This is a genomic window from Dietzia timorensis, assembly GCF_001659785.1.
In the GTDB taxonomy this organism is placed as follows: Bacteria; Actinomycetota; Actinomycetes; order Mycobacteriales; family Mycobacteriaceae; genus Dietzia; species Dietzia timorensis.
In genome coordinates this window covers 2,415,884-2,471,059 of record NZ_CP015961.1, presented here as the reverse complement: position 1 = coordinate 2,471,059, position 55,176 = coordinate 2,415,884, and the positions used below count along the sequence as shown (strand labels likewise).

Here is a 55,176-nt window from a genome sequence, read left to right as displayed (position 1 = left end):
GTCGCTGCTCCATTCTCGGCCCGTCCGAGGCGGGGGAGAACCACGCAGGCACGGTGGCCCGGGACACGCAGGCACGGAGGCCCAGCACGCGCAGGACGACGCGGCGCTAGGCCTCGGCGCGCGGGGCTGCGAACTCCAGGAGCGGATCATGGTGATTGTGGGTGTAAGGATCTTCGGCGGCGTCGGCCTCGCGGGCGCGCAGCATGTCCGCGTATTGGACCAGCGGGGGCCGAGGGTCGCCGAAGGCCTCTCGCGCCTCGGCGGCCGTCCAGACCTTCGGCGACAAAGCCGGCTCGCCGCGCAGATGCGGGGAGAGAACCGGGCCGCCGTGGGGCGAGATCGCGTGGAGGAAGCGTGCCTGTCCTTCGGGGTCACGGTTGAGGCGGGCCATGGCGACGCGGAGGACCGCCGTCACTCCCGAATCGACGAGGCGGGATTGGTGCACGCCCATCATGGGGCGCATCCAGCGCGGATACGTCGCGATGACGCCCGCGCGGATCGCCGGGGCGGACACAGCCCGCAGCCACCCTGGAAGCGCGGTGAAGATCGTCCGCATCCCGTCGAGGATGAAGTCGACGTTGTACTGCGCCGCCTCCGACGCGGCCAGGTGCGGGCGCCACGCTTCGAAGTATTCGCGCACCTCGGCGCGCGTGGCCGGGACGTCCGCAGGGTCGATCGGCTGGAACTGCGCCGCGATCGCGCACTCGCGCCAGTACCGCTCCTCCTCGTCCGCGGGCAGCGGGCCGGGGCCGAATTTCTCGTAGACGTAGAGGATGGAATGCCACGCCGTCATATGTATCCACAGCTGGGAGGATGGGCGGTTGGAGTCGTAGGTCCCGCCGGTCACGGGGTTGTGTCCGCGGGCGCGGGAGTGGATCTTCATGAGCACGTCCGAGGACTTGATCACCGTCCGCGCGTCGCCGTAGAGCACCGTCGCGAAGTACTGCACGGTGCGGTCATAACGTAGGCCGGGGCGCTGCAGAACCTGTCCACTCGCGTCGACGGAGGCGGCGAGATCGGGGTCGAGGTGCTCAATCGTCACCGCGCGGATGAATCCGAGCAGCGCCGAAGTGGGGTATGACCACACCTTTCGCGCGACCGAATCGGGCGGGAAAAAACCCTCGTCCTCGCGGACGTAGCGCTTCGTGGTACGAGCAGGCATTTGGACACTCCTTAGGCATTTGTCAAACCCTGTGGGCCGACCGTAGCACTAGAAAGTGATCCGCGCCACACCCAAGTGTGACGTCGGACGCGCTCGATTCGCTCAGCCCGCGTGCGCCCGCTACTGCATGCCCATATTCGGGAAGCGGCCCTCTGGGACGACCTGCGAGCCGTCCCACCGGAACGTCACGTCGGTCGTAAAATTCGACGCCTCCGCGTTCGAGCCGCCCGCGGCGTCGAGCGCCTCGTAGTCCTTGTAGCGCACGGTCACCGAATCGTCGGTCGTGCCGATCACCTGGTGCTGCTGAACCGTGTCCGAGCCGACGCCGAGGTAGTCACCCTTGTGGAATAGCATGAGCTGGTTCTGGAATTGGGCGTTGCCCTGCTCAGACTGCTCGACCGTGGCGTAGGAGAGCGTCGCGCACGGATCAAAGTTGCTATCGCCCTTATAGGTCCAGGACATGCCCTCGAGCGAAGGTGCGGGCACCTGGCCGATGTTGTCCGTGATCGCGGCGGCATTCGGGTCGGCTCCGCAATTCTCCTGCTCTTCGCCCGAGCCGTTTCCGTTCGCGGCGGTGCTTTCGCTCGTCGTCGCGCCGGAGCCGTGAGAGCTCGCCGGTGCAGGTGACGGCGCCGGGCTCTGCTGGTTCGCGTCGGCGGTCGCCGTCTCGGTAAGGGTGGTCATCGGGGGCGCGGCGTCGTCGGCGGCCTCGGATCCGCAGGCGGAGAGCGAGAGCGCGGCCACCGCGGCGAGGGCCGCGAGCGTGGCGTGGACGGGTGAGCGAGCGTGCATCGTGAACCTCCGGCGCATAAACGTGGGGGCGATCTGCTTACGCCCTCCCTATATGTTGCGGTCGGCAACCCGTTACAGCGCAGCGGCTCCGCAGCGGGCCGGATTCGAATTAGCGCCAATTAACTGAAGTGGTGTCGCAAAGGCCGCGCTACGGGTAATTTGATGGGTAACCCACGCCACACCGGGCGGAGTGGACCGCGGGATGAATCGCCCCGTGTCCGCCGACTAAGAAGGGGAGCGACGATGAGCGAGTCAGGCACAGGCGCAGGCACCGACAAAGGCACAGGCACAGGCGCCGACGCCCCCGACGACGCGCCGATCTGGGCGCCGAGCCCGCAGCAAGTCGAGGAGTCCGAGCGCACCGAGTTCGCGCGCGGTGCCGCCGCGGAGTACGGCTACACCGGCGCCCCGGACGACTACGCGGCACTGCACGCCTGGTCGGTGGCGGAACTCGGCAACTTCTGGTCCGCGGTCGGGCGGCACTTCGAGGTCCCGGGCTTCGGCGCGCCGGGCGACCCACTGCTGGCCGAGGGGGACGCCCTCGCCGTCGACGCCATGCCCGGCGCCAGGTGGTTCCCCGACTTCCGAGGCAATTTCGTCGAGGCCGTCCTCGCCCACGAGGTGAGAAATCCAGGTGCGTCCGCCGTCATAGCCGTGTCCGAACCTTTCGATGACGGCGCAGTGTCTCGATCCGAATTGTCGTTCTCGCAGCTGCGCGAGGAGTCCGCCGCGCTGGCCGCGCGGCTCGCCGAGGCCGGGGTGCGGCCGGGAGACCGGGTGGCGGCATACGTCCCCGATATCGCCGAGGGGATCGTCGCGTTCTACGCGACCGCGTGGATCGGCGCCGTGTGGACGGCGTGCGGGCAGGACTACGCGCCCGCCGCCGCGGCCGCGCGCATGGGGCAGCTCGAGCCGAAGGTGCTCATCGCGGCGGATGGCTATCGCAACGCCGGGAAGTGGCACGATAAGCGTGCGGACACCGCCGACCTTGCCGAGCGGTTGCCGGGCGACGTGCGGGTCATCGAGGTACGCCGCGGTGCCGAACCGGGTGCTCCGGGCGCGCTCGTGGGTGCGGAATCGTGGGACGAGGCGATCGCGCGTGGCCGCAAGCTCATGGAAGAAAACGGCGAACCGGCGGTCGAGAAGGTCCCGTTCGACCACCCGCTGTGGGTGTTGTTCTCCTCGGGCACGACGGGCACCCCGAAGGGCATTGTCCATGGGCACGGCGGGGTGCTGCTCGAACACCTCAAGGTGCTGGGTCTCCACGCGGGCCTTCGCGCGGGGGACCGGCTGCTGTGGTTCACCACGCCGAGTTGGATGATGTGGAATTATCGCACGTCCGCGCCGCTCGTCGGGGCGACGGCCGTGTGTTTCGAGGGGCACCCCACACGCCCGCCGGAGGCGCTGTGGGAGGCCGTAGCCCGGGAGGAGGTAACGATCTTCGGTACCTCGCCGGGGCAGATCCTCGCGAGCCGCAAGGCCGGCATTCGCCCCGCCGCGCAGTTCGACCTGTCCGCGCTGCGCGCGATCGGCTCGAGCGGCTCGACGATGCCGGCGGACTCGTTCCGCTGGATTCACGACGAGGTCGGCGGCGTGCCCACGCTATCCATTTCCGGCGGGACGGACGTCGTCTCCGCGTTCGCCGGCGGGCAGGACGCGTACCCCGTGTACGCCGGCGAGCTCTCCGCCGCCTACCTCGGCTGCGACCTGCGCTCGTGGTCGCCGGAGGGGGAGGACCTCACTGGCGAGGTCGGCGAGATGGTCATCGCTCGGCCGATGCCCTCTATGCCCGTAGAGTTCTGGAACGACGCCGACGGCGCCCGCTACCGCTCGGCGTACTTCGAGCACTTCCCCGGGGTGTGGCGTCACGGCGACTGGATCAAGATCAACGGCCGCGGCGGCGTGACGATTCACGGCCGATCCGATGCCACCCTCAACCGCAACGGCATCCGTATGGGCTCGGCGGACATCTACGGAGTGGTCGAGGAGATCGAAGGCGTCGCAGAGGCTTTCGTCCTCGGCGTCGAGGGGCCTGAGGCGAAGTATTGGATGCCGCTCTACATAGTTCCCGCCGAAGGCACGGAGGTTGACGCCACGCTACGCGATCGCATCACCGCCGCCATCCGCGCGGACCTGTCCCCGCGGCACGTGCCGGACGAGATCTCCCAGGCGCCGGGCATTCCGCACACGAAGACGGGCAAGAAGCTCGAGGTTCCCGTTACCGCGATTCTCGCCGGCCGCGAGGACGTCAACGTCGACCGCCAGTCGATCGACAACCCGGACCTGCTCGACTGGTACGTGAAACGCGGCGCCGAACACCGCTGGTAAGCGGGTGCTCGGCGCCGCGGGTCTGGGCGCGAGGGCGCGGATCCTAGGAGCGCGCGGGCTCCGGCTCGCCTGCCTGGTTAGGCTCTCCGGCGTCAGCAAGCGATGCGTTCTTCGTCTTGGCGCGCGTCACGCACAGGGCGAGGCCGGCGCCGAGCAGTGCCGCGGCGGCGCCGACGAGGAAGCACAGCTTGAAAGCGTCGTGGGTGGGAATCTCGGGCGTTCCGGGCGCGAGCGCGACGGTCTGGCTCGTGAGGATCGCGGCCATCACGGCGCCGGCGATCGTCGTGCCCACCGAGCGCATCAGGCCGTTGACGCCGACGGCGGACCCCGACTCGCTCGAGGGCACGTTGTCCATGACGAGTGTCGGCATGGCCGCATAGCCGATGCCGACGCCGGCCGAGCACACCAGCGTGGCGAGCATGAGCTGCCACGGGGCGCTCATGAGGAACAGTCCGACGAGGTAGCCACACGAGAGCACCACGGCGCCGATCGCCAGGGTGACGCGCGCGCCGATCGAGTTCATCAGCCGGCTCGACACGGGGGCGAACACCATCATCATGAGCCCGCCCGGGGCCATCCACAGACCGGCGGCGAGGATCGACTGGCCGAGGCCGTAGCCGGTGATCTCGGGCATCTCGAGCAGCTGCGGTACGACGATCATCTGCGCCATCATGCCGAAGCCGATGGCGACCGCGGCGAGGTTGGTGAACAGTACCGGCCGGTTTGCCGTCGAACGAAGGTCCACGATCGGATCGGACTGGCGCAGCTCGAACGCGCCCCAGAGGATGAGGACGATGATGCCGCCGACGATGCTGCCAATCGTCGTCGCGCTCGTCCAGCCCCACTCGGAGCCCTTGGAGATGCCGACGAGGAACGCGATGAGACCGGCGGCGAGCCCGATGATTCCGGGCACGTCGATGTGCGCCGGATGCGCATCGCGGACGTGGGGGACGACGAAAGCGGTAAGCGCGAAGACGATGATCGCGAGGCCGGTCGACATCCAGAACAGCCCGTGCCAGGAGAACTGCTCGGTGATCCACGCGGCGAGTGGCAGCCCGATCGCGCCGCCGACGCCCATCGTTGCCGAAACGGTGGCTACGGCGCCCGCCTGCTTCTGGGGCGGCGAGACCTCGCGCACCATCGAGATGGCTACGGGGATGTAGCCCATCGCCATGCCTTGGAGGGCCCGGCCGATAAGAAAGAGGGGGAGCCCGCCCGCGAGCGCGGCGACGAGCGAACCCACAGCGAGGATTGCCGCCGAGGCGCACAACACGACCTTCTTGCCGTAGAGGTCCGCGAGCCGGCCGGTTACCGGCATCGTCACCGCCGCGGCGAGCAACGTGGCCGTGACCGCCCACGAGGCGTTCCCGGCAGAGGTTCCGAGGAGCTGCGGCAGCTCTGCCTGGATCGGGATGACGAGCGACTGCATGAGCGCGCCCGAGAAGCTACCGAGGCACAGGATCGCGACGACGATCTCCGTGGGGAAACGGCCGACGCGAGGAGGCGCCGAGGTGGTGGAATCCATGAAAATCCTTCAAAGTGTCAGTAAGTAAATGCTCGCTTATGTAAGTTACATACAATGTGTGTAATCTACATACGTCAAACGGTGTAGGACAAGTTCCAGGTGGTGTGAGATGCCCGACAGCTCGAGAAAAGCCGGGCTCAGCGCGGATCGCGAGGTCGCTTCGCTGCTCAATCGTCTCGAGCAATCGCGGCGCGGTGCGACTGCGAACGCGAAACTCGGAGCGGCGGACGCGCGGATCCTGTGGCTGCTCGGCGGCGGGGAGGAGTACACGCTCCGCGATATTTCCGACAAGCTGAATCTCGAGCAGTCGACCGTCAATCGCCAGGTCAACGCCGCGGTAAAGGCCGGGTATGTCGAGAAGAAGCGCTCGCGGGCCCGCGCGGCATGGGTGTTTTCGCCGAGCGCCGACGGGCGCAAGAAATTCGACACGGACCTCGAGATGCACCTCGGTTTCTACGCCCGCGCCCTGGCCGAGCTCGACGAGTCCGAGAAGCAGGTCTTCATCGAGCTCCTCACGCGAGTCGTCGGCGGTTACGAGACCGCCATCCGCACGGAGTCCTGGTCGCGGATCTAACCGGAGCCCGGCCCGCGAGCGCCCTGGAAACTGGCGCGAAAGATGGCAGGGAAGCGCCACGCGATGGAAGGGTGGAGGGCACGGGCACTTCGCCCGGGTGGCCACGGGACGCAACAGCGCCTCCGGTCACCACCGATGAGGAGAAGACATGTCGCTTCACACCCGCCAACTCCTGCACCACGATCACGGCTACGTCCAGGAGTGGTTCGCCAGGCCGGGCGCCGTGCGCAGGCTGACTCCGGGCCGCGCGCCGCTCACGCCCATCAGCGAGGCCGCGTCTCTTCGCGACGGAATAACCGAGTTTCGTCTGCCTGCCGGCCTTCGCTGGCGCGCTCGGCACACGCCGGAGGGGTATGTCGCCGGCTCCCGGTTCGTCGACGAAGTCGCGAATCAGCCTTTCGCCGCGATCACCGGGTGGCGCCACGCGCACTACGTCGAGGCGGCAACCGGGCCTAACGGGGAACGGTGGTGCATCGTCGGCGACGACGTCGACGCGCGCATCCCCGCCCTGGGGCTCGAGAGCCTGTTCGCATTCCGCCACACCGTGCTGGCCGCGGATCTCGCCGCTGCCGACCGCCTCGCCGGCTACCTCGACCTCGGCCACGGCACCGACTCGGGACGGCTGCTGCCGCATCGCACCATCGCCGTCACGGGTTCTTCCGGCACCGTCGGGTCAGCCCTCTGCGCGCTACTCACCACCTCCGGTCACCGGGTCATCCGGCTCGTCCGCTCGCCGCGCGAGGCGGCCGCCCCCGACACGCGTCACTGGGATCCCGCACGCCCGTCGCCCCGCCTTCTGGATGACGTCGACGCGCTCATCCACCTCGCCGGCGAGCCCATCGCGGGTAGATTCACCGACAAGCACCTCGAAGCCGTGCGCTCCTCGCGGGTCGAACCCACCCGCGCCTTGGCCCATGCCGTTGCCGCGGCGGGAACACCCGTCGTCGTATCCGCATCGGCGGTCGGCTACTACGGTCCCGACCGCGGCCGAGAAATCCTCACCGAGACCTCGGTGCGCGGGGACGGTCCGCTCGCGGCGATAGTCGGGGAGTGGGAGCGCGCGTGGGATCCGGCGCGGGAGGCCGGGGCGCGCGTGAGCGTCATCCGCACCGGGCTCGTGCAGGCGGGCGGAGGGGGACTGCTGCCGATGCTCGCGCGGATCGTCTCCACCGGGCTCGGCGGGCGCCTGGGCAAGGGCAACCAGTGGTTCCCGTGGATCGCGCTCGACGACCTACTCGACATCTATCACCGCGCCGTACTCGACCCTGATCTTGCGGGGCCGATCAACGCGGTCGCCCCGGGCGGCGTCGACAATGCCGAATTCACCAAGACCCTTGCCAAGGTTCTGCGCAGGCCAGCGGCGATTCCGGTTCCCAAATTCGGTCCGGCGCTACTTCTCGGATCGAGCGGCGCCGACGAACTCGCCTTCGCCAATCAGCGAGTCGAACCCGCCGCACTCGTCGACGCCGGGCACATCTTCCGCTACAACGATCTCGAACCGGCGCTGCGCCACGAGCTCGCCCGCGAGGAGCTGCGGCCCTATCGCGGCGACGCGTCGGTTTAGCCGATCGCTCTGCCCCAAACTATCCCGCGAGGACAGCCGCGACCCCGATCAGCACGGGAAGTGCCAAAACGGTAGTTGTGACGGCGGAGTCGCGCGCCAACAGGACGCCGCGGCCGTAGCGATTCGCCACCACGAGCACGTTCTGCGCCGTCGGCAGGCACGCGGCCACGACCACCGTGAACAAGGCGTGCCCCTCCATCCCGAGGGCGAGGCCGACGCCCCAGGCGAGAAGCGGCTGCACGATCATCTTCAGAACGGTCACGAGCGCGACGTCCGTGCGAGGGGAGATCCCGCGCTCGAGCACCCGCACGCCGTACAGCGACATCCCGAACACGAGCAGCGCGCCCGGAACTGACGCCTGCCCGATGAGGTGAATGGGCTCGAGGACGCGTTCGGGTAGCTTCCATGGCAGCGCGGCCAACACGAGCCCAAGCAGGCCGGAGATGATGAGCGGGTTGCGCGCGGACTGGGCGAGCGCGGCGAATGCGCCGGAACGCCCGCCGCCACCCGTCGAAGGAGCGCCGGCGCCGCCGGCAGCCTCGGAAGACGCGGCCTCCGCCGTCATGAGCCGGTCCATGATCGCGATGATGACGGGCTGCAGCAGGCATACCTGGAACAGCATGAGCGGTGCGACAAAGGCGAGGTCGCCGAGCACATACAGCGCGATCGGGATGCCGAGGTTCGCCGAATTCACGTACGAGGCGGACATCGCGCCCATGACCAGCGTCGGCCCGCGGCGTCCAAGCAGCCCGCGAGCAAGCGCGACGTAAATCAGCGCGACGATCACGGCCGTGCCCGCGGACACGAGGAAGATCTCCGACAGCACGTCGCGGATATCGCGCTGGGCGAGGGAGTCGAGCAGCAGCGCTGGCGTCGCGACAAAGAACACCATGCGGTTGAGCACGAGCTGGCCGTCCGAACCGAGTACATTCGTGCGTGCGCAGATCCAGCCGACGGCGATCACCACGGCGATCACCCCGAAGCCGGAGAGCACACCGAGCACGCCGCACGCTCCTTCGCTTCAGGGTTCTGTGATTCTGGATTCGACCGCGCGCACTCTCAAAAGACCCGCGAGCGCGCGAAAACCCTATCCATTTAACTCCCGCGCCCATGCCTGCGCGAAACCGCCAGGTCGGTATGCGAACGCACGAAAGCCACACACGCTACCCGGCGGCGAAATGCCAGAAGACCGAGGGCGCAGACTTCCCGCATTGGGGAGTCGCGCACACCTCGGTCTTCGATGGCGCTGTTGTCCTTGGTGGCTAGCCCTGGGTTAGGAGTCAGGGCCGGGCCGCGGGACTTGGGTGCGCCGCACGAGTCGGCGCGAACGCTCGGGTGAGATCCGAGCGGGGGTGCCTACCGGCTGGTGAAGGGGAGCAGCGCCATTTCGCGCGCGTTCTTCACAGCGGTGGCGACCTGGCGCTGCTGCTGCGGCGTCAGGCCCGTCACGCGGCGCGAACGGATCTTGCCACGATCGGAGATGAAGGTACGGAGGGTGTTGATGTCCTTGTAATCAACGGTCTCGATACCAGCGGTCTTCAGCGGGTTCTTCTTGGGGCGGCGGCCCTCTTGGATCCGCGACTTCTTCGGGATGCGCTTGTTAGCCATTTAAGTATCACCAGCTCGACTTCGTCACACCGGGCAGCTCGCCACGGTGGGCCATCTCGCGCATACGTACGCGGGAGAGGCCAAACTTACGGAGGTAACCGCGGGGACGGCCATCGTGGACGTCGCGGTTGCGAAGACGCACGGGCGAAGCATCGCGCGGCATCTTGTTGAGAGCGGTCTGGGCGTCGAAACGCGCCTCGTCCGTGCTCTCCGGGTTCTTGATGATGGCCTTCAGCTCTGCGCGACGCTCGGCGAATCGCTCCACCTTGGCGCGGCGCTGCTGGTTCTTGGCAATCTTGGACTTCTTTGCCATAGGGCTAGCGCTCCTCTCGGAATTCGACGTGCTTGCGGACAACCGGATCGAACTTCTTCAGCGTGATGCGGTCCGGGTTGTTACGGCGGTTCTTGCGGGTCACGTACGTGAACCCGGTGCCGGCCGTGGACTTGAGCTTGATGATCGGGCGGACGTCGTTACGTGCCATTAGATCTTCTCCCCACGTGCTCGGATACGGGCCACCACGGACTCGATTCCGTCGCGGTCGATGGTCTTGATGCCCTTGGTCGAGACGTTGAGCGTGATGCGACGTCCCTCGGAGGGCAGGTAGTAGCTACGGCGCTGGACATTCGGGTTCCAGCGTCGGTTGGTCCTTCGGTGCGAGTGCGAGACGGACTTACCAAAGCCTGGCTTCCGTCCCGTTACCTGGCAGTACGCCGACATGGCGTGATCTCCTTCTCCCTGGCGGGATGAACCCTGCAGAACCTACAAATCGTCAAACGCGCAGGAGGCCGCGGAACCGAATGGCTGAAATGCCGATCCGGAACTCTCGGCCAACGCTCTGCGGCGATCCCGTTTCAGTGGGTCCGCCCCAACGCGATGGTTGCGTCGTGTTCGTAAGTCCGCATCCGTGTGTTCATCTCGCGCAAATGGGCGATAGCAAACGTGCAGACAACAGCGAGTGCCTAACTTACAGCGTCGGGCCCGAAATTGGTAATCGGCGAACGCCGCACTGCGCACCAGCGCATTCGACGGTCGGCCGCCGAGGGACCTATATATTAAGGCGTTTGCCCCTGCGACGAATCTCCGGTCGTTATCCCGTGTATGACGTCGGGCGTGGCGATTTTCCCAGCCTCGCCGCGCGCCAGTGCGGCGAGGGACGAGGCGGCGCCGAGCCGCGCTGCCGGCGAATTTGTCTTGTGCGCCCGTGGGGGTACGATCGACACAAGCGTGTGTGGTGGTATCGGAGTTCGCGGGTCAGACCGTGGCCTCGGTGCAGACCCGTTCGTCCCGGTTTACCTGGGGCAACGAGATAGGGTCGCGTCGCTTTCGAGTCGACCGGCCCGCCTGCGGTACTCCACTGACACGGCGCACGACCCAAGTTCTTCTTCTGCGTCCGCGAGGGCGAGACGCAAAGGGGAACCTGCTGCGCATTTTCCAAGCAGTTCTCCGGTGGCGGAGCACTGCGGGTGGGAATGTTTCGTGTGCCCAAAGGTAAAGAGCCAAAAGTAGAGGAATCAAAGCAGATGAAGAAGGACATCCACCCCGACTACCACCCGGTGGTTTTCCAGGATGCTGGTACCGGAACCAAGTTCCTCACCCGTTCCACGATCAAGTCCGACCGCAAGGTCGAGTGGGAAGACGGCAACGAGTACCCGCTGATCGTCGCCGATGTCACCAGCGAGTCGCACCCGTTCTGGACCGGCGCGCAGCGCGTCATGGACACCGCTGGCCGCGTGGAGAAGTTCCAGCGCCGCTACGGCAACCGCGTTCGCCGCAGCAAGTAATTCCGGCCGCACAGCCCCCGACTTCTTTCAAGGTAAGGACCCATCATGGCAGTTCCCAAGCGGCGCCTGTCGCGCGCCAACACCCACTCCCGCCGTTCGCAGTGGAAGGCCAACAACCAGGCACTGCAGAACACGCGCATCGACGGCCAGGAGGTCGCCATCCCGCGTCGTCTGGTCAAGGCCGCCAAGCTCGGCCTCGTAGACCTCGACCGCTAGTAGCGGCCAGGTCGCGCACCGGCTTCAGCCCCGTCACGTCGCACGTTCGCTGCACACTTCGCAGCGCTCGTGCGGCGTTTCGCATTTCTGCACTTTCCTCGTTCGTCCAGGTAAAAGGTTGTTCTGACCAACCTTTGCGCGAGTGCTCAGCGAGCGCACAGTCAAAGCTGTAAGACTGGCAACATGAAAATCCTTGTTGTAGACGACGACCAGGCGGTCCGCGAATCGCTTCGACGGTCGCTGAGTTTCAATGGTTACGACGTCGAACTCGCCGGCGATGGCGTCGAGGCGATCGACCACGTCGACTCGAACCGCCCGGACGCGCTCATCCTCGATGTGATGATGCCGCGCCGCGACGGTCTCGAGGTGTGCCGCATCCTGCGTAGCCGCGGCGACGACATCCCGGTCCTCATGCTCACCGCCCGCGACGCGGTCTCCGAGCGCGTGGCCGGTCTTGACGCGGGTGCGGACGACTACTTGCAGAAGCCCTTCGCGCTCGAAGAGCTCCTCGCCCGCCTGCGCGCTCTGCTCCGCCGCACCGGCTCCGGCTCGGAGGAGGAGAACGAGACCCTCACGTTTGAGGACCTCACGATGGACGTGGGCACCCGCGAGGTGCGCCGTGGCGAGCGCCCGATCCAGCTCACCCGCACGGAGTTCTCGCTCCTCGAGCTGCTCATGCACAACCCGCGCCGCGTCCTCACGCGTTCCCTCATTCTCGAGGAAGTGTGGGGCTACGACTTCCCGACGAGCGGTAACGCCCTCGAGGTCTACATCGGTTACCTTCGCCGCAAGACCGAGGGCGAGGGCGAAAGCCGACTCATCCACACAGTCCGCGGCGTCGGTTACGTCCTGCGGGAGAACCCATAGTGCTAGGCCTTCCAGGCCGCCGGAACCGCAAGAAGGCGGCGCCCGGCGGCCCCGGCGCGCCCGAACCCCGGCGGATCGAGCCGACTGGCGCAGCGCAGCCGTCTGGAACGCCGCAGCCGCTCGGCTCGCCCGGCCATTCCGCGGAGTCCTCCCGGCAGGAGCCGGGAACGGGCCATCACCCCGTCGATGACGGTGGAGTTCCCGTTCTTCCCGAGCCCGGAGTCTCCGAGTCCGCGACGATGCCCCAGGCGGCGAAGCTGCGCGCGAAGTCCGCGCCCATGTCGCTGCGGCGCCGCGTCGCGCTGCTTGCCGCGACCACGGTCGGCGTCGCCGTGGCGCTCATGACCGTTGCCGCGTATTTCGTCGTCACGAACGCGCTTGTGGACAACGCGAGCAAACGCCTCGAACGCCAGGCCGTCACCATGCTGCAGCTCGGCGCGGCGGACACCGCAAACACTCAGCCCCGCACGTGGATCGCTGCGCTCACGACCTTCAATCCCGACCTCGAGCCGATCGTCATCACGCGCGACGGTCTCACCTACGGCCCCTACCGGGATGATCCGTACAGGCTGCCGTTCCAGATCGGGGAGGCCGAGCACAAGGTCTACGACCGCGAGGTGTCCTCGTCGATGCGCACCGCCGAGGGTAAGCAGATCATCGCGGTGGCCAACCGCGACGGGTCGACGCTCATCCTCGCGCAGGATCTCGGCCCCACCCGCGAGGTGCTCAACAGACTCGCGATCGTGTTGTCGATCGTCGGCGCGCTCGGCATCATCCTGGCCGCCGCCGCGGGCACTGCGGTCGGGCGGACGGGGCTCGCCCCGGTCGGCAGGCTCACGCGCGCTGTCGAACGTGTCGCACGGACCGACGACCTGCGGCCGATCCCCGTCGCGGGCGACGACGAGCTCGCGCGGTTGACCTACGCGTTCAACCAGATGCTCATCGCGCTGCAAGAGAGCCGCGAGCGTCAGTCACGCCTCGTCGCCGACGCCGGCCACGAACTCAAGACGCCACTCACCTCACTGCGGACCAACGCCGAGCTTCTCATTGCCGCGAACCGTCCCGACGCCCCGGACATCCCCGAAGAAGACCGCCGAGACCTCGAGAAGGACGTCGTCGCGCAGATCGAGGAACTCTCGACACTCGTCGGGGACCTCGTCGACCTCGCCCGCCAGGATGCCGGTGCGGAGACCATCGAGCTGATTAACCTCGCCGATACCCTCGGCGCGTCCATGGAGCGTGTGCGTCGTCGCCGTCAGAATGTGGAATTCGACGTGCAGAAGGTGGACTGGTACCTCTACGGCGACGACTCGGCGTGGGAACGCGCATTGCTCAATCTGTGCGACAACGCGGCCAAGTGGTCGCCGTCGGGCGGCACGGTGACGGTGCGGATGTCCGCGTCGGACAATCTCCTCACGCTCGATGTGGCCGACCAGGGGCCGGGCATCCCCGAGGCCGACCGCGAGCTGGTGTTCGAGCGGTTCTACCGGGCCACCGAATCGCGCACGATGCCCGGCTCCGGGCTAGGCCTCGCGATCGTGCGGCAGGTGGTCGTCAAACACGGCGGTACCATCGAGGCCCGCGAGGCCCCGGGCGGTGGCGCATTGCTTCATATGGAATTGCCGGGAACACCGACGTCTCCCGAGGAGTCCAACCTTTCGGACGCAGCGACGGGCCAAGCCATACAGACCGATGCCAAGACGGTCCCGATCAAGCGCGGTTCCGGTCGCGGGAGGAACGGCAAGACGCCGCCCTCCACCGGTCGCTGACGGGCCGCCCACGTTTCCCACGTAGGTCCCACATGGCTCACAGACACCGCACAGCATGAAGCGAAAGAATCGACATCATGGAACGAAACGACAATTACGGCGCCGCTAACGGCGAGCAGTCAGGCGCGGATCAGAACCCGCAGCCGCAGTGGAACGGGGCAGGCCACACCGCGCCTATTCCGCAGCAGTCACAGGGACAGCCTCAGGGGCCGCAGGGTATCGGCCGCCCGCCGTTTGCGCAGCAGCCGCAGGCAGGCGGCCAGCCCTTCGGCCAGCAGACCGGACAACAGGCCGGCCAGCCAGGCCAGCTCTTCGGCGGGCCGGGCGCACACAACCAGCCCGGCGGCACCCAGCCCCAGTACTACGGCGGGTTCACCCATGACGGCGGAGTCCCTCCCTACCAGGGCGCTGCGGGCCCCGCGGAGAAGAAGCGCTCGCCCCGCGCCCTCACGGCGCTCGGGATCGTCGCCGCGATGGTCCTCGCCGGCGGAGTCGGCGGCGTGGTCGGCGCCAACTACGGGGGCTCGTCGAATTCGGGTAATACCATCCTCGGCGCCTCGGGTGGGGCAGCGAGCGTGCCCGCCTCCGAGCCCACCGACGGCACGGTCGAGTCCGTGGCCGAGAAGGTGCTTCCGTCGGTCGTGTCGATCACGGCGGTCGGTCGCTCGGGAGGCGGAGAAGGCTCTGGTGTGATCTTGTCCGAGGACGGCAAGATCCTCACCAATAACCACGTCGTCGCGGTCGCCGGTCAGGGCGGACAGATCCAGGTGTCCTTCAACGACGGCACGGTCGCCGAGGCCACGGTCGTCGGCGCGGATGCCGCCTCAGACGTCGCAGTGATCGAGGTGAAGGACCGGAACAACCTCCAGCCCATCGCACTCGGCTCTTCTGGCGATCTACAGGTCGGGCAGAATGTCGTCGCCATCGGCTCGCCACTCGGATTGTCGGGAACCGTGACGACGGGAATCGTCTCGTCGCTCAACCGTCCGGTCATGGCCGGTGGCGCCGAATCCGGGCAGTCCACTGTCATCGACGCGATCCAGACCGATGCCGCGATCAACCCCGGTAACTCCGGTGGCGCGCTCGTAGACATGGGTGGAAACCTCGTCGGGATGAACTCCGCGATCGCCTCGCTCGGCAGCGGGCAGGAGGCCGGTTCGATCGGTCTCGGCTTTGCAATTCCTGTCGAGCAAGCGCAGCGGATCGCCACACAGCTCATCGAGCAGGGGCACGCCACTCGGGCCGTACTGGGCGCGAGCGTACTCAACGAATCCCGAGTGCTCGGCGCGCAGATCGCTGGCGTCGAGCAGGGCGGGCCGGCGCAGGAGGCCGGTCTCCCCGAGGACGCCGTAGTCACCAAGCTCGACGATCGAAACATCGAATCGGGCGACGCCCTGGTGGCCGCCGTGCGTTCGCACAGCCCCGGCGACAAGGTGACTCTCACTTATTCCACTCGCGGGCAGGGCGAGGAGAAAACGGTTGAGGTCACTCTCGGAGAAGGCGAGTAGTCCGAGTGGATAGGTAAGACTCACAACAGGTAGGTTGGGCTGAGTAGTCGGGGGAGGGAAATACCCTTCCCCTTGCTGCTTGGCGAGAGGACCCCACGGTGAACGAACCTCAAGACAGGCCTTCCTACCGGCTGTTCAACACCACTGTCGACGTTATCGACACGTCGCGCCCCTCGATGGTGCGGGTACAGGTGGTCGGCGACTGTCTGCAGCATTTCGGCCGGGCAGGGCTGGACCAGCGCATCAAGGTTCTGTTTCCGCCGTTCGACGAGCAGGCGGGCGAGCATCTTCCGATGCCCGACCTCGGGCCCGAGGACTCGGGCATGATGAATCTCTACCGCGACTCCCGCGCCATGGACACACCTCCGACGTGGCGAACCTACACCGTGCGCCGGATCGATCCGGAGGGCAAGTGGCTGCAGATCGACTTCGTTCTGCACGGGACCACGAGCCCGTCGGCGCGGTGGCTCAACTCGCTGAGCGTGGGCGATCCGGTCACGGTTGTCGGGCCCGACGAGCGATCGACGCGTTCACGCGGCGGCATCGAATGGAAGCCGGGCGGCGCGTCGACGATCCTCATCGCAGGGGACGAAACCGCGTTGCCGGCGGTCGCCGCGATCGCTGAATCGGGGACTATCCCCGACGGAGCCGACGTGTGCATCGTCGTCGAGGCGCCGGAGTCTGCGGACCTCGACGATTTCGAGGCTGACCCGGCCTGGACGGTGCACCGGCTGGCACGCACGGCGGGGGAGAACCCGGGCGAGGCGATGGAGCGGCAGGTCCGCGAGTTTCTCGACGCGCGGCCCGATTTTCTCGGCGCTCCCCAGGATGAGCCCCAGCCCGTCGAGACCGCGGACGCCGACGAGGCGCTCTGGGACACCGCGGACGACGTCGACGCGGGTGGGCACTACGCCTGGCTGGCGGGCGAGGCCGGCGCCGTCACTCGCCTGAGGCGACACCTGGTGAAGGAGCTCGGCGTGGACAAGCGCGCGGTGTCCTTCATGGGCTACTGGAAGCTCGGCAAGGCTGCGGCCGGTTAGGAAGTCAGCAGCCCCCGGCAGCCACGCGACCGTTGAACGAACCGCGCGGAACAATGATCGGGCAGCCGCCTTGCGGGTCGTCGATGATCTCCGCGTCGAGGCCGTACACCGCTTCGAGGTTGGCCGGTGTCAATACCTCGGCAGGGCTGCCATCGCATTTGACGGCGCCGTCACGCATCATCACCATGCGGTCGGAGAACATCCCCGCCAGCATCAGATCGTGGAGCACCATGACCACGGTGCGACCCTCTCGCGCAACCTTCTTGACGAGGCCCAGCATGTCGATCGCATGCGCGGGATCGAGGTAGGTCGTGGGCTCGTCGAGTAGCAGCACAGGAGTTTCCTGCGCCAGCGCCATCGCGAACCAGGCGCGCTGGCGCTGTCCGCCCGACAGCGAGGCGACATCACGGTCCATGAGTTCGGTGAGCTCCGCCTCGTGAGCGGCCTTGTCTATGACGGCTCGATCGTGTGCGGACTCGCCGCGCCACCTCGCCCTGTGCGGGTAGCGTCCCCGCGCGACGAGCTCGCCCACTGACAGGCCATCAGGGGCGATCGGCGTCTGTGGCTGAAGTGCGATGATCTGGGCCGCTTCCTTTGGGCGGAGGTCGTAGACGTTCCTCCCATCGACCTCGACGCTGCCTTCACGGGGCTCAAGCAACCGCGAGATACTGCGCAGTAGCGTGGACTTGCCGCAACCGTTCGGGCCCAGCAGGGTGGTGACTTCGCCGGGGCGCGCAGTGAGCTCGACGTCAGAGAAGATATCCGGGCCGGCGGCATACCCGGAGCGCAGTTTCGATACCGAGATCGTCGCTCCCCGGTTGTCCGGTGAGGGAGGGGAGGTATCCGTGGCGGCGTCCGAGTTCGAGTTCATGTAACAACTTTCTTTCTAAGCCGAGGTCTTACGCAGTCCGACAATGGTCAAAAACACGAGTGCAGTACCGCCGAAAATGCTGGTCATAAGCCCAGCAGGCACGCTCACTCGGAGCAGCCCCGAGATCACGGAGCACGTTGACAAGATCGCTGCGCCAGAGGCCGCGGAGCACCACTGTGTGGGTGTCGGCGTGCGAGCGACAATCCTGGCGAGGTGCGGCGCGACGAGCGCGACGAACACGATGGGGCCAACGACGGCGACGGTGACGGCGACGAGTCCCGTGGCACAAATGAGCAGGATCGTACGTACCCGGTTGACGTCGATTCCAAGGGTTAAGCCGGTGTCGTCGTCGTGAGCAAGATACTTGACCTGGTGCCCGACGAACCCGGCGATGATGAGGAACGGGAGGATCCCGAGGACTAGGGGGACGACGGTGTCGCTTCTCACCATTCCCGTCGAACCGGCGATCCATAGCTGTGCCTGCGACGCACTGTTGATATCGGCACGAAGCAACATGTAGGACACGGCCGATTGGAACATCAGCGACAGCGAGAAGCCGATGAGTACGACGCGGCGCGACGACCCGAAGCCACCTAGGACCATAAGAAGAACAAGGACGGTGAGCGAGCCGACAAGTGCGAGTCCGGCACGGGCCCAGAATCCGGAGAAGCCGAGGGATAGGCTCGGGCCGATGAACGCCGTACCGGCTACGACCATGACCGAGGCGCCGCCCGATATGCCGAGAAAATCTGGGGAGGCGAGAGGGTTTCGGGTCATGGTAATGGTCCACGAGCCTGCCAGGCCGAGGGCCGCGCCGACGATGACGGTGACGATGGCAACGGGAAGTCGCAGATCCCAGACGATGTTGATCGCCTGGCGAGAGCCGCCACCGGTGAGGACCTCGATGACTTCTAGCGGTGATAGCTGCGTCGGGCCGGTGCCGAGTAGAAGGACATAGGCGACGGCCGTGATCGCTACGAATGCGGCGGTCGCGGCGAGAGCGTAGGTGCGGGTGGAACGCGGCTGCTTGACCGGGATGGCGGCGACGTCCGTCGTCATTTGGCGATTCCCTTCACTACGGCTGCGATGAGGAACGGCGCCCCGACAATGGCGAGAACGATGGAGACTTCGAGTTCGCCTGGCCGCATGACGAGGCGCCCGATGATGTCGGCAACGACAGTCAAGATCGCCCCTGCGAAAGCGACCGGTATATACATGCGCGACAGCGTCGGGCCTGTGAACGGTCGCACCAGGTGGGGCGCGGCGAAACCGACGAAGACTATAGGGCCGACTGCGGCTGTCGCCATTCCGGCGAAGGTCACCACGACCAAGCCCGCAAGCGCTCGAGTGGTATTCGGCGAACTACCCAAGCCCGACGCTGCGTCATCTCCGAGCGCGAGGATATCCATGGGACGACAGGTGAGCGAGGCGAGGATGAGGCCGATAACCAATCCCGCCACCGCGATGGTGATGTCGCCGCCGTCCTTGCCTACTGTCGAGCCGACGTTCCACTGGCGCATCCCATCGAATATGCGGTCCGACTGCAGGGCGAGGAGCGTCGCTGCAGACGTCAACGCCCATGACAGTCCTACGCCGACGAGGATGAGCGTGAGGGAATCCTTCGCCTTGCGCGTGGCCGCCACGACAACCGCCGCGGTGATCGCGGCCCCGATGATCGCGGCCACAGCAGTCCACGCGCTGCTCGATAGGCCGAGCGTGAAGAAGATGGCGACGAAGAACGATGCGCCGGCGGTGAGGCCGATGATCCCAGGGTCCGCGAGAGGATTTCTGGTCCACGACTGTGCAAAGGCCCCGGCGACCGCCAAGCTCGCGCCGGCCGCGGCAGCGAGCACCGTGCGCGGAAAGCGAAGGCCCCAGACCACAGTGCCTTCATCGGAACCGACCCCCGGCCCTTGTGTGAGGACCGTCCAGAGATCGCCTAACGGGATCGCGCGCGCGCCAAGTAGCAGCGAGGCTATGGCGGAGAGGAGGAGAAGTCCGGCCAGGAGCGCGACGAAAGCGGCCCATCGAGTGATGGGCCGCGTCGCGGTTGTCGTCCGAGAAGTCAATTAGTTACTCTGCGAACTTGTCGAGAGCCCACGGGATCGTCACGGGGTTCGGCATGCTCATGGCATTGCCGACTTCCTGCTTGAGGTAACGGACCTTGTCGTCCTTGACGACGTTGAGGTTCTTGAACGCTTCGTTGTCACGGACCTCGTTCTCCTGTCCCTCGTACTCGAGGATGTAGAGAACGTCGAGCTCGTCGAGCATGCTGTACTTCTCAGGGGACAGGTCCATGAAGAACGAGCCCTCGTCCGCGGCCTGCAGGTCGTCCGGGATCTCGTAACCGAGCTCGGTAAGGAAGGCGCCGCGCCCGTCGCCCTCGGTGTAGATGCCCAGGCGCCCTTCGTAAGGAAGCGCGATCGCTGCCTTCTGTCCCTCGATCTCGGGATGTGCGTTGCGGTAGTCCTCGAACGCCTTCTTGGTGTCCTCGATGAGCTTGTCGCCTTCTTCGGACTTGTCGACTGCCTCGGCTACCTCGCGAACCTGAACGTCCCACGGGATCGACCAATCGTCGTATTCGTCCGAGTGGGTCGCGACCGGGGCGATGGCCTCGAGGTCCTTCTTCGCCTGGTCGTCGACTGCCTGGTTGATCGCGACGATCTGCGTTGGGTTGGCACTTGAGATCTGCTCGACGGCTTCTGCCGTCATTCCCTGGCCGAGGTTTTGCACGACGACAGGAGCGGGCCCGGTGAACAGGTCCTCGGACCATGGACCCACGCCCTTGTCGTTGACATCGGTGGGCGTGAACGGAGCGACCACGGTGGGCTGGATGCCCAGGGCGAGGAGCGTGTCGGCGTCGCCGAAACCGAGCGCGGCCACCGAGGAGGTGTCGGCACCCGAACCTTCGGCGCTCGATTCCTCGCCACCTTCGCCGCGCGAACATGCCGTGAGGCCGGCTGCGGCGACGACCGCGATGCCGAATGAAGCAAGGAGTTTCTTGCGCCTACCGAAAGTGGAATTCACTGGGTTCTCCTCGGTGAGAGTGGGGAGTGGGAATGAATGAACGTATGCCATCCAAAAGTATAGGTCAGCCTTAGCTAAGGTTCCTAAGAGGACCCAGAATATCGGGAGATGTGGCTTGGCCACAAGATCCGTACGGTGACGGCCCGGAGCCGGTGGGGTCCGGGGGAGTCTTGGGGCAGGGTTCGGATCGGCTGAGAATGTTGCCCGAGCCTGCCGATTGGTCGGACCGGGGTGATAACGTGACGGCCATGAATGAGGACAAGGCACATGCCGGAAGGGCGCTCGTTGTGGTTATCGACGATGAGGTCGATGCTCATCCCGACACCATCGGTGCCTTGGTTTCTGAACTTCTCGCCGAGGACGGGTTCATCGTCGACGCGGTTGTCGGAGTTCGCAGCGATGTCGACGAGATTCGTCACGCGCTGGAGACGGCCGTCGTGGGCGGCGTCGATGCGGTGATCACCCTCGGTGGCACCGGCGCCGGGCTGCGCGATGTCACGCCCGAGGCGACCGAGGAGATCCTCGACAAGCGCCTGCTCGGTATCGAACAGGCGATTCGCTTCTCCGCGATCGGCGCTTCGGTGATGGACGCGGTGACCTCGCGCGGCGTCGCCGGGATTTCCGGCAGCACGGTGATCGTCAATATCGCCTCCTCCCGCGCGGCGGTTCGCGACGGCATGTCCACCGTTGCCCCGCTCGTCGCCTTCGTGGTCAACGAGCTGTCGGCCGACTTCGACGAATTCGACGACGACGTGCTCGCCGAGCTCGGAGACAGCGCCGACTTCGACGAGGCCGACATGGACTTCTCCCGCAACTAGAAAGTTCTGACGATGTCCGGTAAAGAGACGCCGACCGATTCGGCGCCGGATGCGGCTGGCCCCGAAGGGGGCGGTGAGGCGGCCCGGGAACGGGCGCGCAAGAAGGCTCGTCTCGATAGCGTTTTCCGCAGCATGTACCCGGGACAGGGGAGTTCCGGTGGCGGCGGCTTCAGTGCGAGTCACTACAACGAACAACGCCCTCCTCATCACGGTGGATGAGGAGGGCGTTGTCCCGTCGGCGGGCTGAGCGGGAAGACTCTTCCCGCCGTGTACGTCCGAACTACTCCTGGTTCTGCGGAGCGTTCGGGTCCTTCGGGTGAGCCAGCGGGCGACCGGCGAGCAGGTCGCGGATCTCGGTGAGCAGTTCGTTGTCGGTGGCCGGAGCCTCGACGCCGTCGTCCTTGGCCATGCGCTCCTTCATCTTGTTCATCGGAGCGACGAGGATGAAGTACACAACGGCGGCGATGAGCAGGAAGTTGATGGCTGCGGTGATGACCGCGCCGAACTGGAGCGTGGTCTCCGGGTTGTTCTCGAGGATCTGGTAGCCGAAGCCGACTTCGCTGTTGCCGCCGAGAAGCGCGACGAGCGGATTGACGATGCCCTCGGTGAAAGCGGTAACGATAGCGGTGAATGCACCGCCGATAACGACTGCAACGGCAAGGTCGATGACGTTGCCCTGCATGATGAATTCCTTGAAGCCCTTGAGCATGACTCTCCTCCATTGAAGCGAAGCAGCCCGGAACGGGGCGCTTTGCACCGAATTAACCTATCGCACGGGACATTATCAAGATCCTGCCTCGATGGGCTAGGAAAAATACCTACTTAAACAAGGTTTCTCTCAGCGTCTCACTCCGCTAGGACGAGGATCACCGGACTCTCGACGGCTGCTGCTGCGACGGCCGGAGCATCTCCGGTGGGTACCTGAATGGCTACCGTACCAGCGGATTCACCACGAGAATCACGCGGAACTTCCTTCACTTTCGCCCCAGCGGCGAGGGCGCGAGTCGTCTGCGAACCCGGCTCGGGTGTTGCCGAAAAAATATCGACCACTGCCCCCGGATGCAGCAGGGCGAGCGTGCCTTTGTCGGGTACCGGAACGGAAACCGTGCGGAGTTCGTCGGAGGTGTGGTCAGACGGTACGTCGACGCGAGACGAGCTGAGGATTTCGCCCGCGCCCATCGGGGATGCGAGTACCTGCCCCTCGACTTCTGACCACGACAGAAGCGCGGAGGATGGAACCACCGAGACCTGCGCCTCGACTTCTCTCACGTCGGACATGGCTAACTGGTGGCCCTCGACGAGGTCTGTAGTGGCAACGAGGACTGTGGTGGTGCCCATACGGTCGCGGACGAACAGCGCGGCCGCGAGTAGAACCAGCAGGAGCGCGCCGATGGAGCGCAGGCGGCGCCGAGAGCGCCACGCTTCGAGAGCCCCAAAGGGAGAAGTTGCAGGTGCGCCGGGGCGAGGTCCTGGGAATCGCGCGAGGTTGCCCCGGCCGGAAGCGGGCGCGCGGACGGGGCCGGAAATAGGCACGGGAAAGACACCTTCGGTTGGGGAGCTGGACCGAACGCGCGGGGCGCGCTCGCCTGCGACTGTATGTAGCTACCCCTGCCCCGAAGGATGGCAGAACGACATAGAAATCAACCGCTGTGGATAACCGAAGGCCTGTGGACTGCCGGTGCGCCTGGCGATGGCGGGTGTCGGGGCCGTTAGGAACCCGAAGTCGAGCTCGTCGTGGATTTCGACGATGTGGCACCGGCGGAACCGGAACCGCCGGCGGCGTTCGCGCTCTTCGAGTCCTTGGAGGACGATGCGGAATCGGATGACGACGAGGACGAAGCGCCTCCGCCGTCAGAGGTGGATCCCGACGAGGAGCCGGAATTCGAGCTCGATGCGGCGCGGCTGTCGTTGCGGTAGAAGCCCGAACCCTTGAAGGTGATGCCGACCGAATTGAACAGCTTGCGCAGGGAGCCGCCGCAGTTCGGGCATTCGGTGAGCGAGGAGTCGCTGAACTCCTGGCGGATGTCGAACGCCGTCTCGCAGTCGCGGCACTTGTACGAATACATCGGCATGGTGAGGTCAACCCCTGCTTTCCTGAGATCTCGTGTGGTGCGTGGATCCGCGGAGAACCCTACGCTCCGACGAGAAACGAACCGTGGGAGATTTTATTCCCCCCTAGCGGCCGGCGGGAAATCGGCGCACGCCTTCTTCGGTGATCACGGCGTCGACGGAGCGGTCGTGAGGCTCGGTGGGGACGCTTTCGAGGACGTCGGCCGAGTCGAGAACACAGACCAAGCGGGCATCGGGGCGCGCGGCGGGGAGCGTCTGGTCGTAGTAGCCGCCGCCCCGGCCGAGGCGCAATCCGGTCGCGCTCACCGCGACGGCGGGCACGACGACGATGTCGGCGTCCGCGATGGCCTCCGGGCCGAGCCGCGGCCCCGAGGGCTCGCCGATCCCGAATCGCCCCGGGCGCAGCTCGGACACGGAGTGGAACTCCGCCCAGTCCAGTGGGCCGGGTTCGCCGGCCACCGGGAGAAGAACGCGGGCGCCGGCGGCCGCGAGCGTCGACGGGAGGGAGGTGCCGCCGGCCTCGCCGAAGGTGGGGAGATAGGCGCAGATCGTCGCAGGCAGGCGAAGGGTTCCGACGAATTCGATGAGGTGCCGGCGAATCGCGGCGTCATGTGCGGAGCGGAGCTGCGGCGTCATCCCCGTACGACGTTCGGCGACCGCGGCGCGCACCGTCTTCTTTGCGGCAAGGAGCGCCGAATCTGCCCGGCTTGGCGAACCATTCACGACTCCGAGCCTAAGCCCGCGACGAGCAGCGGTGGGCAAGTGGCGGGAAAAATCCGCGCGCCTGAATGGGCGACGGGCGGCAAATAGTTATGCTGACGCCATGACTTCAACGGATCTTCCATCCGGAAACGCCCAGTTCGCAACGGCGGTGGTGCCGGCGGCCGGCCTCGGCACGCGGTTCCTGCCTGCGACGAAAACGGTGCCCAAGGAGCTTCTCCCGGTCGTCGACACCCCCGGTATCGAGCTCATCGCCGAGGAAGCGGCGGCAGCGGGCGCGCATCGTCTGGCGATCATCACCTCCGAACGCAAGGTCGGTGTGATGGCCCACTTTTCCGAAGATCCGACGCTTGAGGGCACCTTGGAACGGCGTGGCAAGGACGTGCTGTTGCACAAGGTCAAGCGCGCGCCCGGGTTGATCGAGGTCGAGTCCGTCCGCCAGGAGCGCCCGCTCGGTCTCGGTCATGCGATCGGGCAGGTCGAGCAGATCCTTGATCCCGAGGAGCAGGCGATCGCGGTGCTGCTGCCCGACGATCTCGTACTGCCGATGGGTGTGCTCGAGCGAATGTCGGATGTACGCGCCGAGTTCGGCGGCACCGTGTTGTGCGCGTTCGAGGTCCCCGGCGAGGAGGTCTCCTCGTACGGCGTCTTCGCGACCGAAGACACCGACAACCCTTCCGTCAAACGCGTGACGGGCATGGTGGAAAAGCCGGCCCGCGAAGACGCACCCTCGAACCTCGCGGCGGCGGGGCGTTACCTACTCGACCGCGCGATTTTCGACGCGCTGCGGGCCATCGAGCCGGGCGCGGGCGGTGAGTACCAGGTCACCGATGCCATCGCCAAGCTCATCGACGACGGACACCCGGTCCACGTTGTTGTGCATGACGGCACTCGCCACGACCTCGGCAACCCGGGCGGATACATCAAGGCGTGCGTCGATTTCGCGCTGCAGTCCGACGCCTACGGCGCCGACCTGCGCGCGTGGCTCGGATCCCGCCTGGACACCTAGGACGCTCCCGCCCGCGCACCGGCCGGATCCGGCCACCGACACCGACCAACAGGACGAAGACGAGGACGACACATGCGTTCGGTCGCAGACCAGCTTGCGGAGGTAACCGCCGCCGCCATGAGCCCGCGCCCCGTGCGCGTGGGAATCTTCGATGCCCTCGGCCTGCTGTGCGCAGAGGAAGTGGTCGCCGAGCGCGCGTTGCCATCCTTCGACCAGGCCGCGATCGACGGATATGCGGTCCGGTCGGTCGACCTCGTGCCGCCGCAGCCTGCGGCCGTGCGGCACGACCCCGCTGCCGATGACGGCGGAGACGGTGATCCCCAGGAGCCCGGCGCAGATCGCGAAGACCGGACGGACGAGGAACCGGCCGACGACCTCGATGGGGAAGGCGGGGCATCCGAGGACGGCCGGGCGAACCGGCCCCTCGCCGGCGGTGCGGAACAGCGCGCGCTCTCGGTCGTGGGGCAGACGATGGCCGGTTCCGCTGCGGCAGGCGGGATGAGCGCGCTGCAGTGCGTGCGCGTCGACACCGGTGCGCCGCTGCCGACCATCGCGGACGCGGTGTTGCCGCTCAATTGGGCCACCGAACGCCAGGGTGACCGGGGCCTGGAGATCGATGTACGGCGCCGCGTGCTCTCGGGGCAGTTCGTGCGCCGCGTCGGAGACGACGTTCAGCCCGGCGATGTCGCCGTGCGCCAAGGCGCCGTTATCGGCTCCGCGCAGGTCGGGCTGCTGGCATCAGTCGGTCGCTCGCGGGTGCTCGTGCACCCGAAGCCGCGCGTGGCGATCATCTCCATCGGCGACGAGCTCGTAGACATCGACCGCGAGACCGCCCCGGGCCAGGTGTATGACGTGACCAGCTACGCGCTGGCCGCGGCCGCGCAGGACGCCGGTGCCGATGTGCACCGCGTCGGCATCGTCTCCACGGAGCCCTCTCGTTTCCGCGAGGTGCTCGCAGAACAACTCATGCGCTCGGAAATCGTGGTGATCTCCGGGGCCGTCGGCGGCGAGGCCACCTCGCGCGCCCGCCAGGTGATCCGCGAGTTCGGCAACCTCGACCTCTACCGCGCGGCGATGCATCCCGGTTCGGTGCAGGGCTTCGGGCGCCTCGGCCGCGACGAGGTCCCCACGTTCCTACTGCCCACCAACGCCGCGAGTGCGCTCGTGGTGTTCGAAGTCATGGTCCGGCCACTGGTGCGCATCTCGCTCGGCAAACGCCAGTCGGCGCGGCGCACGGTGCTCGCACGGACCATCGCGCCCATTACGTCCGTAGAGGGTCGGCACGGATACCTGCGCGGTCAGCTCATGCGTGACGACGAGACCGGCCAGTATCTCGTCCGCGCCTTCGGCGGCGCCGACGGCGCCTCCACGCACCTACTTGCGGCGCTCGCCGAGGCCAACTGCCTCGTATCGATTCCCGAGGAGACCGTGCATGTGCGCGCCGGTGAAGAGGTCGAGGTCATGTTCCTGGCTCAGCGTGGATAGGGGAGGCGGCGCCAGGTGGATGCCGAACGCAGGCTCTCCGGGGCGAGGGAACCCGTGAGCGGCGGAGTCCTGGGAAATCCTTCGTCCGACGTCATGGGTAAGGCCATGCCGCTGCCGAGCGCGACCTTGATCGTCGGGGGAGCGCGGGTCCATCTGCGCGAACCGTCGAGGAAAGACGCAGCGCAGTGGGCGCGGCTGCGCCGCGCGGGGCGCGCGCACCTCGAGCCGTGGGAGCCGCAGATCACCGAGCAATGGGACACCGCCTACCAGCCAAAGCGTTGGAAACGGATCGTTCGCGCGCAACGCGAATCCCGCAAGGCCGGCACGGCGCTGCCCATGGTGATAGACGTCGACGGGCGCTTCGCGGGGGAGGCGACGATCGGCGGGATCGTGCGCGGGGCCAACCAGTCGGCGTGGCTCGGTTACTGGCTCGGGCACGAGTACACCGGATCCGGGATCGGCTCGGCGGCGGTAGCGCTCGCCGTGGATATCGCCTTCGATGCGGTGCGCGTACAGCGTCTCGAGGCCACCGTTAAGCCCGATAACCTCGCCTCGCTCGCGGTGCTGCGGCGCGCCGGATTCCTCGAGGAGGGGCGGCTCCGCAATTACCTTCGTATCGGAGGGGCGCGCAGGGACCATCTCCTCTTCGCCGCGCTCGACTCGGAGAGGGTTATGCCCGTCGTCAAGGATCTAGTGATCAGCGGCCGCGCCGCTTACGCGAAGTAAAGATTGTTTTCTTCGCCCCGAGTTCATCGCCGGTAAATCCCTGCGCTATGGGCACGCAAACCGCCCGTGACGAACCCAGGAAAAAATAAGGGTGACTTTCCTCTCTCGGGCGCGGCGTGCCTGCATAGATACCGGGCGAACAGCTTCTAGCGTTGGGTCAACGTCGCATCCGAATCGGATGCACAAAGCAAGAACCCACTAGGGAAGGCTTTACATGTCGAGCTCGCTCCTCATCGTCGTGCTGGTCGCGGTGTGGCTGTTCGTGCTTGCGCCGATGGCGATTCGCGCACGCAAGCCCATCCGCCGCGCCGGCGACGGTCTCGCCCAGACCCGCACGCTGCACGCCGGCGGCGGTCGCAAGCTCCAGCCCCGCCGCGGCCGTGTGGCCGTGGTCGCGGAGGACGAGAACCTCGACACCGAGCTGTTCGGCATGCCGTCGGGCGAGGGCTCCACGGACGCCGAGCTCGTCGAAGCGGACTCGTGGCTCGCGCGCATTGAGGAGGACCACGCGCGCCACGTCGCCGACAACCGCGCGCTGCGTCTGCGCCGCGCCATCGACACGCGCGAAGCGGCCCCGGAGCGGGTCGTGTCGGCAGGTGCTGCTCCCGCCGCCGAGCCGACCTCGCGTGAGCAGATCGCCTCGCTCGCTCGGGCCGAGGAGAAGGAGTCCTCTGCCGTTCCCGAGTCCGATGCCGAGGTGACCGCCGGCAGGGTCACCGTCGGGCCGAACGAGGTCTCTGCCGCCGAACGCTCCCGCGTGGAGGTCACGGCGACGTTCAGTTCCGAAAGCGAGGCGGCATCCGCCGCGGACGAGCTGCCGGAATCCGAGCCCGCGACAGCGCAGGTCTCCGGCGCGTCGCACGCAGAACCGAAGGCCGACTCCGAGACGTTCGTCGTCGACGGAGAGGTCTTCGACAAGGACACCGAACCCGCCTCGGCGAAGAGCGAGCGTCCGCAGTCGCTGCGCGAGCGCCACGAAGCGGCATCTGCCGCGCGCGCCGCTGCGCGCGAAGCGGACCGGCCGGCAGAGCCCGAACTCGATGATGCCGACTACGACTTCGTCGAAAGGCGTCGCGGCCGTGGCGTGTACGATCCGCGCGCGGACCGGGAGGCCGCCGCAGGACGTGCCGTCCGCCGTCAACGTACGACCCTCGGCCTGCTCGCTTTCGTGATCCTGTTCGCGGTGCTCTCGCTTATCGTGACCCCGCACCTGTGGGCCGTGACCGCGATCGGCGCCGTGCTTCTGGGTACCTACCTATGGTTCCTGCGCAAGCAGGTGCGCATGGAGCAGCGCCTGCGGGCACGCCGGATCGAGCGTCTGCGCCGTGCGCGCCTCGGCGTCGAATCGCGGCATGACGTCGAGCTGTCGGTTGTTCCGCAGCGGCTACGGCGCCCGGGCTCGGTCGTCCTCGAGGTCGACGACGAGGATCCGATTTTCGATCACCTCGAGTCTTCGCGCGCGGCGGTCGCGCAGGAGCGCGAGCTCGGCGGCCGCGAACGGGCCCGCGCGCAGCGCAGCGAACGCGAGCCGAGGGCCGCGAGCCGACGCGCCGTATAACGCATCCGGGGAGGGCGATTTCCGGTCCTCTCGGGCAGGGGTGTTACTATGATGGACGCTGCTTGAGAGGGCGGGAAACCGTTCTCCGGCGAGGGGCTATAGCGCAGTTGGTAGCGCGTCTCGTTCGCATCGAGAAGGTCAGGGGTTCGATTCCCCTTAGCTCCACAATCCGAGAATAGGCACAAGGGCCACATCCAGTAGATGGATGTGGCCCTTCCTCGTACCGAAGATCAGTCGCGCACTATTCGGGCACGGCTCGAATAACGTGCGCCCACCTTGTCGCCCCTGCCGTCTCTGATCGCCGACGTGATGACAGCCCCACCATAGAACACCGCCGTGGGGACTGTGATCGCCGTCAAGCAGATATTCAAGGCGGAGATCCGTCCACCATCGGCAAGCAATGTGAATGCCACCGGTTGCATGATCGCCACCGAAATCCCTAGCCAGAATCCGATCCACTTCGCTCGTGCTCCCGCTGTCGCCCCGCCGCGAATCAACGGAGCCAATAGAGACACGAGAATCAAGATTCCGATGATGCCCAGCACGAACCGTTGCGAGATGGCTGTCATGCTCGATGGTCCGAGACTTCCAGGCCCGAAGAGGGCCCAACAGATCGACACTCCCGAAAAGGGGAGAAGTCCGAGCGCGCCGATAATGACGACTACGCGATCGGGGCGTGGCGGCTGGGCATCGATGAATGATCGCCATCTGTCCAGGACGTATCCCCAGAGAAGTAGCGCCAATGCGATGGCCAGAACGCCGAACCCTCCGTATACGAGGAAGAACACCCAGGGCGAGATATTCGACATGCCCGCCGTCTCGACGTTGCCATCTACGAGAAACTGGACGAGGGAGCCGAACGGGAGCCCGAGAAGGATCGGCGCGAGGAGACCGGTAGCTCCGGCTCCGATGCACGTGAGTAGCCAAGGCGGGATTCGCGTTCCCGCACGACACGCCAGTGCCACCGCCAGCGCAACGGCGACGCCCTCTAGCACGATGGTGGCTACGTTGCCCACGAGCATTCTTTGTGACTGTACTTCGGCAATTGTGGCGGCGTTCTTGAGGCCGATCGTCGAACCGAAGATCCATGAGAGTTTCAACGCCCCGTAAGGGATGACGGAAACGAACACCAAGGTGAGGGCGAGGATATCGACGGACGAATGGATGCGTCGAGTCGAGCTCGATGGTTGAGAGGACGTGGCTGGCTTCGAGCGAGGTTGCTTGCAATCTGTGGACATGAGGAGATCATGCCCCGCCCCGCCCGGCCTTGGCGTCGTCCTGAAGTAGACGAACGGTCATCCTCCGGAAGGATATTCCCTGCGAGGTCGGTCGTGACCCGGACGTACTATCCCGGTCTCGTAGGCGAGCACGGCTAACTGGACCCGGTCACGTGCGTTGAGTTTATGTAGTAATCGACCGACATGAGTCTTGACCGTAGTTTCGGAAACGAAAAGCTGTTGCGCGATCTCCGTATTCGACGCCCCCGAAGATACTGCAATGAACACTTCCTCTTCGCGCGGCGTCAACGAGTCGAGCACCTCCGGCGACTCAACCGATCCCGGAAGATCCGGAACCACCTGAGCGAGAAGCCTCCTAGTTGAACTAGGAGAGATGACCGCATCGCCCGCATGGACCGTCCTGATGGCGGCGATGACATCTTCGGCCTTGGCACTCTTGACGATAAAGCCACTCGCGCCTGCTCGAAGGGCCCCGAATACGTATTTGTCTATGTCAAAAGTTGTCACGATGATGACGCGAGGTGACGGTTCGCTCTCGATGAGCCGGCTTGTCGTTTCAATTCCGTCGGTCCCCGGCATGCACACATCCATGAGAACGACATCGACTGCCAGTCTCTTCGCGAGGATCAGTGCTGAATCTCCGGAATCGGCCTCCGCAACGACAGAGAGATCGTCCTGAGAGTCGACGATCATCGCCAAGCCGTTTCGGACCAGTGCTTGATCATCGACGATCATCACGTTGATCATGAGTCGACCTCTCGGAGAGGAAGCGTTGCGCGGACCACGAACGTGTTGCCGTTCCGTGGTGAGGCGTCGAAGGTCCCGCCTAGCGATTCCACTCGTTGCCTCATGCCTGCGAGTCCACGTCCCCGTGTCCGATTTTCCGGCGCCCTGACGCCGTCATTGGTCACCGTGATCTCGAGCGCATGTTCTTCTTGCTTGACGTGCACGTTCACCAGGTTCGCATGCGTCGCATGTTTGATGATGTTTGTCATGGATTCCTGTAGGACGCGATAGGCAACGTACTCGACAGAGCCCGGACGAGTGCGCTTTTCGCTGTCCATGAACCCGGAACTTTGATACTGGACCGGAATCCCGACGTCCCTCACTCTCTGAAAGAGCCCGTCCAACTCCGAAAGGGAAGGTGATGGCGTGAGAGAGGCATCGTCGGTCGGCGAGAGCACATCGAGTAGTTCGCGCATGCTCTTCATAGCATCCTGACCGGTCGAGGCGACGGTTTCGAGAATCGGAAGGGCGAGATGCGGCTTCTTCGTCAACATCATTCGGCCCCCTTCCGCCTGGCTGACGATCACGGACAGAGAATGGGCAACGATGTCGTGCATATCCCGGGCAATCGCTTCCCGTTCTTCCCGAATTAGTTCGCGAGCCTCGGCGTTGCGCTTTTCCGATTCCAGCTGCACCTGGGACTCGAGCGCCCGCAGATAGTTCGAGCGAAAGTATCGAATCCGCCCAACTGCCCACGGAGCGATCGTGGCTCCAAGCGCGATGGGAACGAAGTGGGTAAGGAAGAACGGAAACGCGCCTGCCGCGTCGTCATTTGCGGCGGCGGTGAACGCGCCGTCCATGAAAAGCCTAATGGCCAATAGCGCCAAACCGATCCCTGATGCCGCGAGCGCCAGCAAAGAAGTGCGCTCGGACGCCCTTGTTGCCAGGGTGTAAAGGCCCAGTACGAACACTAGCGACGAGGGTAAGAAGATAGGTGGAAGCGGCGCTCCGTAGCTCGTTACTACTTCGCCGGTCAGTCCCGGAGCCAGGAGCAGGCCAAGGGACATTGCAGCGAGGACAAGGAACATCCGAAACGGCCATAGACGACGAAAAATGGTCGCACAGTGGCCCGCTATGAAAAGTAAAATGCACAGGAGCTTCGCAGGCTCGATCCACGTGCTGTCGACGACTGCGGTAACGCTCGGAGGAAGCAGTAAGCAGGCCAGTAGGGCGGCAATCGGAAGGTCGACTGCGAGTGGGTGCTTATTCACCCACGAGTCGACCCCGGATAACATGCGGCCCCAGGTCACACCTTCATCTTACAAACCCCGGATCCAGGGGAGTGCACAATCGCTGGCGCGGATTGACGGTCGGAATTCGGGAACATTCGAGGTTGTGGCCGGAAGTGGGATGAGCTACCGGGAGCTTTGGGCCTGACGTTCGTGCCTAATGCCCCTGTTCCTGACGGCGGAGGTTCGCGCTCACCCGGACTGAAAGGTATTCGTCGATGTGTTCGTCCCATTCGCCCAGTTTCTCGCCCCCGGCGAACACCGCGGCGTAGAAGTTGGACTCTGCCGTTCCGAGGGCCTGTGCGCGTTCGCGGGAACGGATGGTCTGCGTGACCGAGATCTTCTCAGTGGTCGAATCGATCGAGAGCTCCGCGTCCGCGTGGACGGTTTCGAGACCAGCGGCAAGCGCGTCGCGGACCTCCTCGGCCGGCAACTCGGGCAGAGGACTCGTGATCTCAACGTCGAAGAGATCGGCCGTACCGATGTCTGCCGGTCCGTCCGTGGGGTTCGAATTCATTGCGGTGCTCGCGTGTGTCACGTGTTCCTAGAATGATTACGACGACTATGTACAAATTCGTCATATTCTTATTCCGTGTAATCGTTACGGGGTTGAGTGACACATCACGTTTTTCAGCAGGCGCCGTGCACTCCGTGCGCGAGCACCGGCGCGATAGGTTCTTGTAAGAGGGCCTAACAGGGGCGATGTGGAAATAGCGGGTGACAGGAAAGTGGCACGAAAAGAGGCAGGCGAGCTGGGGGAGTCAGTGCCATCGAATCACCTTCCGGCGGTGGCGATGTCGACGCTCGGCTGGGCCGGAATTGTGGCCGGCGGGTTGGTCGCGGCGGTGACGGATCCGCTCGACGTCTACCGCGGGAGCTGGGTGGCCGCCTACCTGGTACTCGTAGTTGGAGTCGCGCAGGTTGTGATGGGCTGGGCGCGCCGGGGTTCAGGGGCCGGTGGCGCCGGGACCGGTTGGGCACAATGCGCCGGATGGAACCTCGGCAGTGCCGGCGTCATCGCCGGCACTCTGACTAAGGCGAGTCTCCTCGTGTATGTGTCCTCGGCCGCCCTGGTTGTTGCATTGATCATCGCCGCGCTGGGCACCCGGATTGCTGGCAAAGCCTCCGGCGGCGGGCTGTGGCTCCTGGCGTATCGCGCGATGCTCGTGATTTTGGCCGTGAGCATTCCTGTTGGGATGGCGCTGTCCTACCTCCGGCACACGGGATAGGGGCGGCCTGAGGGGTGCGCGGTGAGTCCGACGTCATATGCGAGGTATGGCGTGACAAGATAGGCTCACCTAAGTCATCGCCGTATCGTTATCCAGGGAAGGCGGTTGGGAATGCCCAACATCAGCGTCACTCACTCTGACTCCGGACTCGTCCGGGTCGTCGTCCAACGGCGCGAGGAGGTGTCGCCGCACATCATCAGGGTGACGTTCGGGGGAGCCGACCTCGAGCGGTTCGAATACAAGGGATTCGACCAGTGGTTCCGGCTTGCTATTCCGATTCGGGGCGATGCAAGTCTCCACAAGATGCCCACGAAGTTCGGTATTGGCGGGTACCTCAAATACCTCACGCTGCCAAAGGGTACGCGCCCGGTGATACGGAACTACACGATCCGGCAGTTCCGCGAGAATCCCGCGGAGATGGATGTGGACTTCGTCGTCCATGGCACCGATGGTTACGCCGGGCCCTGGGCGGCGTCGGTCGAGCCGGGGACAGAGGCGGCGTTCATCGACCAGGGCTGCGGGTGGAACCCCGTCGACGCGGACCGCAGCCTCATCGTCGCCGACGAGAGCGGCATGCCCGCGGCGCTCGGGATCCTTCGAGATATGCCGCGCGATGCCCGGGGCACCGCGATCATTGAGACTTTCGACGAGCGTGACCAGCAGTTCGTCAACGCGCCGGACGGCGTGAATGTGCGGTGGGTCGTTCGAGGCGGCGACGAGGAGCCCGGGGCCGCTGCTCTACCGGCGTTGAAAGAAGAAGAGATCGGCAGCGATCTCTACGCCTTCGCCGTCGGCGAATCCGGGCTTGCCACTGGTGCGCGCCGCTACCTCGTGGGCGAATGCGGCGTACCCAAGGCAAACGTGACGTTCTCGGGCTACTGGAAGCTGGGAAAGGCCGCCCCGAGCTAGAGGGACTCGGCGAGTTTTGCCAGCGCCTCGGTGACAGCTCCCCAGCCATCGAAGAAGCCAAGCTCCTCGTGTGTGGCACGGGCCTGTGGGTCCGCATGGCGCACGATAGCGCGATAGTCGGTGCCCTCGGCGTGGCTGGAGAGGGTGATCTCCGCCGTCATGCCAATAGGGGCGGGTAGCGCGGGGTGCCAGGAACTCGAGATGGCATTGGTGAACACGATGCGGCTCTCGTGCTCGACGAGGAGGAAGATGCCGTCGGTGTGGGGGACGAAGTTCTGCCCGTCTTCGCTCATTTTCGTGACGAACGCGCCGCCAGCCGTCGGATCGAGTCGCTCGATGCGCGCGACCGTGGGTGCCGGGACCCACCACTTTTGTAGTAACTCCGGATCGGTCCACGCTTTCCATACGCGTTCTTTCGGCGCGCGCATGACGCGCTGGATCCGCAGATCGCGCTCCGGATCGAATTCGTGCGAGATCATGATGACTCCTCTGGGCTGGTGACCAACTGCTCTAGCCGGTCGGTGCGTGCGTTCCACCGTGCGCGTTCGTCGGCGAGCCAGTCGTCGACGAGGGAAAGGCGGGTGCGGTCGAGTTCGCAGGTGCGAACCCGGCCGGCCTTCCAGGTGTGGATGATGCCGGCGCGCTCGAGCGATCTGATGTGCTTCATGAACGACGGGAGCGTGATGTCGAAGGGTTCGGCGAGAGTGCCGACTGGTGCGGGGCCTGCACTCAAGAGCCTGATGATCGACCGCCTGGTCGGGTCCGCCAGTGCGATGAACACCGTATCCAGCTCGTCAGAATACTTAGCCACAAGGCTAAGTGTATTCCTGCTCGTCGACAGGTGCAATGGCCGGGCGGCAACGGCTAGTGCGTCGCCCCGATCTCGATGAGGAGTACGCCGGCCATAACCAGAACGACGCCTGCGGCCATGCGCTTGGTAAAGGGGTCCTTGAAAAGCGCGCGGCCGAGAATGGCGACGAGTGCGACACCGACGGCGACCCACGTTCCGTAGGCGACGCCGAGTGGCATGCCCTGGGACAAGGACATCGACAGGCTCGTGAAGGCGATTGCGTAGCCGGCGACGATAGGGACCAGCCAGCGCTTGCCGTGAAGTGCGAGCATGCGCAGGGACAAGGTCCCGGCTACTTCGAATGCGATGGCAAGAAGGAGAAATGCCCAGGCTATGAAATTCATTCGCTCCCCCGATTCGCAGATGTAGAGGCGGATTCCTCGCCTGCCGCGTTGTTGCCGCCGAGCTCGATGAGAACCACCCCGGCGATAACGAGAACAATGCCGACGCCCATCAGCGCGGAGAACGGTTCTCCGTAGATCAGCGTCGAGAGGATCGCCGTCGCCGCGACGCCCGCGGCACCCCAGATGCCGTAGGCGACTCCGATCGGCAGGCCGCGGCGAAGGACCTGCGCGAGGAACACGAAAGCGAAGACGAAGCCGGTGACGACGAGAAGGTAGAGCGCGGGACGATCGAGTGCACCCTTGAGGGAAAGTGAGCCCGTGACCTCCGAGGCGATGGCCGCGACGAGGAACATCCACGCGCTACGCGGCACGCGTTTCTGCGCGGGCGGCGGTGGCTGCGTGATCATTGGATCTCACCTCCGGAAATGAGTTGTTGCGCGATTCGGCGTACCTCGGCGCGCTCGTCGTCGCTCATGGTCTCGATGCCGGCCGCAGAATTGAACCACGCCCCGTCGGCGAGGAGTCGCGCGGCGATGCGTCGCGCCCGGAACGGTCCGGTGGTCGAGGCCACCATCCATGACGACAGCTTCTCGGTCCACCGGTCCCGAAGGGTCTCGCGCAACCTGATGTCGGCGAGCGGAGCGAGATCGGAGGGGTCGAAGTTCGTCGATAACGCGTGGTCTACGTACGCGGCGAGGCGATCGACGTCGGTGGCGTCCGGGGGCAGTCGAGAATCGAGGTCCTCGGTCCAGCGGTCGATGACATGGTCTACCACGGCCACCATGAGCCCCTCCTTGGAACCCACATGGTGGATGACGCCGGGCTTGGTGAGCCCACTCGACCGCGCGACCGCGTCGAGCGTCAAGGGCTCGCCGCGGGAGAGTATTTCGACCGCGCCTTCCAGGAGTTCGGACTTCGAAAGTGCCACGCCGACACGGTACCTACCAGATGGTAGGTAGGTAAATCGGAGTGAGGATTTCAGGGTGGATCTCAGGGTTAACCAGGTTCTCAACGCCGGACGGCGGACATAGGCTGGTATGTATCTGCAAGACGATCGCGTCGAGTTAAGAGGAGGGGTATGACTCGCCCATACGATTTCGAACCCACCGGAGAGTACGGATCGGATCGCTTCGGCGGCGCCGACTTCTCGGGCCCGTTCGCCGAGGGCGCTCGCGATGGGACGCCGTCGGCGACGAACCCGTACCTGGCGCCGGGGGCCCAGGAGCCCACTGTGGCCAACCCGCTGTTCGGTGAGGATCCGAACCCATATCAATACGCCGCACACCCGTATTCGAATCCGGGTTACGGAGCGCCGGCGCACGTGCCGACGCCGTACGACTCCGCGATGGGGTACATTCCCGACTCGGGGCGGGAGCTCCTTCCGCACGCCGCCGCGTACGGCCAGATGAATTCCGCCTTGGCGAAGCCAAAATCGCACGCCGCTGCTGCGCTGCTCGCCTTTTTCCTCGGAAGCCTGGGGGTGCACAATTTCTATCTGGGGTACACCAGTCGCGGTGTGATTCAGCTCGTCATCTGGTTGCTCAGCCTGCTAACCGTGGTGGTGGTCATCGGTGTCCTCGGCTTCATGGTGGTGGGAATTTGGGCGTTCATCGAATTCCTGCTCATTCTTTTCCGCTCGGGCTCGTACGGGTACGACAGTCGCGGCATCCCGCTGTATTGATGACGGCAGAAGCGACCGAAAGCAAAAGGCCTCCATGGTAAGCGACGGTGTCGAACCCGCGAGTGCTCGAGCAGAGCTTATGCAACAATCGCCGTTCGAGCCTTCCGTCCGCTCACACACCGAGCTTCCCGGTTGGCGCCGCGTGTTCGCTCAGGGATCGATGACTCTCGGGCTGTTCTTTCCCATCGAGTCCTACCGGGGCGACACTCCGCGCATGGAGCATCAGGTCGAGCGCGCACAAGCGGCCGAACGGGCCGGGTTCGCCGGGTTATACGTGCGGGATATCCTCCTGCGCGACCCGGACTTCGGTGACGTCGGGCAGATCTTCGATCCGTGGACATACCTTGCCTTCATCGCCGGGCAGACCAGCGAAATCGCCATCGGGTCCGGCTCCATCGTCGCGCCGTTCTATCACCCGCTCATCCTCGCAAAGCAGGCAGCGAGCATCGACCGGCTCTCAGGCGGCCGATTCATCATGGGCGCCGCCTCGGGCGACAGACAGCGGGAGTTCGCTGCCTTCGGCCAGCAGGTGCAGGACCGCGGCGCGATCTTCCGCGAGACGATCGAGGTCATGCGGCATGCCCATGCCACATCATTTCGGCCGACCGGCTGGAGCGGTGGGGCGCTCATGGGCGGCGACGTCGTGCCCAAGCCGCTCGCCGCCGAGATTCCGCTGCTCATCACTGGCACGAGCCAGCAGGCTTTCGACTGGATCGCCCGCAATGGCCACGGTTGGCTGACCTACCCGCGTGCCCTCCGCGAGCAGAAGTTCAAGGTCGCCCAATGGCGCGAGGCCGTGCGTCGCCATGCCGGCGAGGACGTATTCAAACCCTTCGCCCAGTCGCTCCCCGTCGACCTCCTCGACGATCCCGGCGCGCCCGCCACCCCGATGAAGTTCGGCTTCAGCCTCGGCCGCAACAAGCTCCTCGAGCTCCTTGGTTCCTTGTCCTCAATCGGCGTCAACCACGTCATCCTCGGCCTCAAGGCCGGACGACGCCCGGCAAGCGATGTACTCGAAGAACTCGCCGAGCACGTCGTGCCCAGGTTCCCCGCATTGCAGGTATGACGTCGGACGGCGGCTAATTTCCCGCCGGCTACTCGATGCGCAGGATCTTGTCGTCGCCGTCGCGCAGCTGTCCGCGTCCGTCGGTGTTGTTCGTCAGCACCCACAGGCTGCCGTCCGGTGCGACCTCGACATGGCGGAGCCGGCCGAACTGCCCGGTGAAGTGGGTTTCGGAGCGAGAATCGTCGGATACGTCAACGGTGCGTATGCGTTCCCCGCGAAGGTTTGCGATGTAAAGCATGCCGTCCGCATATGCCATGCCCGACGGGCTGGCCGCCGCAGGCCGCCACTGTTGAACCGGATCGGTGAACTCCTCCGTTCCTCCCCGGCCCTCAACGGTGGGCCAGCCGTAATTCGCGCCCGCAGTGATTTTATTGAGCTCGTCCCACTCGTCCTGGCCGAACTCCGCCGCGTACAACGTGCCGTCGTCGGTCCAAGCCAGCCCCTGCACGTTGCGATGGCCCATGCTGTATGCCGGGGAACCCGGCCAGGGATTGTCGCCGGGAATTGAGCCGTCGGGGTTGTACCGGAGAATCTTGCCCGCAGGATGATACGGATCCTGGGTGAACTTGGCGTCCCGCAGCTCTTGGAAGTCTCCTCCCGCGAGATACAGTTTGCCGTCCGGGCCGAAAGCGATCCGGCCTCCGTTGTGGACGTTGCCGATCGGAAGCCCAGACACGATCTCTTCCCGCTCGCCGAGACCGAGAGAACCGGGCTCGCCGGTCAGTTCGAAACGGTCGACGCGATTGTCCTCTTCAGTGCCGTAGTAGGCGTACAGGTAGCCCTCGTGGATCGTGAGTCCATGTAGCCCGGCCTCGCCGCGCGCATCGACGTTGTCTATGACGCCGGCGACTCGCTTATCTCCGTTGTCCGCAACCTCGACGACCTTGCCGGAATCTCGCTGGCTCACCAGGGCGGTTTCGGCATCGACAAAGGCGATGTCCCATGGCACGTCGAGTCCCTCCGCCACCACCGTCGGGGCGGGCAGGGTGTTGGAGTCTTCAGAGGCATTCGACCCGGTTTCCAAAGAAGCCAGGGGAGATGCACCAGATCCGAGAACCTCAGGTGCGCCGAGGCTGCCGGCCCCCTGCTGGGAGCTTTCAGGCGGGAGCGAGCCCGTCGCCGATCCGCCGTCGACGGCGCTGGAGGATCCAGATCCGAAACATGCGGTAAGGGCAATCGATACGGCCGTAATCGTGCCGAGCGCGAGCGCTTGCCGAGTGGCGTGAGGGCGGCGTCGTGGTGTCGAACTCATCTGAGTCGTCCTTTCGTCGCGTCCCGCGCGAGTGGCGAACGGGAGCCGAGGTGGCCCAAAATCTACAGGTCCGGTACGACGTATGAGGGCGAATGACGAAACCCGGCGACGAAACTGAGCCGCACGCGTCTGGCAGATCCCACCGAGGCGACAACGGTCGCGGATGCGTACCGCAGCAGTATCGGGATACGGTGGGGCCATACGGCGCGAGATGCGCGCAGAACTACCGGAGGAGGTGAGCGAGAGATGCCCGATCCGAGGAGTCGATCTCGTCGCGCCTCAATCGTCCGGTCCTGCGCCGCCGTGACTTTTGTATAGGCGTCCAGGGGCGCACGTCAGGCGAAATTGATCAGACCGCAGTGTTCGCGCTGCGGACGCACGCGTGCATAAGGACAACAAAATGAGCGACGCCACAGGAGTACACACCGACTACCTGCATCTCCTGATAGAGAATCGCGAGCTGCCCGAGCTTTCGGAGATCTGCGCGACAATGCCCGCATGGGAGATTGTCGACGTATTCGACGAGATCCCGACTCGTGACGCTGCCGTCCTATTCCGACTTCTCGACAAGTCCAAGGCCATCGAGATCTTCGACGATCTCGATACGGCAGCCCAGGCCGATCTCGTCGCCGAGCTCAGCGACGCCAAGGTGTCCGAGGTGTTCGCCGGGCTCGAACCGGATGAGCAGGCGCGTCTCCTGGACGAGTTGCCGGCGCGCGTGGCGAAGAAGTTGATGACCGCGATGACGGCCGAAGATCACGGCCAGGTCACCAGGCTGCTTGGCTATCCCCGCGATTCGGTCGGCCGCACGATGGAACCGGCCGTCTACGCCAAGGAACACGAAACCGTAGACGAGGTGCTCCACCGCATCCGGTCCCATCACGCCTCGCTTGAAGCTCTCGCCGAGATCCCGGTCGTGTCGGACGTATTGGTGCTCGTCGGCAAACTCAATCCGATCGACTTGTTGCGAAGCGACGGAGATCGGCACGCCAGCGAGCTCATGGAAGCGGACCCGCCGTACGCGTATACCTCGGATGATGCGGAGACAGTCGCACGCCGCGTTCTCGACTCCGGGGACTTGTTGTTCCCCATTGTCGATGCCGAAAAGCGTCTCGTTGGGGTGTTTCCGATCGGCGACGCCGCCGCGCTGGACAAGCGGGCAGTCGACGAGGACTCTGCGCGAGCCGGCGGCGCCGAACCGCTGCGCAGGCCCTATCTGCTGACGCCGGTCGCCACGGTCGCCAAGTCGCGCGTGGTCTGGCTTCTCGTGTTGGCCGTTTCCGCCGTTCTCACAGTTCAGGTGCTCGAGATTTTCGAGGAGACGCTGTCCCAAGTCGTCGCCCTGGCCTTGTTCATTCCGCTCCTCACCGGGATCGGAGGCAACACCGGATCGCAGGCAGCGACCACCGTCACCCGCGCGCTATCGCTGGGCAATGTACGAAAACGCGACTTCATGAAAGTCGCGTTCAAGGAGCTACGCACCGGAATCCTGCTCGGCATCGCCCTCGGCGCGCTGGCGTTTGCGGTGGCATCGCTGGTCTACGGCGTGGGAATCGGCACCGTTGTCGGGCTGACAATCATCCTCAACTGCCCCATAGCGGCGACTGTGGGAGGACTCGTGCCCCTTGTCGCACAGGCGTGCAAGGTCGATCCGGCGGTGTTTTCCACTCCATTTATCTCGACCTTCTGCGACGCCACCGGCCTATTGCTCTACTTCACTGTCGCCATCACCGTCCTCGGTCTCTGAGCGAAGCGATCCGGTAGTGAGGGACCCGGCTCTACTGCGCTTCCGTGGGCCACACTCCTGATGATCCGCGCCGGTGCGAACCGACGAGATGGGTGTCGACCATTCCGATCGCCTCCATGAGCGCGTACATCGTCGTCGGCCCGACGAAGCGGAAGCCGCGACTGCGCAATGCCTTGGCGAGTGCTTTCGATTCCTCGGACTGTGTGGGGACTTCCTCGTATGTGCGGGGAGCAGGCGTGGTCGAGGGTTGGAATGACCAGACGAAATTCGCGAGCCCGCCGTCATCGCGTAGACCTATGGTGGCGCGGGCGCCATTGATCGCCGCGTTGATCTTCGCGCGGTTGCGGATGATGTCCGCGTTGTCCATGAGCCGCTCTACATCTGTCTCGGTGAACTCGGCGACAACGTCCGGATCGAAGTCGTGGAATGCTTCGCGGAAGGCGGGGCGTTTGCGCAGGATCGTTGCCCACGACAGTCCCGACTGGAAGCCTTCGAGAGTGATTCTTTCGTAAAGCCCCTGCTCGTCTCGTACGGGTAGGCCCCATTCGGTGTCGTAATACTCGCGCATGAGGTCGCTTGATTCGGCCCAGCTGGGGCGGGTAAGTCCGTCGTCGCCGACGATGAGAGCAGTGGATTCCGGTTCGGTGGTCATGCGGTTCCTTTGCTGTATTCGTTGGGTGGTGCGCTATTGGCTATCGGGAAAGAGTCGTCGGCCATGCCCGTGATCCGGAGGGTGATGTTGAGGCGACCGGAGGCCAGGCCGCAGCCCTCGGGCGCAGTGCCCGGCACGATCTTGGGAACGCCGTGGTACGCGCGCCGCGACGGGCCTCCGAAGACGAAGAGGTCGCCGGAGGCGAGGGCGACGTCCGTGTACGGCTTGGTGCGGGTTTCGGTGTTGCCGAAGCGGAAGGTGCAGGTATCGCCAATGGACAGCGAGATGATCGGGGCGTCGGCGGATTCCTCGCCGTCGATGTGCATGCCCATGCGGGCGCTGGTGTCGTAGAAATTGAGCAGCGCGGCGTCGATCGTGTGGGCGTCGCCTTCGGCGCGGCTTCCGGTGACGTCCTCGATGGCGCGGTGGCCGAGGCGTACGAGCCACTCGGGCACGGCGGCGACGCGACAGCCGTTGACGTCGACGGCATAGCGGCTGTAGCCGTAGGGGTACCAGTGCCAGCCGAGCGACAACGTGCTCACGCTCATCTGACCGTTGCCGATCTTCGCAGAATGATAGGGGACGGGGCCGCGTCCGAGCGACCGCGCCGCCTGCACGATCCACGCCTGTTGAGGGACGGTAAGCCAGTCCGGTACCCAGAACGCGCCAGGGGCGACCTCGCGGCGCGGGCGGCCGAGGGCTTCTGGGCCGAATAGGGCTCCGGTCGTCCCGGTCGGGCTCATCGTGATCCCTCCAACGCGAGCAGCTCCCGCTTGGCTTCCTGCCCGCCGGCATAGTTGCCCAGCGATCCGTCGCTGCGGACGACGCGGTGACAGGGCACCACGATGGGCAACGGATTCTTCGCGCATGCCGTTCCGACCGCCCGAACCGCCTTCGGGTTGCCGACACCTTGCGCGACCTCTGCGTAGCTTGCCGTGGAACCGTAGGTGATGTGCGGGAGGTAACGCTGGACCTCGAGCCGGAAGCCGGTCGCGAGCCGCCAGTCCAGGGACAGTTGGAATTCCCTCCGTGCCCCGGAGAAGTACTCGCCGAGTTGCCGCTCGGCAATATCGAAACGGGACGGGGCGCGCATCAGTCGCGCGCCAACGGATACGGCGAGCTCGTCGAGGACTTGATCGAGCGGGGTGGAGTCGAAAGCGACCCGGACCAGACCGCGCTCGGTGGCCGCGAGAATGAGTGCACCGACGGGCGAGCCGACTTCGGTGTAGGCGACATCGAGAAGGCCTACCGAGTCTGCGGCAGCGCCGAGGCCGGCGGCGAGCCGCTCGATCTCGTCGTCCTGGATGCCGAAGTCGTCGGTCAGAATGGAATGTGTGTCCATCGCTAGGTCGTTCCTTCCTCGCGTGCGAGCGACAGGCGCAGAGCGGCGACGCCGTCCGCGCTGGCGCGGCGTACGGCAGGTGGTGTGGAGCCGGTGAGCTCGGCGGTCTCGACGTGGCTGAGGCCGCCGAAATAGTGCAGCGCCACCGCGAGGCGCTGCTTCTCCGGCAGCGCCGCGACCTGCTCCCAGATCTCGTGCCCGCCGGCGTCCGTCGACGACGCCTGGGCTAGCCGTTCGGGCACATCGGCCACGGGGGAGGGGCGCCTTGCGGTCTGGCGCGCTGTGTCGACGCATTTGTTCTTCGCCACCCGGACCAGCCACGCCTGGTGGTTGACCGTGCCAGACGGGGAACCGAGGGTATCCCAGGCGCGTAATGCCGCGAGAAACGTTTCCGACCAGGCGTCTTCGGCATCGGCGCCGGAGCCGAGGAGGGAGCGGCATACACGGAGCACGGTGGGGCCGTGCTCCCGGACGAATGCATCGAATCGCGTCTGCATGTTCCCGCGCGCCTAGAACAATCTCCCGGCCGCTTCGGGCGCCGGTTCTTCGAGCGACAACAGGTAACGCTTGCGGTCCAGCCCGCCGGCGAAACCGGTGAGTGAGCCATCCGCGCCGATGACCCGGTGACAGGGGACGATGATGCTGACGGGATTGTGCCCAACCGACTGACCCACTCGTTGGGCGAGATGCTTGTTGCCGAGGCGCACCGCGAGATCGGCGTACGTCCAGGTGTCGCCGTACGGGATTTCTCGCAGGAGCTGCCACACGGATTCCGAGAAGGCGTCGCCGTTCGTCGACACCGCTATCGAGAAGTGGGTGCGCTGCCCGGCGAAATACTCGCCGAGTTCCTCGGCGGTGGCGGCGAGCACCTTGTCCTCCGCCACGGACACCTGTGGACCGATCGATTCGGGCGCGGGCGGGTACTGGTGAGGAGTGAAGTAGAGTCCGCCCAGCGCGCCCGCCTCGGCGACCGCCAGGAGCTCGCCCACGGGCGAGTCGATGATCCCGAACCTCCGCCGAGCGGTGTCGCTACCGGTGCCGACGCCGGTGGCGCTGGTGGTCTCGCCCATCTGGCCCGTCTCCTTTCCATCCGCCGCTGTGCCTTGGTGCTCGAAATTACGGCACGCGCACCCTGAAAGGGGTTCGCTACCTGGTAGTCGCTTCCCACGCACCGAGTGTGAGGTCCTGTCCCGACAATTTCCGGGTTCAGCTCTCCGCGCCGGTCCGTAGCTCGCGCACCACGCGGGCGGGGGAGCCGGCGGCGAAAACGCGTGCAGGGATATCGCGGGTGACCACCGAACCGGATCCGATCACGGAACCCGCGCCGATACGCACGCCGGGATTGACGATCACGCCGCCACCGAGCCACACGTTCTCCTCGAGCACGATCGGTTCGGCGCGCTCGGCCCCGCTGCGACGGAACGCAACGTCATCGACCGGATGCACCGGGGTGAGCAGTTGGCAGCGCGGGCCGAAAAGAGCGCCGTCACCGATGGAGATTTTTGCGCAATCGAGCGCGACGAGGTCGTAGTTGATGAACACGTCGCGGCCGAGGTGGATATTGAATCCGTAGTCGGCCCGCAGCGTCGGCATCAGCTGCGCGCCCTCGCCGACGCTCCCGAGCAACTCGCCGAGCACCTCGCGGCATTCGGCAGGATCCGTCCCAGGAGTGTTGAAGCGAGCGAGTAGCCGCTGGCACTGCCGTCTGGCCGTGTCCAGCTGGGGATCGCCAGGTTCGTACCACTCGCCGGCAAGCATTTTCTCGAGTTCGTTCATGATGTCGATACTGCCTTCGATTCGGCACGCACGCCCCGCTCCAACCCCTCGGCAAGTTCCCCGGAACCTCCCAGCATCCGCACAGCACGTGGTCGTAGCTTTCTTTTCGTGAATAATCGGGGTGGCCGGTCTCATCCGGATAGGCAGAGGAGGTTCGGTCGGTCGTGGACTGGATAGATCGCTTGTTGACGGCGGTGAGCCTCGACGGCGCAGTGCCCGCGAAAGTCGCGAGTGTCGCCATGATCGTCGCGGTGCTCGCGCTCCTTGCGCTCGCGGCTTTCGCCCATTTTCCAGCCAGGCCCCGCCGAGGCCTCCTGCGCGCCGGAATCGCCGTGGCGGTCGGCGTGGTGCTCACGGTGGTCGTGCGCATCATCGTCGAGGACCTGTGGAAGCCCTACCCGGACGTGTTGCCCCTGGCGACGTGGGCCGTGATCGGATGCGGCATAGCAGGGATCGCCCTCGCGGTCGCGGCCGTCGGCCGCCGCGGCGCGCGGACGAGAAAGAAGATGGCTCTTCGGACATTGGGCGCGGCGGTGTGCGGCGTCATCCTCGTGGCAGGGTCTGCGGCGCTGGTGAACGTGCAGTTTTCCGCCTACCCGACCGCGGGGGCGCTGTTCGGCGTCGACGGCTTCGACACCGAGGACCCGGCGACCGCGCTCGCCCCGCGCGACGAGACCGTGGCGGCGGCGCCGGGGGAGACGATTGCCCAGGCGCTGCCGGCCGACTGGACCACGCCTACCGGGGATCGGCCGACCGAAGGAGTTGTCACCGACGTGGCGATCCCCGGCGAGCTCTCGCACTTCCCGGCGCGCACGGCGAAGGTGTACCTGCCGCCGGCGTACTTCGCCGAGCCGCGGCCCGAGCTGCCGGTAGTCGTCGCGATGGCGGGGGAGCCCGGCTCCCCGGAGGACTGGACGACGTCCCTACAGATGCCGCAGGTGATGAATGCGTTCGCTGCCCAGCACAACGGAATCGCACCGATCGTGGTGGTCGCCGACCCCATCGCCGAGCGGCTCGGCAACACGCTGTGCGTCGATTCTCCGCGAGGCAACGCTGATACCTACTTGGCGCAGGACGTGCCCAATTGGATCGACAAGAACCTGCAGGCCTCCACCGACCACAGCCAGTGGGCCGTCGCCGGATACTCCTTCGGCGGGACTTGTGCGGTGCAGCTCGCGCTGGCCCACCCGGAGTTGTACCCGAATTTCCTCGCGATGTCCCCGCAACAGGAGCCGACGATCGGCACGCGAGCGGAGACCGTCGATGCCTTCTTCGGCGGCGACGAGAATGCCTTCGCCCGGCACAACCCGCTGGACATTCTCGCCGCGAACCGCTTCCCCGAACTCCACGCGTCGTACGCGGTAGGCACGGACGATTCAGAATACGGTCCGGCCACCGAGGCGCTCGCCGCGGCCTCGAAGAAGGCGGGCATCGACGTCGAGTCCCATGAGCTACCCGGCGGTCACGACTATTCGCTCTGGCACGACGCACTCGAGGAGAACCTGCCATGGCTTTCGCACTCGCTCCGGCTCGCCTGAGCGGAGGCGGGGCGCTTCGTTCGGCCCCGGTATCCGTCGCGGCGGGGCTCGCGCTGGTCGTCGCGCACCTCGGCCGCATTCCGGTGCCCGGCTTCGTCACGACCTCGTTCTCCGGTCTGCTCCTGTCGCTCATCGCGGTCGTGATCATTGGGCGATTCATCGAGCGCCGGATCGGCCACGGCGCCACCCTCGCGATCGGTCTGCTGGCGACGATCGGCGCCATCGCCTGCGCCGCGCTAGGCAGCTGGCTGTTCGAGCTCGCCGGGGTGCACATGGGCTGGGGCCATCTCACGTGGGACCGCGTACACGGTTACGTCACCGCAGATCCCGCTGGTCCCGCAGGAATGCGTGGCGTTGCGCGCGGCCCGCTCGGGGCGGGCGCGATCGGTCCGTACCCGTGGATCGCGGGACTCGTGCTCGCCTCGACAGCGCGCATGTCCGCGCTGTGGCGCCGCCGCCTGCGCGTCGGCGTTCTCGCTACGTGCGCGACGATGGTGCTGTTCTTCGGGCACCGCGCGAACATCGCTCTCCTCGCCGGTGCGCTCATCGGGCTCGTCCTCGGAGTGGCACTGCACGCCGCCCGACGCGAACGCCCCGCCCATGACGTCGGAGGTCCTGTCCGCACCGCCGCCGCCACCTTCCGCGAGCGCCGAAATCTCATCGCCCTGCTCCTCGTGACGGTCGCCATCGGCCCCGTCCTCGCCCGGCTGGTGCCGGGGGCCGACGGCGTCCTCAGCCCGCTCGCCGGCCTCGTCGACCGCAGCCCGTTCACCACCGCGCAGGTCGCCGAGATGTGCGCGGACGGGCAGTGGACGCGCGACTGCCTCGAGGCCACCGAGCGCGTGCGTCTGGGCGGGATCGGCCCGATGCTCATGGCGCTCCTGCCCTCGGTGATGGCGGTGCTCTTCGCCACAGGACTGCGCCGCGGCCGGCGCGCCGGGTGGATCGGCGCCGCGGTCATCGTCGCCGCGTGGCTCGCCGCTGCCGCCGCCCAGCTCATCGGGTTCGGCACCAACGGCACGGCCACGGCGACGCGGATCACGTGGACCATCGCGGCGATGGCGCCGCTGCTCGTCTGCCTTGTCGCTTTGCTGCGCGGGCGCGCTCTGTTCCGGATCAAAGCAGGTGGCCGGGCCGGGCCCCGGGCGGCCGTGGCGTCAGCAATCATCGTCGCCATGGGCTGGGTCGGGTACGTACTGGCCGGGCTCGCGACCGCCGGGGGCTTCGCCACGCGCCCGGGCGTGCTCGCGCTGATCGTCGACTTCCCCCGCCGCCTCGTGCCGCCACGATTTCTCGGCGCATTCGACATCCACGCCGCCCTCGCGGAGGGCAGCGGCGCTGTCGGCTCGATGCCGCTTCCCTTGTCGGCGCCCGCGACCGCGGTATTCGAATGGACCCCGATCCTCGTGTGGACGGCGCTCGCCGTGGTGTTCTGGTTCCTCCTCCACACCCCGCTCGGCGACCCGCGCGCGGCGCCCTCCGCCGTCACACGCGAACTGATCCACGACCCCGGCGGCGCGAATCTGTCCTGGATGGGTTTGTGGCCGGAGAACTCGCACTGGGTCGCAGCCTCGGGGCGCGCGGCCGTGCCGTACCGCGAGATCGGCGGGGTGTTCCTCACCGTCGGTGAGCCCGTCGGGGACCCGACGGCGCGGACGGAGGCAGTCCGCGAGTTCACGGACTTCGTGCTCGCAAGCGGCGGCGTGCCGTGCTTCTACAGCGTCGGAGAGGACGTGCGCGCGGCGTGTGAGAAGGCGGGTTTCCGCAGCGTTCGCGTGGGCGAGGAGACCGTGATCGAGCTCGACGGGCTCGAGTTCCGCGGCAAGAAGTTCCAGGACGTGCGAACCGCGATCAACCGCGCCCGCAAGGAGGAGGTGACCTCGCTGTGGACCCGCTGGTCCGAGTGCCCGCTCGCGCTCAAGGAGCAGATCATCGAGATCTCCGAGGCCTGGGTCTCGGACAAGGGGCTGCCCGAGATGGGGTTCACTCTCGGCGGGATCGACGAGCTCGACGACCCGGAGGTGCGCCTGCTGCTCGCGATCGACGCGCGCGGCGCCGTCCACGGAATCACCTCGTGGATGCCGGTCTACCGCGACGGTGCGCTCGTGGGACTGACCCTCGACTTCATGCGCCGCCGTGCGGACGGGTTCCGCCCCGCGATGGAGTACCTCATCGCCACGTGCGCCCTGGACGCGAAGGAAGAGGGACTTGAGTTCGTCTCGCTGTCGGCGGCGCCGCTCGCCAGCACTCACCCCGGCCACGCCACCGGTTCCGATGACGACGGGCCCGCGGGAGACCGCCCGTCGACCTCAGCCCTCGACTCGCTTCTCGAGCGGCTGAGCCACGCGCTCGAACCGGTCTACGGCTTCCGCTCGCTGCTGGCGTTCAAGGCGAAGTTCCAGCCGAGCTACGTCCCGCTCTACATGTGTTACGAGGAGTCGGCGTCGCTGGGATTCATCGGCGGTGCGATCGCGCGCGCCTATGTCGGCGAGGTGTCCACGGTCAAGAGTGCCCGGCTCGTCGCGGCGCTTGGAGCAGCGCTGCGCCGAGGACACGACAAGTAGGGCCGCGGCGGGCGATCTTGCGCAGACTGGACGCGCGTCCGGAAAAACGTCGATACGGTGGACCTTGCAGCACCGCGAAAGGACAACGGCAACCATGGCCAAGGCGAGAATCACAGATTTCCAGGGGCGCACATGCGTCGTCACGGGCGCGGCGAGCGGTATCGGCCGCGCGGCGGCGCTCGACCTCGCGGCCCGCGGCGCGAGGCTCGCATTGTGCGACAGAGAAGCCGGTGCCCTCGAATCCACCGCGCAGCGCTGCCGGGAGATCTCCGGGTCCGCCCCCGTCGTGGCGGCGTTCGACATCACCTCGTTCGAGGAGACGAAGGCTTTCGCGGACGAGACGATTGCGGAGCTCGGGGTTCCTTCGGCCGTTTTCCACGTCGCCGGGACCTCCAAATGGGGCGCGGTCGACAAGATGGTGCACGAAGACTGGAAGCTCCTCGTGGACGTCAACCTCATGGGCACCGTCCACGTGGTCGAATCCTTCGTCCCGCCGATGATGAAGGCGGCCCGCCCCGGCGCGCTGGCCATGGTGTCCTCCGCCGCCGGGCTCATCGGAATGCCGTGGCACGGCGCGTACAGCGCGACGAAGTTCGGCGTCCGCGGCATTGCCGAGGTACTGCGTTTCGATCTCGAGAGCAAGCGGATCTCGGTCCACATCGTCACCCCAGGCGCGGTCGATACCCCGCTGGTCAACAAGATCCAGATCTCCGGGGTCGACACGTCCGACCCGGCGGTCGCCGAGGCTCAGGCGAGATTCTCCAAGCACGCGGTGACCCCCGAGGTGGCCGCGAAGAAGATGATCGACGGCGTCACCAAGGGCAAATACATCATCCAGACCTCCCGCGACATCGCCCTGGCATTCGCCGCGCAGCGCTACTTTCCGCCCGCCTACAACCTCGCGATGCGCGGGCTCAATCGCTACCTTCTCAGCGTGGCGAAGAAGGCCGGCGTCGAGGTCTAGCGGCGCTGCGCGTCAATCGCGCGACCCGTCGCCGGCGCTCTCCGCGCGCCCGCGGGCTTCGCGATAAAGTCTCTAGGCGTGATGAGTTTCGACGGATTGCGCGACTTCGCTCTGCTACTGGCACGCCTGGGCCTCGGCGTCATTTTCGTCGCCCACGGCTGGCAGAAGTTCTTCGACCTCGGCCTCGACCGCGTGGCCGGCCAGTTCCACACCATCGGGATCCCGCAGCCGGAGGTCACGGCGGCGATTGTTGCCGGTGTCGAACTCGTCGCCGGAGTGGCGCTCGTCCTCGGGATCCTGACGCCGCTCGCCGGCATTCTCCTGGCCGTCGACATGCTCGGCGCCTTCTATTTCGTTCACGCGACCAACGGCCCGTTCGTGGAGAACCAGGGCTGGGAGCTCGTGCTTGCGCTCTTTGTCGGAACGGTCGTCCTCGCAGCCGTTGGCGCCGGGCGCTTCAGCCTCGACAAGGCCCTCGGCGGCTGATTTCCGCGTTCGCCGCTACACACCGCCGAAAAGGCTACACACCCACTTGAGTGCTACAAACTGCACTGTGATCAGTCATTTTCGACCATTTAGTGGGTTTGTAGCACTGAGGACTTCTAACGCCCGGCAGAATTTCGCGAAAGCTAGGTCCAGCTCGGCAGCCACTGATGGTTCTGCCATGCCAGTTGAGTAATCGGCTGCCCGACGAGCACCGGCCACATGTACACGAAGTTCGCCACGACGAGCGCGACATAGACCGCGACGATCGCGAATCCGACAGTCTGCCGGCGCGAGAGCGTGGCAATCTCCACACGCAATCCGGCGGCGAAACCGCCTCCGCGATCCTCACGCCCACGGGCACTCTCGGCAGCCCGCGCCAGCGCACGCTTTTCCTCACGCTCGGCGAGCTGCGAAGGACTCGGCGCACGGCCTGCCCGAAGCACGCCGGCGATCTCGCCGAGGATCAGCGCGAGCATGATCACGAAGAACGGAATGAGCAGCGCGCCGTAGAAGAAGTACATCTGCCGGTCGAGCATGAAGAACCAAGGGATGATCCCTGCGGCGTAGCCGACCAGCGCAAACGCGTACCGCGCGTCGCGCGAGAAAATCGCCCGCCACAGCGCGAAGCCGAGCACGGGGATCGCGAGCCACCACATCGCCGGTGTCCCGTTGAGCATGATCGCTTGCACGCACGAATCCTCGCCGCAGCCGCCCACCTCGGGGCCCTGCTCCATGTAGTAGAGCATCGGTCGCAGGCTCATTGGCCACACCCACGGCTTCGATTCCCACGGGTGCATGTTGCCGGCGGAGTTCGTCAGCGAGGAGTGGAAGTCCATCACCGAGGACTGGTAGTAGATCCACGACTGCACCGAATCGGGCAGGAAGCTCCACACTGAATCCGCGTCGACTTTCGTCCCCACGACGTGCCGGTACACCGCGTTCTCGTCGCGGAACCACGGCAGCCACGACATCATGTACAAGATCGCCGGCCAGATCACCAGCGACGCGAACGCGGGCACGGAGTCCCGCGTGAGTGCGCCGAGCAGCGGCGCCCGCACCCGATAGCGGCTGCGCAGCGCGATATCGAAAGCCAGCGCCATGACGCCGAAGAACGCGATGTAGTAGAGGCCGGACCACTTCGTGCCGAGCGCCAGGCCGAGCATCACGCCTGCACCGAAGCGCCACCACCGGAAACCGAGGCGCGGCCCGAGATCGGTCACCGGCCGGCGGCCGAAATCCGAGGCGCGCAGCAAATACACCGACACCGCCACGCCAGCCGCGGCCAGGGCGACCGCGGCGGCGATCCCCGCCAGCGATACCCCGAGCACGACGACGACAGCGGCGCACGCGGCCACCATCAGCGCGGCCAGGAAATAGAACCAGGCCAGACCCATCGCTGGTCCGGGACGAGCGGGGTTCACCCGCCCGGCTAATGCGGCGCGGTGCATGCGCAGGCGCATGCGATCACGGTCGACGAGGAGGCACGCGGCTGCCGCCGTCACGAAGAGGACCTGGTAGATGTCGAGCATCCCGACGCGGGAGGTCACGAACAGCACGCCATCGCAGGCGAGCAGCAACCCGGCGAGTCCGCCGAGGAACGTGGAGCGGGTGAGCCGGCGAGTCATACGCACGATGAGCACGATGACGAGCACGCCCGCGAGCGCCGCGGTGATCCGCCAGCCCAGCGGCGTGTAGCCGAACAGAAAGCCGCCGATCGACTGGATCTGCTTGGCCACCGGAGGGTGCACGATCAGCCCGTAGCCAGGGTTTTCCTCGATCCCGAGCTGAGAAATCTGGAAGGCCTGCGGGGCGTAGTGCTTCTCGTCGAAGATCGGCGTGCCGCCGTCGGTGGCCGAACCAAGCGAATACAGGCGCGTCACCAGCGCGATGAGCGCGACGACCCCGGTGACGATCCATCCGCGCACGCGGTCGGCGGGGCCGAAGTCGGGAGCGGGCAGCGCCGGGCCCGGGCGCCGCGCAGCGCCGTCGTCGCCGGGCGCGGGGCGCGAGGAGCCGCCGGGGTCGAGGGTCGGGGAGTGGCTGGTCATCACCCGAGAATCCTAATGCCCGCCGCGGGTTCGGGTGGGACCGAGCGCGCGCCGCGCCGCCGATTCGCCGTACGGTTACCGATATGGACACCTCCGATCCGCGGGCCCACGACGAGCAACAGCCGAAGGACTCGGCGTTGCCACAGTCCCTGCCATCGGGGATCATTCTCGCCGCGACGCCCATCGGGAACCCGGCAGACGCCTCCGAGCGCCTGCGCGACGCTTTTCGCGCCGCCGATGTCGTTGCCGCCGAGGACACCCGTCGCGCCCGCCAGCTCGCACGCGCCCTCGGTGTCGAGATCACCGGCCAGGTCGTCAGCTTCTTCGAGCACAACGAAACCGCCCGCACCCCGTGGCTCCTTGAGAGGGCTTCGGCCGGCGAGTCGATCCTCGTGGTCACCGATGCCGGGATGCCCTCGGTCTCGGATCCCGGATTCGCCATCGTGTCAGCAGGTATGACGGAGAACGTCCCCATCACCTGCCTGCCCGGTCCATCCGCCGTCACCACTGCACTCGTACTTTCCGGATTGCCCGTGGACCGCTTCGCCTTCGACGGATTCCCGCCGCGCAAACAGGGCAAGCGCCGCACCTGGTTGGCCTCCCTGGAAAGAGAGGAGCGCACGGTCGTGTTCTTCGAGTCCCCGCATCGGGTGGGCGCGACACTCGCCGATGCCGCCGAGGTCCTCGGACCGGACCGGCAGGCGGCCGTGTGCCGGGAACTGACCAAGACCTATGAGGAGGTGCTGCGCGGTTCGCTTGCCGAGCTCGCGTCGCGCACGGCCGACGGTGTCCGGGGTGAGATCGTCGTCGTGCTCGCGCCCGCGGAGCCGGGGGAGACCACCGAGTTCGATGTCGATGCGGCCGCAGGCGAGGTTCTAGCGATGGCCGAGCGCGAGGGGATCCGCGTCAAGGATGCGGCCGCGCGGGTGGCCGAGCGCACCGGAATCGCGCGAAAGGCGCTATACGACGCGGCCGTAAGGCTGCAATAGAGGGCAGCCGCACGCGACGCGGCACCGAGCGGTCGGCGCCGGACGGGGCGAAGTGCCCTGCTAGGTCCCCCGAATGGTGCCGAATGTGAAATATTGCTCCCGTTACTGCGTACTGGCAGCATATAGGCCCTATTCAGGCCTGTCTCAGCTGAGATTTTCAGTCTTTCGGGTTGAAACATCTGCTAAGTAGTGAAAGCTTTGCTGTCATGCCTAATTCTGCCAATGATCCGAAAGAGACACGGGGATCCGGTTCATCCGGGTCCCCGGTTGCGAGTTCTACGGCCGATTCCGCCGTCGCTCAGGATCCGAACAGCCCCGCGCCTTCGGACCCGAATGTGAAGAAGACCGACTGGGTCGTCGTCTCGGCCACTCTCGCAGTGGTCGCGGCCGTGGTGCTGTGGGGCGTGGCCTGGACCGATAGCTTCTCCAGCGCCGCAGACAGTGCGTTCAGCTGGACCACCGGCAATCTCGGCTGGGCCTTCGTGCTCATCCAGACCTCGGCGGTCGGTTTCGTCATCTACCTCGCGTTGTCGAAATATGGTGCGATCCGCATCGGCGCCGACGGAGAGCGCCCCGAATACCGTACGGGTTCGTGGATCGCGATGATGTTCGCCGCCGGCATGGGCATCGGTCTGATGTTCTTCGGCGTTTCCGAACCGCTCGCTCACTTCCACGACGCGCCTCCCGGGGTCGACGAGCCCACCTATGGCATGGCGTTGGCGACCACCGCCTTCCACTGGGGCATGCACCCGTGGTCCGGCTACGCCGTCGTGGGGCTCGCGCTTGCGCTCACCGCGTACCGATACGGTCGTACCCACCTCATCTCACAGGCGATGATCCCGGTCATCGGTGAGAAGAACGCCAAGGGCGGACTGGGCAAGTTCCTCGACGTTCTCACGATTCTCGCGACCATCTTCGGCACCGCGTGCTCGCTGGGTCTCGGTGCCCTGCAGATCCAGACCGGACTCAACGAGACGGGCGCGATCTCCACCACGGGCATCGGAATCGTCATCGGCGTCATCGTGGTACTCGGCCTGGCGTTCCTCGTCTCGGCGGCCTCGGGTGTGTCCAAGGGCATCCAGCTGCTGTCGAACATCAACATGGTGCTGGCACTCTGCCTCGCCCTGTTCGTCGCGATCTTCTCGGGCGCGCTCGTGCTCATCCTCAACCTGATCCCGACCTCGCTCGGCCAGTACCTCCAGAATTTCCTCGATATGGCCTCGCGTACGGGTGCGAGCCAGAACGGGGAAGCGGGCGAGTGGCTCGGTTCCTGGACGATCTTCTACTGGGCCTGGTGGGTGTCCTGGTCGCCGTTCGTCGGCATGTTCCTCGCGCGCATCTCCCGCGGGCGCACGATCCGCCAGTTCGTCGCCGGCGTCGTGCTGGTGCCGGCCGGCATGTCGATCGTGTGGTTCTCGATCTTCGGCGGCACCGCCCTGCACCTGGAGGCGATCGGCGACACCATCC

The 55,176-nt window shown here is 66.1% G+C and carries 58 protein-coding genes and 1 tRNA gene (1 of these 59 running past the window's edge); 26 read left to right on the top strand and 33 right to left on the bottom strand.

Translation table 11 applies throughout. The annotated features are described in order from the left end of the window. Positions 1 to 106 precede the first annotated feature (106 nt). Positions 107 to 1,162, bottom strand: a complete 1,056-nt coding sequence (locus tag BJL86_RS11415) for an oxygenase MpaB family protein (RefSeq protein ID WP_067476322.1) — start codon at positions 1,160 to 1,162, stop codon at positions 107 to 109. 120 nt (positions 1,163 to 1,282) lie between these two features. Then, positions 1,283 to 1,954 (bottom strand): LppP/LprE family lipoprotein, encoded by a 672-nt coding sequence (locus tag BJL86_RS11410; RefSeq protein ID WP_156515381.1) that lies wholly within the window; start codon positions 1,952 to 1,954, stop codon positions 1,283 to 1,285. A 243-nt stretch (positions 1,955 to 2,197) separates the two neighbouring features. Here BJL86_RS11410 and BJL86_RS11405 point away from each other — a divergent pair, with 243 nt between their 5' ends. Continuing rightward, positions 2,198 to 4,282: an acetoacetate--CoA ligase gene (locus BJL86_RS11405; RefSeq protein WP_082908616.1), complete on the top strand. Its 2,085-nt coding sequence runs from the start codon at positions 2,198 to 2,200 to the stop codon at positions 4,280 to 4,282. Positions 4,283 to 4,325: 43 nt separating this feature from the next. Here the strand turns inward: BJL86_RS11405 and BJL86_RS11400 are convergent, their stop codons facing one another. Further along, positions 4,326 to 5,807: an MFS transporter gene (locus BJL86_RS11400; protein WP_067476317.1), complete on the bottom strand. Its 1,482-nt coding sequence runs from the start codon at positions 5,805 to 5,807 to the stop codon at positions 4,326 to 4,328. A gap of 109 nt (positions 5,808 to 5,916) precedes the next feature. Between BJL86_RS11400 and BJL86_RS11395 the strand changes: the two genes are divergently transcribed. Continuing rightward, positions 5,917 to 6,381, top strand: a complete 465-nt coding sequence (locus BJL86_RS11395) for a MarR family winged helix-turn-helix transcriptional regulator (protein ID WP_067476315.1) — start codon at positions 5,917 to 5,919, stop codon at positions 6,379 to 6,381. Positions 6,382 to 6,529: 148 nt separating this feature from the next. Next, on the top strand, positions 6,530 to 7,945 hold the full coding sequence (locus BJL86_RS11390; RefSeq protein WP_067476312.1) for a TIGR01777 family oxidoreductase: 1,416 nt from the start codon (positions 6,530 to 6,532) through the stop codon (positions 7,943 to 7,945). A 19-nt stretch (positions 7,946 to 7,964) separates the two neighbouring features. On the opposite strand, the gene BJL86_RS11385 is transcribed toward BJL86_RS11390, so the two are convergent. The 5 genes from BJL86_RS11385 to rpmB all read right to left on the bottom strand — a co-directional run bounded on the left by BJL86_RS11385 (position 7,965) and on the right by rpmB (position 10,271). Further along, positions 7,965 to 8,948 carry an AEC family transporter gene (locus BJL86_RS11385; RefSeq protein ID WP_067476309.1) on the bottom strand — a complete coding sequence of 328 codons (984 nt, stop codon included), beginning with the start codon at positions 8,946 to 8,948 and terminating at the stop codon, positions 7,965 to 7,967. A 353-nt stretch (positions 8,949 to 9,301) separates the two neighbouring features. Then, positions 9,302 to 9,553 (bottom strand): 30S ribosomal protein S18, encoded by a 252-nt coding sequence (rpsR, locus tag BJL86_RS11380; protein WP_067476307.1) that lies wholly within the window; start codon positions 9,551 to 9,553, stop codon positions 9,302 to 9,304. 7 nt (positions 9,554 to 9,560) lie between these two features. After that, positions 9,561 to 9,866: a 30S ribosomal protein S14 gene (rpsN, locus tag BJL86_RS11375; protein WP_067476304.1), complete on the bottom strand. Its 306-nt coding sequence runs from the start codon at positions 9,864 to 9,866 to the stop codon at positions 9,561 to 9,563. Between the two features lie 4 nt (positions 9,867 to 9,870). After that, complete coding sequence (gene rpmG, locus BJL86_RS11370) at positions 9,871 to 10,035, bottom strand: 50S ribosomal protein L33 (protein WP_067476300.1); 165 nt, start codon at positions 10,033 to 10,035, stop codon at positions 9,871 to 9,873. After that, positions 10,035 to 10,271 carry a 50S ribosomal protein L28 gene (gene rpmB / locus BJL86_RS11365; protein ID WP_067476298.1) on the bottom strand — a complete coding sequence of 79 codons (237 nt, stop codon included), beginning with the start codon at positions 10,269 to 10,271 and terminating at the stop codon, positions 10,035 to 10,037. The genes rpmG and rpmB overlap by 1 nt, the downstream gene beginning before the upstream one ends. 803 nt (positions 10,272 to 11,074) lie before the next feature. On the opposite strand from rpmB, the gene BJL86_RS11360 reads away from it, so the two are divergent. The 6 genes from BJL86_RS11360 to BJL86_RS11335 all read left to right on the top strand — a co-directional run bounded on the left by BJL86_RS11360 (position 11,075) and on the right by BJL86_RS11335 (position 16,735). Beyond that, on the top strand, positions 11,075 to 11,335 hold the full coding sequence (locus tag BJL86_RS11360; protein ID WP_067476295.1) for a type B 50S ribosomal protein L31: 261 nt from the start codon (positions 11,075 to 11,077) through the stop codon (positions 11,333 to 11,335). Between the two features lie 45 nt (positions 11,336 to 11,380). Continuing rightward, a complete protein-coding gene (gene rpmF / locus BJL86_RS11355) occupies positions 11,381 to 11,551 on the top strand; it encodes a 50S ribosomal protein L32 (protein ID WP_067476291.1) in 171 nt (56 codons plus the stop codon). 183 nt (positions 11,552 to 11,734) lie between these two features. Beyond that, positions 11,735 to 12,418, top strand: coding sequence for a response regulator transcription factor (locus BJL86_RS11350; protein ID WP_067476288.1), 684 nt, complete (start codon positions 11,735 to 11,737; stop codon positions 12,416 to 12,418). Positions 12,419 to 12,657: 239 nt separating this feature from the next. Continuing rightward, positions 12,658 to 14,187, top strand: coding sequence for a HAMP domain-containing sensor histidine kinase (locus tag BJL86_RS11345; RefSeq protein WP_082908618.1), 1,530 nt, complete (start codon positions 12,658 to 12,660; stop codon positions 14,185 to 14,187). Positions 14,188 to 14,264: 77 nt separating this feature from the next. Beyond that, positions 14,265 to 15,695, top strand: a complete 1,431-nt coding sequence (locus BJL86_RS11340) for a S1C family serine protease (RefSeq protein ID WP_075844978.1) — start codon at positions 14,265 to 14,267, stop codon at positions 15,693 to 15,695. A gap of 98 nt (positions 15,696 to 15,793) precedes the next feature. Beyond that, positions 15,794 to 16,735, top strand: coding sequence for a siderophore-interacting protein (locus tag BJL86_RS11335; RefSeq protein WP_067476280.1), 942 nt, complete (start codon positions 15,794 to 15,796; stop codon positions 16,733 to 16,735). 4 nt (positions 16,736 to 16,739) lie between these two features. Here BJL86_RS11335 and BJL86_RS11330 read toward each other — a convergent pair whose 3' ends face one another. From BJL86_RS11330 to BJL86_RS11315, 4 genes are read right to left on the bottom strand one after another with little or no spacing between them, the layout of a single operon-like run. Next, complete coding sequence (locus BJL86_RS11330) at positions 16,740 to 17,606, bottom strand: ABC transporter ATP-binding protein (protein WP_067476278.1); 867 nt, start codon at positions 17,604 to 17,606, stop codon at positions 16,740 to 16,742. A 15-nt stretch (positions 17,607 to 17,621) separates the two neighbouring features. Continuing rightward, a complete protein-coding gene (locus BJL86_RS11325; RefSeq protein ID WP_067476276.1) occupies positions 17,622 to 18,665 on the bottom strand; it encodes a FecCD family ABC transporter permease in 1,044 nt (347 codons plus the stop codon). After that, the gene (locus BJL86_RS11320; protein WP_231887257.1) at positions 18,662 to 19,675 is read right to left on the bottom strand and encodes a FecCD family ABC transporter permease; all 1,014 of its coding nucleotides are present in this window, start codon (positions 19,673 to 19,675) and stop codon (positions 18,662 to 18,664) included. The genes BJL86_RS11325 and BJL86_RS11320 overlap by 4 nt, the downstream gene beginning before the upstream one ends. A 4-nt stretch (positions 19,676 to 19,679) precedes the next feature. Further along, positions 19,680 to 20,633, bottom strand: coding sequence for an ABC transporter substrate-binding protein (locus BJL86_RS11315; RefSeq protein ID WP_067476273.1), 954 nt, complete (start codon positions 20,631 to 20,633; stop codon positions 19,680 to 19,682). 248 nt (positions 20,634 to 20,881) lie between these two features. Here BJL86_RS11315 and BJL86_RS11310 point away from each other — a divergent pair, with 248 nt between their 5' ends. After that, on the top strand, positions 20,882 to 21,451 hold the full coding sequence (locus BJL86_RS11310; protein ID WP_075844977.1) for a MogA/MoaB family molybdenum cofactor biosynthesis protein: 570 nt from the start codon (positions 20,882 to 20,884) through the stop codon (positions 21,449 to 21,451). Between the two features lie 280 nt (positions 21,452 to 21,731). Here the strand turns inward: BJL86_RS11310 and mscL are convergent, their stop codons facing one another. The 4 genes from mscL to BJL86_RS11290 all read right to left on the bottom strand — a co-directional run bounded on the left by mscL (position 21,732) and on the right by BJL86_RS11290 (position 24,244). Beyond that, positions 21,732 to 22,160, bottom strand: coding sequence for a large conductance mechanosensitive channel protein MscL (gene mscL / locus BJL86_RS11305; RefSeq protein WP_067476262.1), 429 nt, complete (start codon positions 22,158 to 22,160; stop codon positions 21,732 to 21,734). Between the two features lie 137 nt (positions 22,161 to 22,297). Next, the gene (locus tag BJL86_RS11300; protein ID WP_067476260.1) at positions 22,298 to 22,984 is read right to left on the bottom strand and encodes an SAF domain-containing protein; all 687 of its coding nucleotides are present in this window, start codon (positions 22,982 to 22,984) and stop codon (positions 22,298 to 22,300) included. Between the two features lie 176 nt (positions 22,985 to 23,160). Beyond that, positions 23,161 to 23,523 (bottom strand): FmdB family zinc ribbon protein, encoded by a 363-nt coding sequence (locus BJL86_RS11295; RefSeq protein WP_067476258.1) that lies wholly within the window; start codon positions 23,521 to 23,523, stop codon positions 23,161 to 23,163. Between the two features lie 103 nt (positions 23,524 to 23,626). Then, entirely contained in the window at positions 23,627 to 24,244 is a 618-nt protein-coding gene (locus tag BJL86_RS11290; RefSeq protein ID WP_067476256.1) for a 5-formyltetrahydrofolate cyclo-ligase, read from the bottom strand. Positions 24,245 to 24,344: 100 nt separating this feature from the next. On the opposite strand from BJL86_RS11290, the gene BJL86_RS11285 reads away from it, so the two are divergent. From BJL86_RS11285 to BJL86_RS11265, 5 genes are all read left to right on the top strand, one after another. Then, positions 24,345 to 25,250: a UTP--glucose-1-phosphate uridylyltransferase gene (locus tag BJL86_RS11285; RefSeq protein ID WP_067476253.1), complete on the top strand. Its 906-nt coding sequence runs from the start codon at positions 24,345 to 24,347 to the stop codon at positions 25,248 to 25,250. Positions 25,251 to 25,322: 72 nt separating this feature from the next. Beyond that, positions 25,323 to 26,735: a molybdotransferase-like divisome protein Glp gene (glp, locus tag BJL86_RS11280; protein ID WP_067476250.1), complete on the top strand. Its 1,413-nt coding sequence runs from the start codon at positions 25,323 to 25,325 to the stop codon at positions 26,733 to 26,735. A 54-nt stretch (positions 26,736 to 26,789) separates the two neighbouring features. Beyond that, the gene (locus BJL86_RS11275; RefSeq protein WP_156515380.1) at positions 26,790 to 27,461 is read left to right on the top strand and encodes a GNAT family N-acetyltransferase; all 672 of its coding nucleotides are present in this window, start codon (positions 26,790 to 26,792) and stop codon (positions 27,459 to 27,461) included. 214 nt (positions 27,462 to 27,675) lie between these two features. After that, the gene (gene sepX / locus BJL86_RS11270; protein WP_075844976.1) at positions 27,676 to 29,019 is read left to right on the top strand and encodes a divisome protein SepX/GlpR; all 1,344 of its coding nucleotides are present in this window, start codon (positions 27,676 to 27,678) and stop codon (positions 29,017 to 29,019) included. Positions 29,020 to 29,111: 92 nt separating this feature from the next. Then, positions 29,112 to 29,184 (top strand) — tRNA-Ala (locus BJL86_RS11265). A 65-nt stretch (positions 29,185 to 29,249) separates the two neighbouring features. Here BJL86_RS11265 and BJL86_RS11260 read toward each other — a convergent pair. The 4 genes from BJL86_RS11260 to BJL86_RS11245 all read right to left on the bottom strand — a co-directional run bounded on the left by BJL86_RS11260 (position 29,250) and on the right by BJL86_RS11245 (position 32,810). Further along, positions 29,250 to 30,257 carry a hypothetical protein gene (locus tag BJL86_RS11260; protein ID WP_156515379.1) on the bottom strand — a complete coding sequence of 336 codons (1,008 nt, stop codon included), beginning with the start codon at positions 30,255 to 30,257 and terminating at the stop codon, positions 29,250 to 29,252. 57 nt (positions 30,258 to 30,314) lie between these two features. After that, on the bottom strand, positions 30,315 to 31,004 hold the full coding sequence (locus BJL86_RS11255) for a response regulator (RefSeq protein ID WP_067476240.1): 690 nt from the start codon (positions 31,002 to 31,004) through the stop codon (positions 30,315 to 30,317). Next, positions 31,001 to 32,278, bottom strand: a complete 1,278-nt coding sequence (locus BJL86_RS11250) for a sensor histidine kinase (RefSeq protein WP_067476237.1) — start codon at positions 32,276 to 32,278, stop codon at positions 31,001 to 31,003. The genes BJL86_RS11255 and BJL86_RS11250 overlap by 4 nt, the downstream gene beginning before the upstream one ends. Before the next feature lie 151 nt (positions 32,279 to 32,429). After that, positions 32,430 to 32,810, bottom strand: coding sequence for a hypothetical protein (locus tag BJL86_RS11245; protein WP_156515377.1), 381 nt, complete (start codon positions 32,808 to 32,810; stop codon positions 32,430 to 32,432). A gap of 226 nt (positions 32,811 to 33,036) precedes the next feature. On the opposite strand from BJL86_RS11245, the gene BJL86_RS11240 reads away from it, so the two are divergent. Next, on the top strand, positions 33,037 to 33,501 hold the full coding sequence (locus BJL86_RS11240; RefSeq protein ID WP_083657640.1) for a hypothetical protein: 465 nt from the start codon (positions 33,037 to 33,039) through the stop codon (positions 33,499 to 33,501). A gap of 111 nt (positions 33,502 to 33,612) precedes the next feature. Further along, positions 33,613 to 34,410, top strand: coding sequence for a siderophore-interacting protein (locus BJL86_RS11235; protein WP_067476233.1), 798 nt, complete (start codon positions 33,613 to 33,615; stop codon positions 34,408 to 34,410). Here the strand turns inward: BJL86_RS11235 and BJL86_RS11230 are convergent. The 5 genes from BJL86_RS11230 to BJL86_RS11210 are packed head-to-tail and all read right to left on the bottom strand — an operon-like array spanning position 34,407 to position 36,532. Next, positions 34,407 to 34,889 (bottom strand): SRPBCC domain-containing protein, encoded by a 483-nt coding sequence (locus BJL86_RS11230; protein WP_067476230.1) that lies wholly within the window; start codon positions 34,887 to 34,889, stop codon positions 34,407 to 34,409. The two genes, BJL86_RS11235 and BJL86_RS11230, sit on opposite strands and share 4 nt — an antisense overlap. Continuing rightward, positions 34,886 to 35,221: an ArsR/SmtB family transcription factor gene (locus tag BJL86_RS11225; protein ID WP_067476227.1), complete on the bottom strand. Its 336-nt coding sequence runs from the start codon at positions 35,219 to 35,221 to the stop codon at positions 34,886 to 34,888. The genes BJL86_RS11230 and BJL86_RS11225 overlap by 4 nt, the downstream gene beginning before the upstream one ends. A gap of 53 nt (positions 35,222 to 35,274) precedes the next feature. Next, positions 35,275 to 35,604, bottom strand: a complete 330-nt coding sequence (locus BJL86_RS11220; RefSeq protein ID WP_331710400.1) for a DMT family transporter — start codon at positions 35,602 to 35,604, stop codon at positions 35,275 to 35,277. Then, positions 35,601 to 36,011, bottom strand: a complete 411-nt coding sequence (locus tag BJL86_RS11215; RefSeq protein WP_067476225.1) for a DMT family transporter — start codon at positions 36,009 to 36,011, stop codon at positions 35,601 to 35,603. The genes BJL86_RS11220 and BJL86_RS11215 overlap by 4 nt, the downstream gene beginning before the upstream one ends. Beyond that, positions 36,008 to 36,532, bottom strand: coding sequence for a TetR/AcrR family transcriptional regulator (locus BJL86_RS11210; protein ID WP_067476223.1), 525 nt, complete (start codon positions 36,530 to 36,532; stop codon positions 36,008 to 36,010). The genes BJL86_RS11215 and BJL86_RS11210 overlap by 4 nt, the downstream gene beginning before the upstream one ends. 150 nt (positions 36,533 to 36,682) lie before the next feature. Between BJL86_RS11210 and BJL86_RS17625 the strand changes: the two genes are divergently transcribed. Next, positions 36,683 to 37,285 carry a TM2 domain-containing protein gene (locus BJL86_RS17625; protein WP_075844974.1) on the top strand — a complete coding sequence of 201 codons (603 nt, stop codon included), beginning with the start codon at positions 36,683 to 36,685 and terminating at the stop codon, positions 37,283 to 37,285. Positions 37,286 to 37,364: 79 nt separating this feature from the next. Then, complete coding sequence (locus BJL86_RS11200) at positions 37,365 to 38,351, top strand: TIGR03571 family LLM class oxidoreductase (protein WP_067476221.1); 987 nt, start codon at positions 37,365 to 37,367, stop codon at positions 38,349 to 38,351. 28 nt (positions 38,352 to 38,379) lie between these two features. Here the strand turns inward: BJL86_RS11200 and BJL86_RS11195 are convergent, their stop codons facing one another. After that, entirely contained in the window at positions 38,380 to 39,603 is a 1,224-nt protein-coding gene (locus tag BJL86_RS11195; protein WP_082908612.1) for a PQQ-dependent sugar dehydrogenase, read from the bottom strand. 400 nt (positions 39,604 to 40,003) lie between these two features. Between BJL86_RS11195 and mgtE the strand changes: the two genes are divergently transcribed. Beyond that, on the top strand, positions 40,004 to 41,350 hold the full coding sequence (gene mgtE, locus BJL86_RS11190; protein WP_067476218.1) for a magnesium transporter: 1,347 nt from the start codon (positions 40,004 to 40,006) through the stop codon (positions 41,348 to 41,350). A 31-nt stretch (positions 41,351 to 41,381) separates the two neighbouring features. Here the strand turns inward: mgtE and BJL86_RS11185 are convergent, their stop codons facing one another. The 6 genes from BJL86_RS11185 to BJL86_RS11160 form a co-directional block, all read right to left on the bottom strand. After that, a complete protein-coding gene (locus tag BJL86_RS11185) occupies positions 41,382 to 42,002 on the bottom strand; it encodes a DNA-3-methyladenine glycosylase I (protein WP_067476215.1) in 621 nt (206 codons plus the stop codon). Next, the gene (locus BJL86_RS11180; RefSeq protein WP_067476212.1) at positions 41,999 to 42,745 is read right to left on the bottom strand and encodes an alpha-ketoglutarate-dependent dioxygenase AlkB family protein; all 747 of its coding nucleotides are present in this window, start codon (positions 42,743 to 42,745) and stop codon (positions 41,999 to 42,001) included. Before BJL86_RS11180 ends, BJL86_RS11185 begins: the two co-directional genes overlap by 4 nt. Beyond that, positions 42,742 to 43,344: a methylated-DNA--[protein]-cysteine S-methyltransferase gene (locus BJL86_RS11175; RefSeq protein ID WP_067476210.1), complete on the bottom strand. Its 603-nt coding sequence runs from the start codon at positions 43,342 to 43,344 to the stop codon at positions 42,742 to 42,744. Before BJL86_RS11175 ends, BJL86_RS11180 begins: the two co-directional genes overlap by 4 nt. Before the next feature lie 2 nt (positions 43,345 to 43,346). Continuing rightward, positions 43,347 to 43,841: an RNA polymerase sigma factor gene (locus tag BJL86_RS11170; RefSeq protein WP_067476207.1), complete on the bottom strand. Its 495-nt coding sequence runs from the start codon at positions 43,839 to 43,841 to the stop codon at positions 43,347 to 43,349. A 12-nt stretch (positions 43,842 to 43,853) separates the two neighbouring features. Next, on the bottom strand, positions 43,854 to 44,414 hold the full coding sequence (locus BJL86_RS11165; protein ID WP_082908611.1) for a methylated-DNA--[protein]-cysteine S-methyltransferase: 561 nt from the start codon (positions 44,412 to 44,414) through the stop codon (positions 43,854 to 43,856). Between the two features lie 136 nt (positions 44,415 to 44,550). Next, positions 44,551 to 45,120, bottom strand: a complete 570-nt coding sequence (locus tag BJL86_RS11160; RefSeq protein ID WP_067476205.1) for a sugar O-acetyltransferase — start codon at positions 45,118 to 45,120, stop codon at positions 44,551 to 44,553. 164 nt (positions 45,121 to 45,284) lie between these two features. On the opposite strand from BJL86_RS11160, the gene BJL86_RS11155 reads away from it, so the two are divergent. From BJL86_RS11155 to BJL86_RS11140, 4 genes are all read left to right on the top strand, one after another. After that, entirely contained in the window at positions 45,285 to 46,658 is a 1,374-nt protein-coding gene (locus tag BJL86_RS11155) for an alpha/beta hydrolase (protein WP_067476202.1), read from the top strand. Next, complete coding sequence (locus BJL86_RS11150; protein ID WP_075844973.1) at positions 46,628 to 49,222, top strand: bifunctional lysylphosphatidylglycerol flippase/synthetase MprF; 2,595 nt, start codon at positions 46,628 to 46,630, stop codon at positions 49,220 to 49,222. The genes BJL86_RS11155 and BJL86_RS11150 overlap by 31 nt, the downstream gene beginning before the upstream one ends. 94 nt (positions 49,223 to 49,316) lie before the next feature. Further along, the gene (locus BJL86_RS11145) at positions 49,317 to 50,186 is read left to right on the top strand and encodes an SDR family oxidoreductase (protein ID WP_075844972.1); all 870 of its coding nucleotides are present in this window, start codon (positions 49,317 to 49,319) and stop codon (positions 50,184 to 50,186) included. Positions 50,187 to 50,267: 81 nt separating this feature from the next. Further along, positions 50,268 to 50,672 (top strand): DoxX family protein, encoded by a 405-nt coding sequence (locus tag BJL86_RS11140; protein WP_067478210.1) that lies wholly within the window; start codon positions 50,268 to 50,270, stop codon positions 50,670 to 50,672. Between the two features lie 143 nt (positions 50,673 to 50,815). Here BJL86_RS11140 and BJL86_RS11135 read toward each other — a convergent pair whose 3' ends face one another. Next, complete coding sequence (locus BJL86_RS11135) at positions 50,816 to 52,720, bottom strand: dolichyl-phosphate-mannose--protein mannosyltransferase (RefSeq protein WP_198034325.1); 1,905 nt, start codon at positions 52,718 to 52,720, stop codon at positions 50,816 to 50,818. 83 nt (positions 52,721 to 52,803) lie between these two features. Here BJL86_RS11135 and rsmI point away from each other — a divergent pair, with 83 nt between their 5' ends. After that, positions 52,804 to 53,709 (top strand): 16S rRNA (cytidine(1402)-2'-O)-methyltransferase, encoded by a 906-nt coding sequence (gene rsmI, locus BJL86_RS11125; RefSeq protein ID WP_197487565.1) that lies wholly within the window; start codon positions 52,804 to 52,806, stop codon positions 53,707 to 53,709. Positions 53,710 to 53,915: 206 nt separating this feature from the next. Beyond that, positions 53,916 to 55,176, top strand: partial view of a BCCT family transporter gene (locus BJL86_RS11120; RefSeq protein ID WP_082908457.1) — the 5' portion only. 533 nt of this gene lie beyond the right edge of the window; 1,261 of the gene's 1,794 nt are visible here — the first part of the coding sequence; it begins with the start codon at positions 53,916 to 53,918; the stop codon falls past the right edge of the window.

Coding starts and splice junctions, on each gene's coding strand:
- rsmI (WP_197487565.1), top strand. CDS start 52,804: ATGGACACCTCCGATCCGCGGGCCCACGACGAGCAACAGCCGAAGGAC.
- glp (WP_067476250.1), top strand. CDS start 25,323: ATGCGTTCGGTCGCAGACCAGCTTGCGGAGGTAACCGCCGCCGCCATG.
- BJL86_RS11230 (WP_067476230.1), bottom strand. CDS start 34,889: ATGATCTCGCACGAATTCGATCCGGAGCGCGATCTGCGGATCCAGCGC.
- BJL86_RS11160 (WP_067476205.1), bottom strand. CDS start 45,120: ATGAACGAACTCGAGAAAATGCTTGCCGGCGAGTGGTACGAACCTGGC.
- BJL86_RS11260 (WP_156515379.1), bottom strand. CDS start 30,257: ATGTCCACAGATTGCAAGCAACCTCGCTCGAAGCCAGCCACGTCCTCT.
- BJL86_RS11150 (WP_075844973.1), top strand. CDS start 46,628: ATGGCTTTCGCACTCGCTCCGGCTCGCCTGAGCGGAGGCGGGGCGCTT.
- BJL86_RS11170 (WP_067476207.1), bottom strand. CDS start 43,841: ATGCAGACGCGATTCGATGCATTCGTCCGGGAGCACGGCCCCACCGTG.
- BJL86_RS11140 (WP_067478210.1), top strand. CDS start 50,268: ATGAGTTTCGACGGATTGCGCGACTTCGCTCTGCTACTGGCACGCCTG.
- BJL86_RS11255 (WP_067476240.1), bottom strand. CDS start 31,004: ATGATCAACGTGATGATCGTCGATGATCAAGCACTGGTCCGAAACGGC.
- rpmB (WP_067476298.1), bottom strand. CDS start 10,271: ATGTCGGCGTACTGCCAGGTAACGGGACGGAAGCCAGGCTTTGGTAAG.
- BJL86_RS17625 (WP_075844974.1), top strand. CDS start 36,683: ATGACTCGCCCATACGATTTCGAACCCACCGGAGAGTACGGATCGGAT.
- BJL86_RS11325 (WP_067476276.1), bottom strand. CDS start 18,665: ATGACGACGGACGTCGCCGCCATCCCGGTCAAGCAGCCGCGTTCCACC.
- BJL86_RS11220 (WP_331710400.1), bottom strand. CDS start 35,604: ATGAATTTCATAGCCTGGGCATTTCTCCTTCTTGCCATCGCATTCGAA.
- BJL86_RS11235 (WP_067476233.1), top strand. CDS start 33,613: ATGCCCAACATCAGCGTCACTCACTCTGACTCCGGACTCGTCCGGGTC.
- BJL86_RS11390 (WP_067476312.1), top strand. CDS start 6,530: ATGTCGCTTCACACCCGCCAACTCCTGCACCACGATCACGGCTACGTC.
- rpmF (WP_067476291.1), top strand. CDS start 11,381: ATGGCAGTTCCCAAGCGGCGCCTGTCGCGCGCCAACACCCACTCCCGC.
- BJL86_RS11415 (WP_067476322.1), bottom strand. CDS start 1,162: ATGCCTGCTCGTACCACGAAGCGCTACGTCCGCGAGGACGAGGGTTTT.
- BJL86_RS11345 (WP_082908618.1), top strand. CDS start 12,658: ATGCCCCAGGCGGCGAAGCTGCGCGCGAAGTCCGCGCCCATGTCGCTG.
- BJL86_RS11185 (WP_067476215.1), bottom strand. CDS start 42,002: ATGACCACCGAACCGGAATCCACTGCTCTCATCGTCGGCGACGACGGA.
- rpsN (WP_067476304.1), bottom strand. CDS start 9,866: ATGGCAAAGAAGTCCAAGATTGCCAAGAACCAGCAGCGCCGCGCCAAG.
- mscL (WP_067476262.1), bottom strand. CDS start 22,160: ATGCTCAAGGGCTTCAAGGAATTCATCATGCAGGGCAACGTCATCGAC.
- BJL86_RS11340 (WP_075844978.1), top strand. CDS start 14,265: ATGGAACGAAACGACAATTACGGCGCCGCTAACGGCGAGCAGTCAGGC.
- BJL86_RS11295 (WP_067476258.1), bottom strand. CDS start 23,523: ATGCCGATGTATTCGTACAAGTGCCGCGACTGCGAGACGGCGTTCGAC.
- BJL86_RS11195 (WP_082908612.1), bottom strand. CDS start 39,603: ATGAGTTCGACACCACGACGCCGCCCTCACGCCACTCGGCAAGCGCTC.
- BJL86_RS11405 (WP_082908616.1), top strand. CDS start 2,198: ATGAGCGAGTCAGGCACAGGCGCAGGCACCGACAAAGGCACAGGCACA.
- BJL86_RS11165 (WP_082908611.1), bottom strand. CDS start 44,414: ATGGGCGAGACCACCAGCGCCACCGGCGTCGGCACCGGTAGCGACACC.
- BJL86_RS11310 (WP_075844977.1), top strand. CDS start 20,882: ATGAATGAGGACAAGGCACATGCCGGAAGGGCGCTCGTTGTGGTTATC.
- rpsR (WP_067476307.1), bottom strand. CDS start 9,553: ATGGCTAACAAGCGCATCCCGAAGAAGTCGCGGATCCAAGAGGGCCGC.
- sepX (WP_075844976.1), top strand. CDS start 27,676: ATGTCGAGCTCGCTCCTCATCGTCGTGCTGGTCGCGGTGTGGCTGTTC.
- BJL86_RS11400 (WP_067476317.1), bottom strand. CDS start 5,807: ATGGATTCCACCACCTCGGCGCCTCCTCGCGTCGGCCGTTTCCCCACG.
- BJL86_RS11135 (WP_198034325.1), bottom strand. CDS start 52,720: ATGACCAGCCACTCCCCGACCCTCGACCCCGGCGGCTCCTCGCGCCCC.
- BJL86_RS11285 (WP_067476253.1), top strand. CDS start 24,345: ATGACTTCAACGGATCTTCCATCCGGAAACGCCCAGTTCGCAACGGCG.
- BJL86_RS11330 (WP_067476278.1), bottom strand. CDS start 17,606: ATGAACTCGAACTCGGACGCCGCCACGGATACCTCCCCTCCCTCACCG.
- BJL86_RS11410 (WP_156515381.1), bottom strand. CDS start 1,954: ATGCACGCTCGCTCACCCGTCCACGCCACGCTCGCGGCCCTCGCCGCG.
- BJL86_RS11395 (WP_067476315.1), top strand. CDS start 5,917: ATGCCCGACAGCTCGAGAAAAGCCGGGCTCAGCGCGGATCGCGAGGTC.
- mgtE (WP_067476218.1), top strand. CDS start 40,004: ATGAGCGACGCCACAGGAGTACACACCGACTACCTGCATCTCCTGATA.
- BJL86_RS11145 (WP_075844972.1), top strand. CDS start 49,317: ATGGCCAAGGCGAGAATCACAGATTTCCAGGGGCGCACATGCGTCGTC.
- rpmG (WP_067476300.1), bottom strand. CDS start 10,035: ATGGCACGTAACGACGTCCGCCCGATCATCAAGCTCAAGTCCACGGCC.
- BJL86_RS11250 (WP_067476237.1), bottom strand. CDS start 32,278: ATGTTATCCGGGGTCGACTCGTGGGTGAATAAGCACCCACTCGCAGTC.
- BJL86_RS11360 (WP_067476295.1), top strand. CDS start 11,075: ATGAAGAAGGACATCCACCCCGACTACCACCCGGTGGTTTTCCAGGAT.
- BJL86_RS11175 (WP_067476210.1), bottom strand. CDS start 43,344: ATGGACACACATTCCATTCTGACCGACGACTTCGGCATCCAGGACGAC.
- BJL86_RS11200 (WP_067476221.1), top strand. CDS start 37,365: ATGCAACAATCGCCGTTCGAGCCTTCCGTCCGCTCACACACCGAGCTT.
- BJL86_RS11180 (WP_067476212.1), bottom strand. CDS start 42,745: ATGAGCCCGACCGGGACGACCGGAGCCCTATTCGGCCCAGAAGCCCTC.
- BJL86_RS11350 (WP_067476288.1), top strand. CDS start 11,735: ATGAAAATCCTTGTTGTAGACGACGACCAGGCGGTCCGCGAATCGCTT.
- BJL86_RS11215 (WP_067476225.1), bottom strand. CDS start 36,011: ATGATCACGCAGCCACCGCCGCCCGCGCAGAAACGCGTGCCGCGTAGC.